The 42594-nt window shown below is 70.2% G+C and carries 51 protein-coding genes (1 of these 51 only partly in view); 33 read left to right on the plus strand and 18 right to left on the minus strand.

Annotated elements, in window-relative coordinates; all coding sequences use genetic code 11:
* From ASG17_RS13855 to ASG17_RS13875, 5 genes are all read right to left on the minus strand, one after another.
* A protein-coding gene (locus ASG17_RS13855) for a hypothetical protein (RefSeq protein ID WP_056104963.1) crosses the window boundary here: on the minus strand, positions 1-945 show its 5' portion. The gene continues 45 nt to the left of window position 1, outside the view; the window shows 945 of its 990 coding nt (coding positions 1-945); the start codon lies at positions 943-945; its stop codon lies off the left edge, out of view.
* Positions 945-1214, minus strand: a complete 270-nt coding sequence (locus tag ASG17_RS13860; protein ID WP_082496295.1) for a hypothetical protein — start codon at positions 1212-1214, stop codon at positions 945-947. The genes ASG17_RS13855 and ASG17_RS13860 overlap by 1 nt, the downstream gene beginning before the upstream one ends.
* A 16-nt stretch (positions 1215-1230) precedes the next feature.
* The gene (locus ASG17_RS13865; RefSeq protein ID WP_235560466.1) at positions 1231-2397 is read right to left on the minus strand and encodes a terminase large subunit domain-containing protein; all 1167 of its coding nucleotides are present in this window, start codon (positions 2395-2397) and stop codon (positions 1231-1233) included.
* A 7-nt stretch (positions 2398-2404) separates the two neighbouring features.
* A complete protein-coding gene (locus ASG17_RS13870; RefSeq protein ID WP_156367881.1) occupies positions 2405-2893 on the minus strand; it encodes a hypothetical protein in 489 nt (162 codons plus the stop codon).
* Between the two features lie 77 nt (positions 2894-2970).
* Positions 2971-3510: a YcgN family cysteine cluster protein gene (locus tag ASG17_RS13875; protein ID WP_056104968.1), complete on the minus strand. Its 540-nt coding sequence runs from the start codon at positions 3508-3510 to the stop codon at positions 2971-2973.
* Positions 3511-3632: 122 nt separating this feature from the next.
* On the opposite strand from ASG17_RS13875, the gene ASG17_RS13880 reads away from it, so the two are divergent.
* The 8 genes from ASG17_RS13880 (at position 3633) to ASG17_RS13915 (ending at position 11645) form a co-directional block, all read left to right on the plus strand.
* Positions 3633-5477: an ABC-F family ATP-binding cassette domain-containing protein gene (locus ASG17_RS13880; protein ID WP_056105092.1), complete on the plus strand. Its 1845-nt coding sequence runs from the start codon at positions 3633-3635 to the stop codon at positions 5475-5477.
* A 43-nt stretch (positions 5478-5520) separates the two neighbouring features.
* The gene (locus tag ASG17_RS13885; RefSeq protein WP_082496297.1) at positions 5521-5922 is read left to right on the plus strand and encodes a type II toxin-antitoxin system PemK/MazF family toxin; all 402 of its coding nucleotides are present in this window, start codon (positions 5521-5523) and stop codon (positions 5920-5922) included.
* Between the two features lie 839 nt (positions 5923-6761).
* A complete protein-coding gene (locus tag ASG17_RS13890; protein WP_056104972.1) occupies positions 6762-6944 on the plus strand; it encodes a hypothetical protein in 183 nt (60 codons plus the stop codon).
* Between the two features lie 53 nt (positions 6945-6997).
* On the plus strand, positions 6998-8056 hold the full coding sequence (locus ASG17_RS13895) for an ABC transporter substrate-binding protein (protein ID WP_056104974.1): 1059 nt from the start codon (positions 6998-7000) through the stop codon (positions 8054-8056).
* Positions 8049-8792 (plus strand): ABC transporter ATP-binding protein, encoded by a 744-nt coding sequence (locus tag ASG17_RS13900; RefSeq protein ID WP_082496298.1) that lies wholly within the window; start codon positions 8049-8051, stop codon positions 8790-8792. The genes ASG17_RS13895 and ASG17_RS13900 overlap by 8 nt, the downstream gene beginning before the upstream one ends.
* Positions 8789-9547, plus strand: coding sequence for an ABC transporter permease (locus ASG17_RS13905; protein WP_056104975.1), 759 nt, complete (start codon positions 8789-8791; stop codon positions 9545-9547). The genes ASG17_RS13900 and ASG17_RS13905 overlap by 4 nt, the downstream gene beginning before the upstream one ends.
* Positions 9548-9606: 59 nt before the next feature.
* A complete protein-coding gene (locus tag ASG17_RS13910) occupies positions 9607-10533 on the plus strand; it encodes a hypothetical protein (protein ID WP_056104977.1) in 927 nt (308 codons plus the stop codon).
* A complete protein-coding gene (locus ASG17_RS13915; RefSeq protein ID WP_056104979.1) occupies positions 10530-11645 on the plus strand; it encodes a DUF2336 domain-containing protein in 1116 nt (371 codons plus the stop codon). The genes ASG17_RS13910 and ASG17_RS13915 overlap by 4 nt, the downstream gene beginning before the upstream one ends.
* A 234-nt stretch (positions 11646-11879) precedes the next feature.
* Here ASG17_RS13915 and ASG17_RS13920 read toward each other — a convergent pair whose 3' ends face one another.
* The 3 genes from ASG17_RS13920 to cysK all read right to left on the minus strand — a co-directional run bounded on the left by ASG17_RS13920 (position 11880) and on the right by cysK (position 14705).
* Positions 11880-12308 (minus strand): MucR family transcriptional regulator, encoded by a 429-nt coding sequence (locus ASG17_RS13920; RefSeq protein ID WP_056104981.1) that lies wholly within the window; start codon positions 12306-12308, stop codon positions 11880-11882.
* A gap of 122 nt (positions 12309-12430) precedes the next feature.
* A complete protein-coding gene (locus ASG17_RS13925) occupies positions 12431-13645 on the minus strand; it encodes a DUF2336 domain-containing protein (RefSeq protein WP_056104983.1) in 1215 nt (404 codons plus the stop codon).
* 64 nt (positions 13646-13709) lie between these two features.
* The gene (gene cysK, locus ASG17_RS13930; RefSeq protein ID WP_056104985.1) at positions 13710-14705 is read right to left on the minus strand and encodes a cysteine synthase A; all 996 of its coding nucleotides are present in this window, start codon (positions 14703-14705) and stop codon (positions 13710-13712) included.
* 170 nt (positions 14706-14875) lie between these two features.
* Here cysK and ASG17_RS13935 point away from each other — a divergent pair, with 170 nt between their 5' ends.
* Positions 14876-15619 carry a M48 family metallopeptidase gene (locus ASG17_RS13935; RefSeq protein ID WP_056104987.1) on the plus strand — a complete coding sequence of 248 codons (744 nt, stop codon included), beginning with the start codon at positions 14876-14878 and terminating at the stop codon, positions 15617-15619.
* Between the two features lies 1 nt (position 15620).
* Here the strand turns inward: ASG17_RS13935 and ASG17_RS13940 are convergent, their stop codons facing one another.
* Together ASG17_RS13940 and ASG17_RS13945 are read right to left on the minus strand one after the other, a co-directional pair.
* Positions 15621-16271 (minus strand): sulfotransferase family 2 domain-containing protein, encoded by a 651-nt coding sequence (locus ASG17_RS13940; protein ID WP_056104990.1) that lies wholly within the window; start codon positions 16269-16271, stop codon positions 15621-15623.
* 1 nt (position 16272) lies between these two features.
* Positions 16273-16755, minus strand: coding sequence for an Lrp/AsnC family transcriptional regulator (locus ASG17_RS13945; protein WP_056104992.1), 483 nt, complete (start codon positions 16753-16755; stop codon positions 16273-16275).
* A gap of 84 nt (positions 16756-16839) precedes the next feature.
* Here ASG17_RS13945 and ASG17_RS13950 point away from each other — a divergent pair, with 84 nt between their 5' ends.
* Together ASG17_RS13950 and fliI are read left to right on the plus strand one after the other, a co-directional pair.
* Positions 16840-17754, plus strand: a complete 915-nt coding sequence (locus ASG17_RS13950; protein ID WP_056104994.1) for a DMT family transporter — start codon at positions 16840-16842, stop codon at positions 17752-17754.
* 164 nt (positions 17755-17918) lie between these two features.
* Positions 17919-19265 (plus strand): flagellar protein export ATPase FliI, encoded by a 1347-nt coding sequence (gene fliI / locus ASG17_RS13955; RefSeq protein ID WP_056104995.1) that lies wholly within the window; start codon positions 17919-17921, stop codon positions 19263-19265.
* Here the strand turns inward: fliI and ASG17_RS13960 are convergent.
* Positions 19255-20022, minus strand: a complete 768-nt coding sequence (locus tag ASG17_RS13960; RefSeq protein ID WP_056104997.1) for a LytTR family DNA-binding domain-containing protein — start codon at positions 20020-20022, stop codon at positions 19255-19257. The two genes, fliI and ASG17_RS13960, sit on opposite strands and share 11 nt — an antisense overlap.
* A gap of 124 nt (positions 20023-20146) precedes the next feature.
* Here ASG17_RS13960 and ASG17_RS13965 point away from each other — a divergent pair, with 124 nt between their 5' ends.
* The 5 genes from ASG17_RS13965 to ASG17_RS13985 all read left to right on the plus strand — a co-directional run bounded on the left by ASG17_RS13965 (position 20147) and on the right by ASG17_RS13985 (position 24228).
* Positions 20147-21109 carry a prolyl oligopeptidase family serine peptidase gene (locus ASG17_RS13965; RefSeq protein WP_056104999.1) on the plus strand — a complete coding sequence of 321 codons (963 nt, stop codon included), beginning with the start codon at positions 20147-20149 and terminating at the stop codon, positions 21107-21109.
* Positions 21110-21188: 79 nt separating this feature from the next.
* The gene (locus ASG17_RS13970; protein WP_056105000.1) at positions 21189-21599 is read left to right on the plus strand and encodes a flagellar export protein FliJ; all 411 of its coding nucleotides are present in this window, start codon (positions 21189-21191) and stop codon (positions 21597-21599) included.
* A 142-nt stretch (positions 21600-21741) separates the two neighbouring features.
* Positions 21742-22842, plus strand: coding sequence for an endo-1,4-beta-xylanase (locus ASG17_RS13975; protein ID WP_056105002.1), 1101 nt, complete (start codon positions 21742-21744; stop codon positions 22840-22842).
* 195 nt (positions 22843-23037) lie between these two features.
* Complete coding sequence (locus ASG17_RS13980) at positions 23038-23730, plus strand: methyltransferase domain-containing protein (protein WP_056105004.1); 693 nt, start codon at positions 23038-23040, stop codon at positions 23728-23730.
* A 96-nt stretch (positions 23731-23826) separates the two neighbouring features.
* Positions 23827-24228: a hypothetical protein gene (locus tag ASG17_RS13985; protein WP_156367882.1), complete on the plus strand. Its 402-nt coding sequence runs from the start codon at positions 23827-23829 to the stop codon at positions 24226-24228.
* Positions 24229-24241: 13 nt separating this feature from the next.
* Here the strand turns inward: ASG17_RS13985 and ASG17_RS13990 are convergent, their stop codons facing one another.
* A complete protein-coding gene (locus ASG17_RS13990; protein ID WP_056105009.1) occupies positions 24242-24979 on the minus strand; it encodes an SDR family NAD(P)-dependent oxidoreductase in 738 nt (245 codons plus the stop codon).
* A gap of 119 nt (positions 24980-25098) precedes the next feature.
* Positions 25099-25800, minus strand: a complete 702-nt coding sequence (gene ctrA / locus ASG17_RS13995) for a response regulator transcription factor CtrA (protein WP_056105011.1) — start codon at positions 25798-25800, stop codon at positions 25099-25101.
* Positions 25801-26131: 331 nt separating this feature from the next.
* Here ctrA and ASG17_RS14000 point away from each other — a divergent pair, with 331 nt between their 5' ends.
* Genes ASG17_RS14000 through ASG17_RS14015 form a run of 4 tightly spaced genes read left to right on the plus strand, consistent with a single transcriptional unit; the run spans position 26132 to position 27697 of the window.
* Positions 26132-26497: a helix-turn-helix domain-containing protein gene (locus tag ASG17_RS14000; protein ID WP_056105013.1), complete on the plus strand. Its 366-nt coding sequence runs from the start codon at positions 26132-26134 to the stop codon at positions 26495-26497.
* A complete protein-coding gene (locus tag ASG17_RS14005; RefSeq protein WP_235560467.1) occupies positions 26494-27243 on the plus strand; it encodes a DUF6456 domain-containing protein in 750 nt (249 codons plus the stop codon). The genes ASG17_RS14000 and ASG17_RS14005 overlap by 4 nt, the downstream gene beginning before the upstream one ends.
* A 32-nt stretch (positions 27244-27275) precedes the next feature.
* A complete protein-coding gene (locus ASG17_RS14010) occupies positions 27276-27509 on the plus strand; it encodes a DUF1902 domain-containing protein (RefSeq protein WP_200935092.1) in 234 nt (77 codons plus the stop codon).
* Entirely contained in the window at positions 27506-27697 is a 192-nt protein-coding gene (locus tag ASG17_RS14015; protein WP_056105020.1) for a type II toxin-antitoxin system HicA family toxin, read from the plus strand. Before ASG17_RS14010 ends, ASG17_RS14015 begins: the two co-directional genes overlap by 4 nt.
* On the opposite strand, the gene ASG17_RS14020 is transcribed toward ASG17_RS14015, so the two are convergent.
* Entirely contained in the window at positions 27698-27919 is a 222-nt protein-coding gene (locus ASG17_RS14020) for a DUF3072 domain-containing protein (RefSeq protein WP_056105022.1), read from the minus strand.
* A 49-nt stretch (positions 27920-27968) separates the two neighbouring features.
* Positions 27969-28400, minus strand: a complete 432-nt coding sequence (locus tag ASG17_RS14025) for a SufE family protein (protein ID WP_056105024.1) — start codon at positions 28398-28400, stop codon at positions 27969-27971.
* Between the two features lie 135 nt (positions 28401-28535).
* On the opposite strand from ASG17_RS14025, the gene ASG17_RS14030 reads away from it, so the two are divergent.
* Positions 28536-30215: a HAMP domain-containing sensor histidine kinase gene (locus tag ASG17_RS14030; protein ID WP_235560468.1), complete on the plus strand. Its 1680-nt coding sequence runs from the start codon at positions 28536-28538 to the stop codon at positions 30213-30215.
* Positions 30216-30365: 150 nt separating this feature from the next.
* Here the strand turns inward: ASG17_RS14030 and ASG17_RS14035 are convergent, their stop codons facing one another.
* Positions 30366-31235, minus strand: a complete 870-nt coding sequence (locus tag ASG17_RS14035; protein ID WP_056105026.1) for a hypothetical protein — start codon at positions 31233-31235, stop codon at positions 30366-30368.
* 55 nt (positions 31236-31290) lie between these two features.
* Here ASG17_RS14035 and ASG17_RS14040 point away from each other — a divergent pair, with 55 nt between their 5' ends.
* Positions 31291-31653 (plus strand): DUF1491 family protein, encoded by a 363-nt coding sequence (locus ASG17_RS14040; protein ID WP_056105028.1) that lies wholly within the window; start codon positions 31291-31293, stop codon positions 31651-31653.
* Between the two features lie 23 nt (positions 31654-31676).
* On the plus strand, positions 31677-32060 hold the full coding sequence (locus tag ASG17_RS14045) for an endonuclease domain-containing protein (RefSeq protein ID WP_056105030.1): 384 nt from the start codon (positions 31677-31679) through the stop codon (positions 32058-32060).
* 67 nt (positions 32061-32127) lie between these two features.
* Here the strand turns inward: ASG17_RS14045 and ASG17_RS14050 are convergent, their stop codons facing one another.
* Positions 32128-32529: a helix-turn-helix domain-containing protein gene (locus tag ASG17_RS14050; RefSeq protein ID WP_235560470.1), complete on the minus strand. Its 402-nt coding sequence runs from the start codon at positions 32527-32529 to the stop codon at positions 32128-32130.
* A 104-nt stretch (positions 32530-32633) separates the two neighbouring features.
* On the opposite strand from ASG17_RS14050, the gene ASG17_RS14055 reads away from it, so the two are divergent.
* The 3 genes from ASG17_RS14055 (at position 32634) to map (ending at position 36257) form a co-directional block, all read left to right on the plus strand.
* Positions 32634-33386, plus strand: a complete 753-nt coding sequence (locus ASG17_RS14055) for an SDR family oxidoreductase (protein ID WP_056105033.1) — start codon at positions 32634-32636, stop codon at positions 33384-33386.
* Between the two features lie 311 nt (positions 33387-33697).
* The gene (locus tag ASG17_RS14060) at positions 33698-35179 is read left to right on the plus strand and encodes a DEAD/DEAH box helicase (protein WP_235560471.1); all 1482 of its coding nucleotides are present in this window, start codon (positions 33698-33700) and stop codon (positions 35177-35179) included.
* A gap of 253 nt (positions 35180-35432) precedes the next feature.
* A complete protein-coding gene (map, locus tag ASG17_RS14065) occupies positions 35433-36257 on the plus strand; it encodes a type I methionyl aminopeptidase (protein ID WP_056105035.1) in 825 nt (274 codons plus the stop codon).
* Positions 36258-36389: 132 nt separating this feature from the next.
* Here map and ASG17_RS14070 read toward each other — a convergent pair whose 3' ends face one another.
* Complete coding sequence (locus ASG17_RS14070; RefSeq protein WP_082496300.1) at positions 36390-38258, minus strand: S8 family serine peptidase; 1869 nt, start codon at positions 38256-38258, stop codon at positions 36390-36392.
* A gap of 129 nt (positions 38259-38387) precedes the next feature.
* Between ASG17_RS14070 and radC the strand changes: the two genes are divergently transcribed.
* The 7 genes from radC to ASG17_RS15855 all read left to right on the plus strand — a co-directional run bounded on the left by radC (position 38388) and on the right by ASG17_RS15855 (position 42439).
* On the plus strand, positions 38388-39140 hold the full coding sequence (gene radC, locus ASG17_RS14075) for a DNA repair protein RadC (protein WP_056105039.1): 753 nt from the start codon (positions 38388-38390) through the stop codon (positions 39138-39140).
* Positions 39137-39460: a hypothetical protein gene (locus tag ASG17_RS14080; RefSeq protein WP_056105041.1), complete on the plus strand. Its 324-nt coding sequence runs from the start codon at positions 39137-39139 to the stop codon at positions 39458-39460. The genes radC and ASG17_RS14080 overlap by 4 nt, the downstream gene beginning before the upstream one ends.
* A 65-nt stretch (positions 39461-39525) precedes the next feature.
* Positions 39526-39786, plus strand: coding sequence for a BolA family protein (locus ASG17_RS14085; protein ID WP_056105043.1), 261 nt, complete (start codon positions 39526-39528; stop codon positions 39784-39786).
* A gap of 4 nt (positions 39787-39790) precedes the next feature.
* Complete coding sequence (locus ASG17_RS14090) at positions 39791-40708, plus strand: aldo/keto reductase (RefSeq protein WP_056105045.1); 918 nt, start codon at positions 39791-39793, stop codon at positions 40706-40708.
* Positions 40709-40784: 76 nt separating this feature from the next.
* Positions 40785-41582, plus strand: coding sequence for a hypothetical protein (locus tag ASG17_RS14095; RefSeq protein WP_056105046.1), 798 nt, complete (start codon positions 40785-40787; stop codon positions 41580-41582).
* 204 nt (positions 41583-41786) lie between these two features.
* The gene (locus ASG17_RS14100; protein WP_056105048.1) at positions 41787-41993 is read left to right on the plus strand and encodes a ParD-like family protein; all 207 of its coding nucleotides are present in this window, start codon (positions 41787-41789) and stop codon (positions 41991-41993) included.
* Between the two features lie 197 nt (positions 41994-42190).
* A complete protein-coding gene (locus ASG17_RS15855) occupies positions 42191-42439 on the plus strand; it encodes a hypothetical protein (RefSeq protein WP_235560472.1) in 249 nt (82 codons plus the stop codon).
* The last annotated feature ends 155 nt before the right edge of the window (positions 42440-42594 follow it).

A 42594-nucleotide genomic window follows, 5' to 3' on the forward strand; every position in this document is an offset into this window, starting at 1 on the left:
CCGCATGATCAGCTGCCGCACCGTGTCGTTCAGCGGTGCGCCGCCCGTCACCGAGGCGCCGATGGCCAGCCCCGTCAGCACCGGCAGCACGCCCAGCGCCGCCGACCCCACGCTCACGCCGTCCAGCACCGACAACCAGCTCGTCCCGGTGCGCGCGACGGCGCCCTTCACGGTCCGGCTGGCTGTCCGCGTCGTGGCCGACAGGGTCGTCGTGACATTGGCCAGCGACACCACGTGCTGCAGCGCGCCCGACGACTGGATCACCGCCCGGACCTTGTTCGCCGCCGTCCCGTCCGTCAGGTCAAAGATCACCCGGCCGGCGCCGGCGTCCCGCTCCAGCGCGATCTCGTACAGGACCGCGAAATCCTGCCCGGCGGGCACGCTGACCGCCGCCGTCGCCAGGTCGACGCCGCGCGTCGCCGCCGCCGAGCCCGTGACGATCGGCCGGCTGGGGAACGTCCCCAGCTCCAGCTGCGCCCGCTCCGGCCCGCCCGCGACCGTCAGCACCACCGTCCCTGATGTGGTGATCGTCAGTGTTCGGACGCCGCCCGTCGGCGTGGCCGCTGCCGCGCCCCATCCAGACCCCACGGCCGTCCCCGCGGCCGCCGCGACCTGACCCGCCGCGCCCCAAGCGCTCAGCGCATAGGTCCCCGCCGCCAGCGTCACGGTCTGTCCGGCCGGCGCCGCGCTATTCAGAAGCAGATTGGTCCGCGCCTCTTCGACCAGCAGACCCCGGTCCGTGATCCGCGCCGCATCGGCCGCGAAGATCGCCAGCGTCCCGTCCGCCCGGAACGCCGTCCCGGCCCCGGCGCGCGAGACGCTGGCGCCCCGTGCATCGCCCGCCTTGCGCCCGGAGAACCACCGCCCGCGCTCGAACCCCAGCACCCAGCCGTCCGGCGCGGCCCTCAGCCCCGCCTCCGCCAGGCCTACCCCCAGCTCCAGCATCAGTCGCTCAGCGCCACGATGAACGTGGCCGTCGTCCCGGTCGCCAGCACCCGGCGCACCTGGATCGGCGCATAGCCCGGCGCATGGGCCTTCAGCGTCACCGCCGAACCGCCGCTGGCCGGGATGACGGTCAGATCACCGCCCGAGCCGAGGTACAGCGCCTTGGCGTAGGTCGTCAGATCGACCGTGTCGCTGGGCGTCACCGGCTCGGCTCGCCGCGCCGGCGCGCCCGCCGACGGGGCCTGGTTCACATAGGCGTCCGCGCTCATCCACATCTCCTCGTGTTCAGATCCATCGCAGCCGGGGCCCTTGCCGGCCCTCCAGCAGCAGTTCGGTCACGGCCCAGACCAGGGCGTCCGCGCGGTCCGGACTGCGCCGCCCGCCCCCGCGCTCGCCCGATCGGGCCTCACCCAGCGCCAGCATCTCTTCTTCCAGCAGGGCGAAATCGCCGCAGTGGGTGACCCGCCCCTGTTCGTACAGGGCGGCCACCGGCTGGGCCCGGGCCGTCTTGCTGTATCGGGCGTGCACGCGGTGAACCGGGACCGGACACTCGGCCTGGGCCAGCATCGCCCGCACCATTTCGCCGCCCTGGTTGCCCTCGGCCACGATCTGCTGGACGCCGTACGTCAGCGCCGTCTCCACCGCCCGCCGCGCCCAGGCCAGGGGCGACAGCCCCCGCGCCGAGGCATCGGCCAGCACATAGGCCCGCTCGTCCCGCCGCCCGACGACCACCAGGCCGCAGGCGTCGCCCGTCTCCGTGACCGGCGGATCGACCGCCAGCACGATGCGGTCCAGCACCGCCGGCCGGGGCCCGCGCGCCCGCTTCAGGTCCTCGGCCCGGAACAGGGCGCCGTCGGTCTCCACGACCTGCCCGACCAGCTCCTGCGCCGCCAGCCGCGTTCCGCCGTACAGCGTCTCCAGATGCTCCAGAAAGCCGGGCGACAGATGCTCGGCGTTGGCCGAACTGCCTGCCCGGTCCACCACCACGTCCCGCTCGGCCATCAACGATCGCAGCGCCTTGATCGGCCGGGGCGTCGTCGTCAGCACCAGCCGCGGCCAGTCGCCGCGCCGCAGCCCCATCCGCAGATTCCCCAGCACCACGTCCGGCGTCTTCCACGCGCAGAACTCGTCGCCCCACGCGGCGTGAAACTGCGGCCCGCGCAGACTGTCGGCGTCCTCGGCCGAAAAGGCGTAGGCCACGCTGCCGTTCTTCCACGCCAGCCGCCGCCGCGTGGCCTCCCAGCGCGGCGGCGTCGTGCCGCTCAGCGCCGCGATCCCGCTCGCCCCCTCGATCATCACCTCGCGCACGTCGTGCAGCGTGGGTCCGACCAGGGCCAGGGTGGCGCCGTCCATCGAGGCCATGCGGTTGATGAACCACGCCCCCGCCAGCGTCTTGCCAGCCCCGCACCCGCCGAGCAGCAGCCAGGTCCGCCAGTCGGCGCCCCCCGGCATCTGGTGGTCATGCGGCGCCGGCGTCCGCCTCGCCATGTTCAGCAGCCGCGCCCGGTGCGCGTGCGTCGTCTCGTTGCTTCGCCTCGCGCATTCGCTCGATGCGTTCCAGCCGGGATCGAAGCTCGGCTTCAAGCGCGGCGGTATCGAGATCGTCCCATTCGTCACGGCGATGATCGACCATCCTGTCCTCGTTTCCATGTCCGGCGGTCCGGGCCCCGGACGCCCGCTTGCACCGGCTTTCACGCAGCCGCTCCAGCAGGGTCGTCAGCGACAGCACATGCGCGACGTTGCGCGCGATGCCGGACCGGCACTGGGCGCGGCCCGTCTCGGACTTCACATCGCGCGGATCGTTCCGGGTCTTGACCAGCATCTCGACGCCCAGATCGACGTCGGCCTTCAGCGCCTCGATCGTGCGCTCGGCCCAGGCGTCGAGCGTGGCGTTCGTGGGGGCGTCGGCGCCTTCGCCTGTCGCCGCCAAGTCCTCTTTTCCGGCCATGGACGAACACTACAGGACCAGCGCACCTAGGCGCGCAGATCACATCGAGAATCGTCTAACACGCTGTAATCGCGCGTCTACTTGCGTCCAGCCTGCCTATCAGACCGGATCGGCCTGACACCCCGTTCGACCATGTACTCGGGCGCCTCGTAATCCAGCGCGTCCTCGGGCTCCCGCAGGGTCTCTTCGCTGATCGTCTGCCCCCGGACGGACACGCCGGCCCGGTGCACGCTCTCCGGATCGCCGCTGACCAGCGGGTGCCAGTCCGCCAGATCCCGCCCCTCGTGGATCCGCCGGTATCCGCACGACTTGGGCATCCACTCCAGCGCCTCGATGTTCCCGGGCGTCAGCTTGATGCAGTCGGGCACGTGGGCCTTGCGGTTCACATAGTCGGAGCAGGCGCAGGTCTGCGGGTCGAACAGCTTGCAGTGAACCCGCGTCGGGATCACCTCGCCCGAATCCTCGTCCTCGAACCGCACCAGGCAGCACAGACCGCACCCGTCACATAGGCTCTCCCACTCGGCCGCAGACATCTCGGCCAGGCGCGTGGTTCGCCAGAAGGGTTCCGCGGGCCGCTCGTCTACCAGCGGCGTGGAAAGGGGCAGGTCGTGCGGCATGAAAGCCCCTTACCCCGAGACGGCGCCCAAGTCGCGGCGCCGTGCGCGGCGACGCCCCCACGGCGACCATCGGCGACGAACGCCGTGGCGGTCGGTCCGGCGGCGCCCTATATCGCCGCCCCATGGCTGCCAAATCCTCAGCGAGGCCTCCCCTCGTCGCCCTCAAGGAAGTCCGTCTGCAAGACGGCCCCCGCCCCCTCTTCGACGGCGTCGACTTGGCCATCGAGCCGCGCTCGCGCGCCGCGCTGGTCGGCCGCAACGGCGCCGGCAAATCCACCCTGATGAAGGTCGTCCAAGGCCTGATCGAGCCGGATTCGGGCGACCGCTCGGTCCAGGCGGCGACCCGCTTCGCCTATGTCTCGCAGGAACCCCAGATCACCGGCGACACCCTGCTGGACTACGCGGCCTCCGGCGAAGCCGAGACCTGGACCGCCGAGGCCTGGCTGACCACCTTCGGCCTGGACCCGGCCAAATCCACGCAAGGCCTGTCGGGCGGCGAGACGCGCCGCGCGGCGCTGGCCAAGGCCTTCGCCGAGGAGCCCGACCTGCTCCTGCTGGACGAGCCGACCAACCACCTCGACATCCTGGCCATCGAACTGCTTGAGAGCGAGTTGCTTCAGGCCCGCTTCGCCCTGCTGGTCGTCAGCCACGACCGCGCCTTCCTGAACCGCGTCACCGATACGGTCCACTGGCTGGAAGGCCGCCGCGTCCGCACGCTGTCGAAAGGCTTCGTCGAGTTCGACGACTGGTCCGCCAAGGTCATGGAGGAGGAGGCCGAATCCCTGCGCCGCCTGACCAAGAAGATCGAGGCCGAGACCTACACCTTCTACCGCTCCATCACCGCCCAGCGCACCCGCAACGAAGGCCGCGCGCGCGCCCTCGACGCCATGCGCGCCGACCGCGCCGAACGGGTCAAGGACCTGCCCAAGGACCTCAACCTCGGCGTCGATTCCGGCAGCCTTTCCGGCAAGCTGGTGTCCGAGATCAAGGGGGTGACCAAGGGCTTCGGCGACCGCATCCTGTTCAAGGGCCTCACCACTCGCATCATGCGCGGCGACCGCCTCGGCATCGTCGGCCCCAACGGCGCGGGCAAGACCACCCTGGTCAAGGTGCTGCTGGGCCAGCTGGCGCCCGACGAGGGCACGGTGCGCATGGGCGCCAACCTTGAGCCCGTCTACCTCGACCAGTCCCGCGAGGGCCTGCGCTCCGACATGACCCTGTGGGACGCCCTCACCCCCGGCGGCGGCGACAGCATTCTGGTGCGCGGCCGCTCCATGCACGTGGCCGCCTACGCCAAGGACTTCCTGTTTTCGGAGGCCCAGCTGCGCCAGCCGATCTCGACCCTGTCGGGCGGCGAGCGCAATCGCCTGCTGCTGGCCCGCGCCCTGGCCATCCCGGCCAACCTGCTGATCCTCGACGAGCCGACCAACGACCTGGACATGGACACGCTCGACAAGCTGGAGGAGCTGCTGGAGGGCTACGACGGCACCCTGATCCTGGTCTCCCACGACCGCGATTTCATCGACCGCCTGGCCACGTCGACCCTGGCCCTGAACGGCCGCGGCGACATCGTCGAAACCCCCGGCGGCTGGACCGACTTCATCCGCCAGAACCCCGGCTTCCTGAAGCCCGGCGCCAACCCCCGCCCCCAGGACAAACAGGCCGCCCAAGACGCCGTCGTCGAGGCGCGTCGGGTCGAGAAGGCGCAGCCTTCTGACCGCGCCTCAAAGCAAAAGCTTTCCTTCAAGGACACCCACCGCCTCAAGGAGCTGGAAGGCCTGCTCCAGACCCTTCCCGCCGACATCGCCCGCCACGACGCGACCATGGCCGATCCCGGCCTCTACACCCGCGACCCCAGGGCCTTCGACCGCGCCATGACCAACGCCGCCCGCGCCCGCACCCTGCTGGAAGCCGCCGAGCTTGAATGGCTGGAGCTGGAGGAGAAGAAGGCGGCTCTGGCGGGCTGACCGACCTCTTGCATCGAAACAGCGCGCTCGTCACGGTTGTGGGATGTCGAACGGCGCTCCACTAAAGATCAAGGCGGCCCCAAAAATCCGTCAGATGTACTGGTGCGACTTTCGAGGCGATCACCTGCTTCCCGAGATGGGCAAGAAGCGGCCTGTAATGATTGTATCCTACCGCAACACGCTGCACGGCATCGCGCTGGTGATACCCACATCCACCGATCCGCAAGAAGGACAGAGCACGGCCTGGGCTCATAAGTTGTCCTTCAAGCCTGATGGCAAAAGCGAGTCCTGGCTGGTCTGCAATCACCTCTACACCGTCTCGACACGTCGGCTTGAACCTCTTCATGGCAAGACGATTCCGCGAATGGGCGAGGCCGAGTTCGAGCGCGTGATGGAGCGTCTGGGTCAGTGGCTGCCGGCCCTTCCTCCCGTCCCGACTGCTTGACAAGACATCAACCCCTACCGATATAGAAGTCACTCGCGGCTCCGAAAGGATGTCCGTTTCCCGCAAGGGAGTGACTGGCGAAGGGCGTTCCTAACGGGACGCCCTTTCGTTTTGCGGCTCGGTCGTCCTCACCGTTTCTGTGGACAGCGTCAAGCTGTGGATGAGGCGATGGATTTTTCCGCCCACCCACAGTTCGTCAGCTGCTTATGCACCGCCCGCCGAGCAGTTCCGCACAGCCCTCATCAGACAGCCGCTTGTCGGATCGCCGCTTTGGGCGGACCTTCCAGGTGCCGAGGGACACGGCGGCGCGGAAATCCAGCGAGAGCGGGGTTTCAAGCGGGTCGGTCCGGCTCTCTGAACGGCGGGTTTCGTGCAGTCTTCGGACCGGACGCAACCAGCCGGCAGGGCCCAGGCTCCCGAACGAATGGCTTCGGCCGATGCGTTCACGGAGAACCAGGCCGGGATCCAAGGACGGCGTCGGGGCGACCCGACGGAACGCCGAAGGCCAGGGGCCGCCAGGTACAGCCGACCGCCCACGGGGTTCGCCCCGCCGGCGCCCAGGCCAGGGCCGAACCCTCAAGGCCAGGTCCAACCCGGACTTGAAGGGCCTGAGCATTCTCGCAAGGCGACGGCTTCGGCCAGACCCTCGAGAGGCTCAGGCCCTTTTCACGTCTGCGCGCTCCGCTCTGCAGGGCGAGTGTACGGTAGCCGCCCTATCTCTACCCGCGCGCAGGGGTTATACAGGCTGCATCGCGACTGACGGCCCTTTGGCGTTCGCGACTGAGAGAGATCGGTATCGCACGCCGCACACTTTCGCCGTTTCCCGCGAAAGATCGGACATGCAGCAGTACCAGATCCAGCTGGAGCGCCCCACGGGAGCGCTCGACCTCGAGCCCATCGATCCCACCGACGCCCGAACGGCCTATGACCACTGCGTCGAGCGCCTCGAGAAGGATCCTGAGGTGACCGCCATCCACCTGCACCTGGGCCAGACGCGCATCCATACGATCCGCCGCCGCTGATCGGGCGGCGCGCGCCTTCCTTTCAGTCCTCCGCCCCTCTAACGTCCGCACCCATGTCCTGGGACGCGACTCGCCGCCTTCTGACCGACCGCCGCGCCCTGCTGGGCGGGGCCGCCGCACTGGGCGTGGGCGGCGTGCTGGCCGCCCTGTCGTCGTGCGGCCGCACCGAGGCGCCGGTGGACGAACAGGGCCGCGTGCGCCTGCGCTTCGCCACCGACTGGCGCGCCCAGGCCGAGCACGGCGGCTTCTACATGGCCCTGGCCACCGGGGCCTATGAGAAGCGCGGCCTGAACGTCCAGATCATCCAGGGCGGGCCGGGCGTGAACGTGCCCCAGCTGCTGGCCTCCAGCGCGGTCGAGCTGGGCATGGGCTCCAACAGCTTCATCCCCCTGAACCTGGCCGCCGAGGGCGCGCCGGTGAAGGCCGTCGCCGCCTTCTTCCAGAAGGACCCCCAGGTCCTGATCGCTCACCCCGACCCCAAGCTTCAGACCATCGCGGACCTGAAGGGTCGGCCGATCCTGCTGGCCGACGCCTCGGTCAACGCCTTCTGGGTCTGGCTGAAGGCCAAGTACGGCTTCACCGACGACCAGGTCCGCAAATACACCTTCAACCTGGCGCCCTTCCTGGCCGACGAGCGGGCGGTCCAGCAGGGCTACCTGACCTCCGAGCCCTATACGATCCGCAAGGAGGCGGGCTTCGAGCCCAAGGTCTTCCTGCTGGCCGACGAAGGCTACCCGTCCTACGCCACCATGGTCCTGGCCCCCAACGCCTTCGCCCGCGACAACGCGGAGGCCCTGCGCGGCTTCATCGCCGCGTCGGCCGAGGGCTGGCGCGACTACATCCGGGGCGAAAAGGCGGCGGTCGCGGCGGCCGACGCCCTGATCCGCAAGGACAACCCGGAGATGACCCAGGACGTCCTGGACCAGGCCCGCGCCGCCCTGCGCGACAACGGCGTGGTCGATGGCGGCGATGCGGCCCTCTATGGCCTGGGCGCCATGACGCCGGACCGCTGGCAGGCCTTCTTCGACGTCACCTCCCAGGCCGGCGTCTATCCCCCCAACCTGAACTGGCGCGACGCCTTCACCGACAGCTACCTGCCGGGCCGTGGCTGAGATCGGCGCCGCCGCGCTTCACGGCGTGGTCGTGCGCTACGCCGGCGCAGCCATCGGGCCGCTCGACCTGACGGTCGCACCCGGCGAGATTGTCGCCCTGGTCGGCGCCTCGGGGGCGGGCAAGTCGACCGCGCTGCGCCTGATCGCGGGGCTCGAGGCGCCCACCGAAGGCACGGTGCATCGCGCCCCCGGCGGCATCGGCTTCGTCTTCCAGAGCCCGACCCTGATGCCCTGGGCCGACATTCAGACCAACGTCGCCCTGCCGCTGGAGTTGAAGGGTCGGCCCGACGCTCGGACCCGCGCGGCCGAGGCCCTGACCGCCGTGGGCCTCGGCGACCGCCTCGGCGCCTATCCGGCCCAGCTGTCCGGCGGCATGGCCATGCGCGCGTCCCTGGCCCGCGCCCTGGTCGCCCAGCCGTCCCTGCTGCTGCTGGACGAACCCTTCGCGGCCCTGGACAGCGTCACCCGTCGCAGCCTGATCGAGGACCTGCACGCCCTGTGGGCCGCATCCCCCGTCCGCCCCGCCATCGTCTTCGTCACCCATGACGTGGACGAGGCGGTCTATCTGGCCCAGCGCGTCGTGGTGCTGGACGCCCGCACGGGCCGCGTCGTCCAGGCGCGCCCCACGCCCGGCGCCCTGCCCCGCCCCGACCGCTGGCGCGCCGACCCCGCCTACCGGGAGGCCGTCGAGGCCGTGACCCAGGCCCTGGCCGCCGCCATGGAGCCGGCGGCATGAGCCGCCTCCTGCCGCCCCTGCTGTTGATGGCCGCCTTGCTGCTGGCTTGGGAGATCGCCTGCCGCGCCCTGGCCGTGCCCAGCTATATCCTGCCCCCGCCGTCGGCTGTGGTTCAGGCCCTGCTCCAGTCTGCCCCCGTGCTGCTGGCCTCGGCCGCGCGCACCTTCTGGATGGCGCTTCAGGCCCTGATCGCCGCCGGCGTCGTGGGCGGCGGCCTGGCCCTGCTGGTCTCTCTCAGCCCGGCCGCCGAGCCCGCCGTCCGCCCCTTGGCGGTCATCGTCCAGGTCACGCCCGTCGTGGCCATCGCGCCGCTGGTGGTGATCTGGGCCGGGCTGGACCACGCCGACCGCGCCGTCATCGCCTTGGCCGCGGCCGTCGCCGTCTATCCGCTGTTCTCGGGCGTGCTGGCGGGGCTGAAGTCCGCTGACCCGGACCTGGAGCGCCTGTTCGACCTGTACGGGGCCGGCCGCCTCCAGCGTCTGGCCCGCCTGCGCCTGCCCGCCGCCGCCCCCTTCGCGCTGGAGGGCCTGCGCGTCGCCGTGGGCCTCAGCCTGATCGGCGCCGTGGTGGCCGAGTTCGTGGCCGGCTCAGGGACCACCCAGGGGTTGGCGTGGCGCCTGCTGGAGGCCGGCAATCGCCTTCGCACCGCCGAGATGCTGGCCGCCGTCGTCTGCCTGGCCGTTCTGGGCCTTCTGCTGAACGCGGCCGCCGGCGCGCTGGAGCGATCCGTGATGCGGCGACGCCTCGGCCGTTAGCGCGGGGTTAAGCGGTCAAGCCTTACCTTCAGGCCCTGTCTGTCGGCGAAGGCTACCCCATGCGCGCCCTGCTCCTCAGTACCGCGCTGATCCTCGCGGCGATCCCGGCCGCCCCGGTCCTGGCCCAGCAGGCCCCGGCCGGCGCCGCGTCCGGCCTGCGCTACCTCTCCTGGCCCGGCAAGCCCGCCGTCACGACCGCCGGTCCGGCCCAGGTCCCCTCTCAGGCCGCCGCCGGACTGCGGCCCGCCCTGCCGACGCAGGACCAACCCGCCGCTGCGCCGACGCCGTCCTACAGCTACACGCCGGCGCCGCCCCGCATGGCCTCGACCGGCCTGACCCCGGCCAGCAACTGGCTCAGCCCGCCGCCGGCCGCCGCCGCGTCGTCCCAGCCTTACGCCTATGCGCCGCCGCCTCCGGCCTACGTCCCGCCCGCTCCGCAGCCGAGCCCGCAGCCCAACCCCATCCTGAACCCGGCCTCCGCCCCCCCGGCGGCCACGCCGACCGCCCGTCTGGTCCAGCCCGCGCCGGTCGCCGCCCAGCCCACCGCGCGCCTCGTCGAGCCCGCCCCCGTCCTCCAGCAACAGGCGACCCAGCAGCCGGTCGAACCGCAACAGGCGGCCGACCCGATGGCCCCGCGCCGCGACGCCCCGATCTTCCGCATGGGCGCCCAAAGCCAACCCCAGCCGCAGCCGCAAGCGCCGATCGACGGCGCCCAGACCTACCAGACGGCCCAGATCGCTCCAGCCGGTCAGGTTGCCCCCGCCGCCGGCTCGGCGCGCTATTACTCGGTCCACCGGCCGCTGGGCCGCACCCCCGATCCGGCGCCCCAGCCCCAGCCGGTCTACTTGGACGCGCTGCCGATCGAGCTGATCTCGCCGCCCCAGTCGGCCGACCTGGCCGAGCCTCAGGCGGGACCGGCCCTGATCCGCAACCAGAACGGCTCCGTGCGCGCCGCCGTGGCCCAAAGCGAGGGCGACCACCAGTGAGCGGGACCATCCCTTCGACTGGAGCGGCCGCCGTCCCCGGCTCGCGCCTGCACGAACTGGTCGACCTGGCCCGCGAACCGTCCAGCGAGCGTCGCCGCGTCCTGCTGCGCGAGCTGACCGACCACTTCTTCGGCTCGACGCCCGAGGCTGCGACCCGCGACCTGTATGGCGATGTCCTCGGCGACCTGGCGCGCGACATGGAGACCGCCGTCCGGGCCGAGATCGCCGCCCGGTTCGCCGACAGCCCCACCGCCCCGCACAACCTGATCCGCCAGCTGGCCCATGACGAGGCTGCGGTCGCCGGGCCCGTCCTGGCCGCATCGCCCGTCCTCACTGACGCCGATCTGATCGGCGTCGCCAACGCCAAGGGCCAGGAGCATCTGGCCGCCATGTCGGGCCGCACCTCCGTCTCCGAGGCGCTGGCCGACGCCATCATCGCGCGCGCCGACGACCAGACCTTGGGCACGCTTCTGGCCAACGACGGGGCCCGGCTGTCACGCGGCGCCAGCGAGACCGTCGTCCGGCGCGCCCAGGCCAACCCCGCCCTTCATCAGCCGACCGTGGCCCGCAAGGCCATGCCCGCCGATCTGCTGAATGAGATGTATTTCGTCGTCGAGGCGCGGCTGCGGCAGCAGATCCTCGAACAGAACGCCAGCATGGACCCGGCCCTGGTCGAAAGCGCCCTGGCGGCGGGCCGGGACAAGGTCGCGCTGGAGGACGGCGCCCTGCCCTCCGACTATTCCGAAAGCCTGGCCTATGTGCAGGAGCTGCGCGCCGCCGGTCAGCTGACGCCCCAGATGCTGGCGCGGATGCTGCGTTCGAACGGCCGCACCGCCTTCGTCATCGCCCTCGGCCAGCTGGCCGACGTCGACTTCCACATCGCTCATCAGGTCATCGAGCGGCGCGAGATCGACGCCCTGGCCGTCATCTGCAAGGCGGCCGATCTGGATCGCGCCCTGTTCCTGACCTACGCTGTGGTGCTGCTGGGCTCCGGCCAGGACGCCATGACCCACGCCCACGGCTACGCCAGTCTCTACCAGTCCCTGACCAGGGACGCCGCCGGCCGCACCGTCCGGTTCTGGCGCATGCGGCGAACGGCGGCGGCGGCTTAATACCAAAGATCCTCCACCGCTCTTGGGCGGGGGAGGGGGACCACGAAGTGGTGGAGGGGGCGAGGACGTCCTCGCCTTTTGCTGCCTACGCAGTACCCAGCTTCCGCCCCCTCCACCACGCTTCACGCGGTCCCCCTCCCCCGTTCCGCTGCGCTTCACGGTGGAGGATCTCACAAAGCAAAACGCCCGCCCCGGTTCCCCGAGGCGGGCGTCTGTATTCGCGTCTGCCGAAGACTAGCGCTTGGCGCGCGTGACCTTGGCGGGCTTGCGGCCGCCCTGGCCCAGGCCCATCGACTTGGCCAGGTCCGAACGGGCCTTGGCGTAGTTCGGGGCGACCATCGGATAGTCTTTGGCCAGGCCCCACTTGGACCGGTATTCCTCGGGGCTCATGTCGTACTTGGTGCGCAGGTGGCGCTTCAGCGACTTGAACTTGCGGCCGTCCTCCAGGCAGATCAGGAAGTCGGGCGTGATCGACTTGCGAACCGACACGGCCGGTTCCTTGACTTCAGGTTCCGGCTCCGGCGCACCGCCCGACACTTGCGACAGGGCGGCGTGGATGTTGGCGATCAGGCCCGGCAAAGCGTCGGCCGTGACCGTATTGTTGCCGACGTAGGCCGAAACGATATCGGCGGTCATCTCAAGCAGTTCGGGCTTATCTTCCATAGCGGATCCGCAACCTTAGATTTTCTGTTGTGCGATCTTCATCGCGTGCGCCGCCGATTAGAGACGTTCGTCCGACAAAGCAACCGATCCACAGATTTAGCGCAAGTATCGGCGGCGCGACCTTATCGGCCGAAGTTTTCCGCCAGCGCCATCATGGCCGCACGTTCCGGGGCGGAGTATTCGTCCAGGCCTTCGCTTTCGCCCGACCGGATCGCCTGCATCAAGGCCGGAGTCAGGGCCGATGACAGAGACCAGTTCCAGTAACGCAGCACCGTCTGGGCCCGATCGACCGCCAGCATCTCATAGGTGGTCAGGACCCGCTCCCACGCGGGATGCAACGCGCCGGCCTCGGTCCGTTCGGGGCGTCGCATGGACCGCCACAGGTTCTCCAGATCCAGCCGCCCCATGCCGGTCGCCTTGCACAGGATGGCCAAGGGCTCGCCGCCCGGATCGCCCAGGATCTTGGCCCCCGTCAGCGGCTTGACCCCCGCCAGATAGGATATCTCCGCCGCCGTCTCGCGCGACAGGCCGTTGGCGGCGGCGCTGCTGACGGCGGCCTCCAGGCTGTCGAAGGGGCTCTTGGCGATGGCGGCGCGGTTGCGCTGGCGCCGCTCGATGAACTGCAGGGCCTTGCGCGACACCGGGTCGGCCCAGCCCTCCTTGGCGGCCATGGCGAAGACGTCCTCAGACACCTCCTGCATCACCTCGCGCGACACGGCGAAGCGCTGCAGGATGACCCGCCGCTCGGCCGCGTCGCACCACCAGAACATCACATAGGCGCCCGACGGCCGAAGCTCGGGACGGCGCAGCAGATGCTCCCTCAGCTGCGCCGAATGCCGCGACAGACTGACCACGCCCTCGACCCCCAGCTGCGACAGGCGCGCCGTGGTGTTGCGCAGGACGCACTCGATCACCGCGTCCTCGCCGAAGCTCATCAGGGTCTCGGTGACGATCTCGGACAGGCCCCGCCGCCCCGCCATGAGGAAGCGGTGCTCCGGCGTCGTGTCGCGGGCGCAGCCGACCAGGTCGCTGTCGGTCAGAGACGCGCACTGTTCGATCAGCAGTCCGGCGATCTCCGGCTCGTCCCGCAGCAGCATCCGCGCCAGGCTGTTGGGCAGTTCGCTCAGGGGCGCCAGGCGCTGCGCCACCCGCCGCCGGTCCTCCGGCGCCGCCAGCCGCAGCATCTCGACCAGCAGGTCGCCGGTCACCGCCCGCTCGAACGCATTGATCCGGCTGGCCGGCAGCGACACCACGTCGGCCAGCCGTTTCAGCAGCGCATGACGCGCCCGCAACGGCTGGGCGGGCTCCTCCTGCTGAACGACGGCGACCTCGGTCATCCGACCCTTCTAGGACGCGTCGGTTAACCGGCCGTGAGAACGGGGCGGGTTTCGCCGCGCCTGGCTAGAGGCCTTCGAACAGGGCCGTCGACAGATAGCGTTCGGCGAAGGAAGGGATGATGACCACGATGGTCTTGCCCGCATAATCGTCGCGCGCCGCCAGGCGGAAGGCGGCGGTCAGGGCCGCGCCGGACGAGATGCCGACCGGGATGCCTTCGACGCGCGCGACCTTGCGGGCCATGTCGAAGGCGTCGTCGTTGGACACCGCCTCCACCCCGTCGATAACCGAGCGGTCGACGATGGCGGGCACGAAGCCGGCGCCGATGCCCTGGATCTTGTGCGGACCCGGCGCGCCGCCCGCCAGCACGGGCGAGGCCTCGGGCTCGACCGCGATCATCTGGACCGAAGCCTTCTTCGCCTTCAGCGCTTGGCCGACGCCGGTGATGGTGCCGCCCGTGCCGACGCCGGCGACCACGACGTCCACGGCGCCCGCCGTGTCGTTCCAGATCTCCTCGGCGGTGGTCGAGCGGTGGATGGCGGGGTTGGCCAGGTTCTCGAACTGGGCCGGGCTGACGGCGCCGGGGGTGCTGTCCAGCAGTTCCTGGGCGCGGGCGATGGCGCCCTTCATCCCCTTCTCGGCCGGCGTCAGCTCAAGCTGGGCGCCCAGCAGGGCCAACATCTTGCGCCGCTCAATCGACATGCTCTCGGGCATGACCAGGATCAGCTTCAGCCCCTTGGCGGCGGCGACGAAGGCCAGGGCGATGCCGGTGTTGCCGCTGGTCGGCTCGATCAGGACGGTGTCCGGCGTCAGCTTGCCGTTCAGCTCCAGCGCCTCGATCATGGCCACCCCGATCCGGTCCTTGACCGACGCGATCGGGTTGAAGAACTCCAGTTTGGCCAGCACCGTCGCCTTGGGCGCATATTCCTTCGACAGGTTGGGCAGGCCGACGATGGGGGTGTCGCCGATGGTGTCGATGATCGAGGCGTAGACCTTGCCGCGGCCCTCGGTGGCGCGGGCGGTCAGCGCGGGGGCCGACTGGGAAGCGTGGGCGGCGGTCATGGCGATCTCTCCAAGAGCTCTGGCGGCCCGGTAGATAGGGCTTAGCGCCGGCCGCGAAACCTCGCTCGCGAGGATTTCTGAAGCCGCTGGCAGTGCGGCTAGGGGAACCGCCCGACCGGGACGTCCGTTCCCGCCGCTCAATCCCGATCCGACACGACGGAGACTTCGCCATGCGCCCCCTCGCCCTCATCCTCGCCGCCGCCGTCTCCGCCACGGCCCTGAGCGGCTGCGCCTACAACGAGGCCCTGGGCCGCAATCAGCTGATCCTGACGGACAACGCCGGGCTGGAGCAGCAGTCCAACGCCGCCTGGCAGGAACTGCTGCGCACGCAGAACCCGACCCGCACGGGCGCGCAGGTGGACCGCATCCGGCGCGTCGGCGACCGCCTGGCCCAGGCGGCGGGGCTGGGCGGGCGGACCTGGGAATACGCCGTCTTCAACAGCCAGAGCCCCAACGCCTTCGTCCTGCCGTCCGGCCAGATCGGCGTGACCTCCAGCCTGCTGAACCTGGTGCAGAACGACGACCAGCTGGCCACCGTCATCGGCCACGAGATGGCGCACGTCACCGCCCAGCACGCGGCCGAGCGGGCGTCGAACACCGCCCTGACCAATCTGGGCCTGCAGGTCGCGCAAGGCGTGGCCGGTTCGCGCGGCGAACAGGTCGGCTCGTTCGGCGCCGTGGCCGCCCAATACGGCCTGCTGCTGCCCTACTCGCGCCGGGACGAGCTGGAGGCCGACCGGCTGGGCGTCGACTACATGAACGCCGCCGGTTACCGCCCGTCGCAGTCGGTCGCCCTGTGGCGGCTGATGGCCCAGCAGGGGGCGACACGGCCGGAGTTCGCCAGCACCCACCCGTCCGACGCAAACCGCATCGCGGCGCTGGAGGCCTACATCCAGCAAAAGGGCTGGAACTGACCTAAAGCCGGTAGTCGAAGGCGGTCAGCGTGCGCTGGTGATGCCGGCGCACGAAGGCGGCCAGGCGCCGGTCGATCGGCCCGGCCGTCGCCGACGACCGGTTGGCATGAGGCAGGCAGCCCTTCAGGCCGACCCGCGCCGCCAGCGCCGGGCCCCAGACGGCCGCGTCCTCCAGCCGATAGACCGCATCGACCAGTCGCCGCCCCTCCGCGTCCTCGAACCAGGCGGTCTGGTCCTGGCGCTTGGGCTCGAAGCCGAACTTGTCGACGCTGTGCGGGGTGTTGACGATCCAGTCGACCGGATCGCGGCCCTTCATCTCGGCGATGACGGCGGCGTCCCGCTCGGCCGTCGTCCCCGCCTTGACCGGCAGGCTGGCGGCCCGGCGGCGCTGGCGATCCTCGGCCCGGTCCAGCCGGAAGGCCGCCCAGGACAACAGGCGCGGCGCCGGATGCCGCACCACCGCGAACCGCCAGCAGCGATCGAACGTCTCGGCCCCCAGCACCCGCCGCGCGTCGGCCGCCGAACTGTGGGTCCACAGCCCCTCCGGCAGCGCCTGGAAACCCGGCAGGGCGCGCAGCATCGCCTTCACCGACGACCCGCCCGACTTGGGCACATGGATGAAGATCAGGCCGAGGTCCGGTTGGATCAGCATCTCACTCGACCAGCCGGCGCCGCGCCGGATCGAACCCGACGACCTCGCGGATCACGATCATGCTCTTGAAGGACCGCACCCCCTTCTCGGGCACCAGCTCACGGATGCCGAAGGCCTCGTATTCCGGCATCGATCGCACCGCGACGGTCAGCAGGTAGTCGGTCTCGCCCGTCACGTCCCAGGCGCCCTCGACCTCCGGGCTGGCCTTCATGGCGGCCTGGAAGGCGGTCATGACGGCGCGGTCCTGGGTCATCATCTCGATCAGCACATGAAGGACGATGCGCGGCTCGGTGCGGCCCGGATCGATCAGGGCGACGTCGGCGGCGATCACCCCTTCGGCCCGAAGCCTCCGCATCCGGCGCAGCACAGCCGATTCCGACAGACCCACCGCCTCCGCCGTCACGCGGGCGGGTTCCAGATTGTTACGCCGGGCCCGCTCGATCAGCCGATGGTCGAACGCGTCGAGCGCGACGAATTTCGTCATTTTAGGGCTGTCCGTGACGTTTTCAGGCGCACAGGGGCCTGAAATCGCCGGGAAGCGCAAGGGCGTTTCGACTAGGTTCAGGCCATGACCGCCGCCGTCCTCCCCCTCCGCGTCTCGCCGGGCCTGCGCCCCTTCCTGCCCTATCTGGCCCTGCTGGGCGCCATGCTGTCGGTGGCGTTCGGCACCTCCTTCGCCAAGCAGCTGTTCCCCGTCATCGGCGCGGCCGGGACGTCTAGCCTGCGCGTCGGTCTGGGCGCCCTGATCCTGCTCGCGCTGTTCCGGCCCTGGCGGCTGCGGCTGACGCGGGGCGACCTCGGACGTGTGCTGCTGTTCGGCCTGGCGCTGGGGCTGATGAACCTCAGCTTCTACATGTCGCTGCGGACCCTGCCGCTGGGCCTGGCCATCGCCATCGAGTTCATGGGGCCGCTGACCCTGGCGCTGCTGCATGCGCGGCGGCTGATCCACTATGTCTGGATCGGCCTGGCGGCGGCCGGCCTGCTGCTGCTTCTGCCGCTGCGGGCCGGCGTGTCGCTGGACGGGGTCGGCGTCGGCTTCGCGGCCATGGCGGGGGTATTTTGGGCGCTCTACATCGTCTTCGGCCGGCGTCTCGGCCATATCCCTTCAGGCCCGTCCGTGGCCTTGGGCATGAGCGTGGCGGCCCTGGTCATCCTGCCGTTCGGCGTGGCCGAGGCCGGCGCGGGCCTGCTGGCGCCGTCGGTGCTGATCCTGGCGGTCGTGGTGGCCGTCGGCTCCAGCGCCCTGCCCTATTCGCTGGACATGGTGGCCATGCGCGGGATGCCGCCGCGCACCTTCGGCGTTCTGCTCAGCGCCGAGCCGGCGGTGGGCGCCCTGGCCGGTCTGATCTTCCTGCACGAGCATCTGACGGGCGGTCAGTGGCTGGCCATCACCGCCATCGTCGCCGCCTCGGCCGGCGCCGTCGCCACCACCTCGCGCGAGGCCCAGAAGGACGCCGCGACCGCCCTGACGCCCGCGGAATAGCCGGCGTTGGCGCTTTAGGCTTGGTGAAGAGTGCTAGTGAGTAGTGAGTAGGAAGGGGGGGCATGCGGCCGTCGCGAGGCACCCTACTCACTACTCACTGGCACTCGTCACTGACGCACGCGATTTCACCCCGCGTTAACCACGTTGGGACCATGCGTTAACGGATGCGCAACCTGGTCGCCGCCGTCGAAGCCGTGGACCCGCTGGTGGTCACCGGAAAGGTCGCCGGCGTCTCGGGCCTGCTGATCGAGAGCAAGGGCGGCCTGTCTCGCCTGGCCGTCGGCGCGCGGGCCGAGATCGAGCGCGGGCGCGGCCAGACGCCTCTGCCGGCCGAGGTCGTCGGCTTCCGCGACGCCAAGGCCCTGCTGATGCCCTACGGCCCGGTCGAGGGCGTGGCGCCGGGCGCCGACATCCGCATCATCGACACGGCCGCCGTGGTCCGCCCGACCAAGGCCTGGCTGGGCCGCATCATCGACGCCTTCGGCCAGCCCATCGACGGCAAGGGGCCGTTGCCGCAAGGCCCCGCCGCCTATCCCCTGCGCGCCGCCCCGCCGCCGGCCCATTCGCGCGGCCGGGTGGGCGAGCGGCTGGACCTGGGCGTGCGCGCCATGGACGTCTTCACCACCACCTGCCGGGGCCAGCGTCTGGGCATCTTCGCGGGCTCAGGCGTGGGCAAGTCCGTCCTGCTGTCCATGCTGGCCAAGGAGGCGACCTGCGACGCCGTCGTCGTCGGCCTGATCGGCGAACGGGGCCGGGAGGTCCGCGAGTTCATCGAGGAGACCCTGGGCGAAGAGGGCCTGAAGCGCGCCATCGTCGTGGTCGCCACGTCGGACGAACCCGCCCTGAAACGCCGCCAGTCGGCCTATATGACCCTGGCCATCGCCGAGTATCTGCGCGACCAGGATCTCGAAGTCCTGTGCCTGATGGACTCGGTCACCCGCTTTGCGATGGCCCAGCGCGAGATCGGCCTGGCCGCCGGCGAGCCGCCGACCACCAAGGGCTACACCCCCACCGTCTTCACCGAACTGCCCAAGCTGCTGGAGCGCGCCGGCCCGGGACCGACGCGGCCGGACGGCACCGTCGCTGGACCCATCACCGCCCTGTTCACCGTGCTGGTGGACGGCGGCGACCATGACGAGCCCATCGCCGACGCCGTGCGCGGCATCCTGGACGGCCACATCGTCATGGACCGCAAGATCGCCGAGCGCGGCCGCTTCCCCGCCATCGACGTTCTGAAGTCCGTCAGCCGAACCATGCCCGCCTGCCAGACCCCGCCCGAGCGCGAACTGAACAAGCGCGCCCGCCAGTGCCTGTCGGCCTATGCCAACATGGAAGAGCTGATCAAGATCGGCGCCTACCGCACCGGGGCCGACCCCATCGTCGACCGCGCCATCGCCCTGAACCCCGCGCTGGAGGCCTTCCTGGGCCAGGACAAGGACGACGCCACCCGCCTGGCCGACGCCTTCGCCCGGCTGGAAGGCATCCTGAACCAGGGCATGGTCACGAACTGAGCCGGTCCTCGGCGTCCAGCCAGCCGGCCGCCCGCAAACGCGCCACGGCGGCGCGGGCCACCGGCGCCTCGATGCCGTTCGACAGCCGCAGACGCAGGTTGCGACCGTCACGCACCGTCCCTGTCACAGCCCGGCGCGCCACCCACCATGAGCGGTGGATCTGCAGCCCCTCCTGACCCGTGCGGGCCACCGCCTGTCCCAGCGTCATCAGCACCAGCCGCGAGCCCTGCTCCAGATGGGCGCGGACATAGTGGTCCTCCATCTGCAGGCAGATCAGGTCCGGCCCCCAGCGATCCGGCGGCGTCTCGGCCTGGGCATCGGCGATCGGCGCCGTGCCGGACCGGCTGCGCCAGGCGACATAGAGGCCGGTGTAAATCGTCCCGACCAGCAGCGACTGGGCATAGTATTCGCCCCACCCCAACGCCTGCTCCAGCGGCGGCCACAGGGCGACGGCGATGCTGCGGCCCACAAGGCTGAGCGGCAGGTCCGCCACGGCGACCAGCAACGGGACCCAGACGATGGGCGAAACGCGCCGCGCCTGCGCCCTTGGCCAGATCCAGCGCACGCCGGCCCCGAAGACGATGCCGCTGACGACGAACAGGCCGGTCCAGTAGGCGACGCGCATCGGCAGGGCGTCGTTGAAGTAGCTGCCGAACGGACCGACCACGCCCAGCACCGCGCCGGTAACGGCGAAGCCGGCCACGTCCATCGCCCAGGCGCGCGGCCTGTTCAGCCTGTCGAAGTCACAGCGATTCATCGGCCGACTATAGCGGCCCCGTTCGCCGGTCAGCGAACCCGTTCGCCCATTGGCGAAACGCCGGTGGCGAGCAGCCGTCGGGGCGGCCAGCAGGGACAGACCAAACCGCACCCGAGGCCCACCGATGTCCGCCCCCAACGCCCGCCTTCGTGTCTGTCACCTGCTGTGCTTCCTGGGCCTGCTGGTGCTCGCCGCCCTTCTGACCGCGCCGGCCAGCGCCCGTGCCGACGCCCCCGATCAGACCTTCACCGTGCAGGGCCCGGACGGTGTCGCCATCCAGGCCGGCGTCTGGCTGCCCGACGACGCGGCGAGCGGCGGCGAGCGGCCGCTGGTGGTCATCTCCCACGGCAACGGCGGCTGGTATCGCGGTCACCACGACACGGCCGAGGCCTTGGCCCACGCCGGTTTCATCGTCGCGGCTCTGACCCATTCCGGCGACAACTTCGAGGACCAGAGCCGGTCCACCCTGCTGACCGCCCGCGCACCCCAGCTCAGCGCTCTGATCGACCATATGCTGGCCTGGCAGGGTCCGGTACGGGTCGATCCCGCCCGCATCGGCGCCTTCGGCTTCTCGGCCGGCGGCTTTACCGTGACGCAGGCCGTGGGCGGTCAACCCGAGGCGCGCGCCATCCCGGCCTATTGCGCCCAGCACCCCGACCACTTCGCCTGCCGGCTCTACGCGATGCAGCCGGTCGATCCCGCATCGTGGCGCCCCGAGGCGCGCGACGACCGCATCCGCGCCGCCGTGATCGCCGCGCCCGCCCTCGGCTTCGCCTTCACCCCCGACAGCCTGAAGAGCGTCACCATCCCGGTCCAGCTGTGGCAGGCGGCCGAGGACGAGATCCTGCCCTCCCCCTTCAACGTCGAACCGATCCGCGACGGCCTGGGCCGTACGCCGGACTACCACCGCGTCGAGGGGGCCATGCATTTCGACTTCCTGACGCCCTGCGACGCCCGGAACCGCCTGCCCCAGCCCCTGTGCGCCTCCTCGCCCGGTTTCGACCGCGCGGCGTTCAAGGCTACGTTCAACCGCGACGTGACCCGCTTCTTCGTCGAAACACTGGGAGCCGGCGCCGCCACCCGATGAGGGGGAATATTTGCCTTTCCTTTACCCGCGCGGGCGCACGTCGTCGGGGAGGGTTTCGGCCCGCTGGGAGTACTGCCGCATGACCGCCTGGGCCCAATCGCTGATCCGCATCTCGAACTACGAGGTCGAGACGCTGCAGAAGCGTCTGGCCGAGATCACCTCGCGCAAGGCCTCCGCCGAGATGCGCCTGGCGGTGCTGGACGCCGAGGTCGAGATCGAACGCGAACGCGCCCGCCAGGACGCCGACGCCTCGATGCTGTTGCAGGCCTATCTGGGCGGCTGGAAAGCCCGCAAGGGCGCCGCCGAGAGCGACCTGACATCGCTGGACGCCGAAGAGCACGGCGCCCGCGACGCCCTGACCGGCGCCTTCGAGGAGCTGAAGAAATTCGAGCACGTCGCCGAGATGACCCGCCTCAACGCCCTGATCGCCGCCGGCAAGCGCGAAACGGCCGCGTTCGACGAGATGGGGCTGCGTCGGCGTGCCGGCTGACTCAAAAGATCCTCAACCGCATAGCGGGGGAGGGGGACCGCTTGCGGTGGAGGGGGCGACCCCACGCGCAACGCCGGCCGATCCAGGGTCGCACCGAGTTTCCGCCCCCTCCACCGCTTCGCGGTCCCTGTCGTCGGATCGCATGCGATCCTCCTCAACCCCCGTTCCGCTGCGCTCCACGGTGGAGGATCTTTCGAGGCGAGCGCTCCTCGCCGCCCCCTTCGCGCTGGCGGCGTGCGACCGCTTCGCCTCCGCCCAGACCGCTCCCCGTCACGTCCCGCCGCTGAAGTCTTTCGCCCCCTGCCCGGTCGGGACCTGCGTCATGACCGGCCAGATCCGCGATCCGCAGTGGGTCGATCTGGTCTCCACCCACTTCTCCCAGCTCACGCCCGAGTGGGAGATGAAGATGGAGTACATCCTTCAGGAGGACGGCTCGCGCCGCTGGGATGCGCCCGACCGCATCGGCGCCTTCGCCCGCGACTTCGGCCTGCGGCTCTATGGCACCACCCTGATCTGGTACGCCCAGGATCACCCGTGGTTCAACGCCCTGCCCCGCGCCCGTTTCGGGGCCGAGTACGACCGCTACATCACCGACGTCGTGGCCCGCTATCGCGGCAAGGTCGTCGGCTGGGACACCGTCAACGAGCCGGTGGCCGAGGACGGAAACGGCCTGCGCGACAGCGTCTGGAGCCGCAACCTGGGCGCCGACGGATACATGGTCCGCGCCTTCCAGACGGCCCACGCGGCGGACCCGGACGCGGTCCTGTTCCTCAACGACTACAACCTCGAGAACAATCCCCGGAAGGGCGCGACCTATCTGCGCCTGGTGGAACGGCTGCTGAAAGCGGGCGCACCCATCGGCGGGCTGGGCACCCAGTCGCATCTGGATATCGAGATCCCCGCCGGCCAGACCGCCGCATTCTTCCGCGAACTGGCCCAGTTCGGCCTGCCGATCCATGTCTCCGAGCTGGACGCGGGCCTGCGCAGCGACCGCCGCATCGACCTGCGCAGCGACGCCGAGCGGGTGCGTCAGCAGACCGCCCGCGTCGCCGAACTGACCGAGGCCTTCGTCGCTTTGCCCCCCGCCCAGCGCTTCGCCTTCACCATCTGGGGCGTGCGCGCCACCGACAGCTGGCTGCGGCGCGGCGACAAGGACGACGGCAAGGACAGCCCTGTGCTGTTCGACGACGCCGGAAACGCGACGCCGATGTTCGACGCCGTGGCGGGGGCGTTCAGAGGCTAAGATCCTCCCCCGTTGGGAGAGGGGGACCCCGAAGGGGTGGAGGGGGCTCGAGGCAAGCTGGGCGGACTCAGGATCGAGTACGGCGCGTGGGGTAGGCCCCCTCCACCGCAAGCGGTCCCCCTCCCCCGATGGGGGAGGATCTCAGTAACCCTCCCGCTTAACCGCCCTCAAACGCGCCGTGCGTATCGTCAGGTCATGAACCTGATCCACGCCCTGCAAGACAACGACAACCCCGACAGCCTGGTGTCGCGCTTCCGCCGCGCCCGCGCGCGCCGCGTCGTCGAGCTGATCGCCGCCTGCCACGCCGAGACCGGCGCGTGCCGCATCATCGACCTGGGCGGCGAGGCCAACTACTGGCGGCTGTTCGACCGCCAGATGCTGGCGGACAAGGGCGTCCACATCACCCTGGTCAATCCGGGCGGCGTGACCGACGTCTGGGACGACGGTCTGTTCGCCGTGGTGGACGGCGACGCCTGCGACCTGCCGCAGTACGCCGACCACAGCTTCGACCTGGTCCATTCCAACTCGGTGATCGAGCACGTCGGCGACTGGGTGCGGATGGAGGCCTTCGCCCACGAATGCCGCCGCCTGGCCAAACGCTATTACGTCCAGACGCCCTATTTCTGGTTCCCGATAGAGCCCCACTTCTCGGCGCCCTTCTTCCACTGGCGCAGCGAGCAGTCGCGCGCCCGCTCGCTGCTGAAGCGCCGCCACGGCTTCGCCGAGCGCTCGCCCGACGTCGGTTCGGCCATGCGCGACGTCCAGCACGCGCGCCTGCTGGACAAGACCCAGTTCCACTTCCTCTATCCCGACGCGGTCCATCACGACGAGGTCGTCGCCGGCCTGACCAAGTCGCTGATCGCGGTGCGCGACCCGTCCAGCCACTGAGGCTTCGCCGGGCGGATTGACGCCTCGGCAGGCCCGTGTTCGATGAGCGCCGGGACATCGTTCGCGCGCGTTTCAACGCGCGCCGGGAAACGCATCATGAAGATCATCCTCGCGCTCGCCGCCGCGCTCACGCTCGGCGCCTGCGCCACCTCGCAGTCAGGCTCGGCCGCGCCCGGCGCCCTGACCTGGGCGGCGCCCGACGGCGCCTGGGTGCTGGCCGAGTGGAAGGACGGCGCCTACTATCCCGGCGTGCTGAAGCGCGCGGGCGTCGGCCGCTATGCGGTCAGGTTCGATGACGGGACCGAGGCCATGGTGCGCCCCGACCAGATTCGCCCGTACGACTGGCAACCCGGCGCGCGGATCGCCTGCCAGGTGGTCGAGGGGCGGATGGACCCGGTCACCGTGGCCACCCTGGGCCCCGGCACGACCGACCTGGGCGTGATCGACGACGCCGGCGTCGCCTACACCACCACCACGGGCCGCTGCCGGGCGCTCTAGTCCCGACTGCGCGTCACCAGCCGATCGGCTGGCCGTCCCACGCGAAGAAGCCGCCGGTGTCGGCGGGCGTCAGGCCGTCCATGACATCCAGCAGCGCCTTCGCCGAATGATCCGGCGTCAGGCGGCGCGCGGTGGCGACGGCGCCCTGGCCGAACGGCGCGCTGAGGCGGGTCTGGACCGTGCCGGGGTGCAGGGCGACGCAGATCGCCTGTGGATGGGTGCGCCGCTGCTCGATCGCCAGGGTGCGGATCAGCTGGTTCAGCGCCGCCTTGGACGCGCGATAGCCGTACCAGCCGCCCAGACGGTTGTCGGAAATGCTGCCGACCCGCGCCGACAAGGCCGCGAACAGGCTCGGCGCGTCGCGCGGCGCCAGCGGCAGAAGATGCTTGGCGATCAGGGCCGGGGCGATGGCGTTGACGGCGAACAGCCGCTGCATCGCCTCGGGGTCGATGGCCCGCATCGACTTTTCGGGCGTGACGCCCTCGGCGTGCAACAGGCCGGTGGCCACGATGACGCGCGTCGGCCGCCCGACGTCGCCTACCGCCTCGGCCAGCCCCGCCACCTCCGCCTCCTGCGTCACGTCGGCCTGGACGAAGACGGCGTCGGGCCGATCCGGCCAGTCGTCCGGCCGCCGCCGCGCCACGCCGACCACGGCTGTATACCGCCCGGCGTCCAGCAGCCGCCCCATCAGCGCCCCGCCCACGCCCCCGCCCGCTCCGACGACGACGGCGATGGGCGAAGGTGAGGTCATGACGCCTTCATAACGCCCCCGCGCCGTTCCGTCTCAGGAACGCGCACCGCCGGACGGCAGAACGCCCGCCGGGTCTCCCCGACGGGCGTTCTGTGATCTGAAACGGTGTGCCGCGCCGATCAGGCGGCGGCGACGGCGACGCCTTCCTGCGGGTCGCGCAGGACGTAGCCGCGGCCCCAGACGGTCTCGATGTAGTGTTTGCCGTCGGCGGCGGTGGCCAGCTTCTTGCGCAGCTTGCAGATGAAGACGTCGATGATCTTCAGCTCCGGCTCGTCCATGCCGCCGTACAGGTGGTTCAGGAACATCTCCTTGGTCAGGGTCGTGCCCTTACGCAGGGAGAGCAGCTCCAGCATCTGGTATTCCTTGCCGGTCAGGTGGACGCGGTGACCGTTCACCTCGACCGTCTTGCCGTCCAGGTTCACGGCGATCTCGCCGGTGTGGATGATGGCCTGGGCGTGACCCTTGGAGCGACGGACCACGGCGTGGGTGCGCGCGATCAGCTCGTCCTTGTGGAAGGGCTTGGTCATGTAGTCGTCGGCGCCGCCGCCGAACGTCTTCACCTTGGTCTCGATCTCGCTGGAGCCCGACAGGATCATGACCGGCGTATTGACCTTGCCGACGCGCAACTGACGCAGAACTTCGAGCCCGTTCATGTCGGGGAGGTTCAGGTCGAGCAGGATCAGGTCGTAGTCATAGATCTTGCCCAGATCGATGCCTTCTTCACCCAGATCCGTGGTGTAGACGTTGAAGCCTTCCGACTTCAGCATCAGCTCGATGCTTTGCGCGGTCGCGTGATCGTCTTCGATAAGCAGAACGCGCATTCAGCAACCCCTCCAGGCGAGCTTGGCCATATGCCCGGCCATAAGCAGCCGGGTAACCTTGTTCGCACGTTAATCGTCCAAAACCTTAAGAACGGTTAACGGCGCTTCGATGACCGAATCGTAGGCTGATTTGCGAATCGCCGTCGAGGTGTTGTCGTCGTCAACGATTCGATCCTCGCGCGCGGCTCGCCCATCTCCGCCTCACGCGTGGAGAGCCTCCGCACCACCTCAGGATGCGCCCACGTCCGAATCTGGCGCTGACTAGGAGTTTATTCCTATCGGCCCCGACGCAGAACGCGCGGGGCCGGAGGCTGACGGGGAGCGAGCGCCTATGACATCAGACGGCTATGAGGACTACCGCGTGCCGGTCGCCGAGCAGGACCGGACCAAGGCGGGCGTTGCCCTGCACGTCGTCTCGGCCCTGAGCGGCGTGCCGGTCGCCCAGATGACCCGCCTGCGCACCACGCCGCGCGCCACCCGCGCCCGCTGGATCGCCATGTATCTGGCCCATGTCGCGTTCGGCTGGACGCTGGAGCGCGTGGGTCACGTCTTCGGTCTGAACCGCGCCACCGCGGGGACCGCCTGCCGCTGGGTCGAGGACGAACGGGACCAGCTGGATTTCGACCGCGTGGTCGATGGGATGGAGCGGACCATCGGCGCCCTGTTCGCCCTGCCGCGCATCGAGGTGCAGCCGTGAGCGGCGCCGCGAGCGGAACGGGCGGGCGATCGCTCGATCGGGCGCGGGCGCTGATGGGGCGGCCGGGGGCGTGGCTGGACGCCGAGGGCGGCGGGTACGGCCTGCGGCTGGGCGGCGACCGGCGCGCGCGGGTTGTGGTGACCCTGGACGAGGCGGCCTTTCGCGCTTTGGTCGAGCGCCCCGGACTACGCGTGCGGAACGGCGGCGGCTGGACCGGGCGGAACGCGCCAGAGCCTGCGGCGGCTCCCGCGCCGGGTCGTCCTGGCCACATCGAGGGCCAGCGGGCCGTGATGCAGGCCGACGGCCGCCTGGCCCTGCGCCCCGCCAATATGGGCGAGACGCCGATCGCCTGGTTGTTGCGCCGCAAGGATCGCTATGGCCGTCCCTGGCTGACGCCGGCGCAGGGGGTGGCGGGCGAACGGCTCAGCCGCGACGCCGAGATCGCCCTTTCCGGTCCGTCGCTGACCATGCGCTGGGACGCCCTGCCGCGCGCGGGGGGCGGATCGTCCGCCGTCGCCGAACCCGGCGACCGCACCCTGGCCGCGGCCCGGCGGGTGGCGGCGGCCCTGGGCGCCTGCCCGCCCCAGACCCGCCTGATGCTGGACAGCATCTGCGTGCGCGGCCGCTCGATGCAGCTGGCCGAGGGCCGGCTGGGGCTGAGGCGGCGCCAAGGCCGGGCCGTGCTGATCCAGGGTCTGGATGCGCTGGCCAAGCACTACGGACTTGGGGGAGCGGCCTCGCGTTGACACCTGGTCGTCCGCGTCACCATATGCAGACCATGACCCGCATGATCCTCGTCAAGGCGATCTATGACCCGGAGGCCGGCGTCTGGTTGAGCGAGTCCAGCGATGTGCACGGCCTGCGGATCGAGGCGCCGACCTTTGAGGCGCTGGTCGAGCGACTGCCCGGTGTGATCGAGGATCTTCTGGCCGATGACGGCGAGACGGGCGACATCCCGATCGAGGTCGTCGCACACCGCAGCACGCGGGTCAGGCTGGGCATTGCTGCGTGAGCTTCACGCGCGACGTGAAGCGCATCCTGAAGGAAAACGGCTGTGCATTGCATCGCCAGGGTCGGGGTGACCACGAAATCTGGTTCAGCCCCATCAACGGCAGGCGGTTCACAGTCGACGGCGACATCCGCTCGCGGCACACCGCGAACGGCACGCTTCACGACGCCGGCCTGCCAAAGGCGTTCTGACTATAGCTTCAGCTCGCCTTTCAGGGCGTCGATGCGCTTGGACGCTTCGGCCTTGGACAGGTCGTCGGAGAAGGCGTCGGCCTCGCCGGCCTCTTCGCTCAGGGTCTTGAGGTAGGAGGCCTGGGCGCCGGTCATGGGATCGTCGCCGGACACCCAGTCGGACGGGTCCTTCTCGGTGTTCGAGCCGGGATGGGGATCGAGTTTCGGGTTGGCGTCGGTCATGGGAACACTCCTTGATGTTCTCATAATGTTCCGCGCGCGCCGCGGTTCCTCAGCCGGTCGCCAGCGCCGTTTCCCGAATCCGGCCGACCATGCTGTTCAGCCCGTTGGCGCGCTGGCGGGTCAGGGCGCCGGGCAGACCGAGGCGATCCAGCGCGGCGCGGGCGTCGAAGGCCAGGATCTCGGCCGGAGTGCGGCCGGAATAGAGTTTCAGCAGCAGCGCGATATTGCCCTTCGACAGGGCGCTGTCGCTGTCGGCGTCGAACCACAGCCGACCGTCCGCCGCCCGCCCGTCCAGCCAGACCTGGGCCGCGCAGCCCGGCACCTTGTTCGCCTCGGTGCGGGCCGCCTCGGGCAGAGGAGCCAGCCCCTTGCCCAGATCGATGACGTATTCGATCCGCCCCTCCCAGTCGCCCAGCAGGTCGAACTCCTCGACCAGTTCGGCCAGGGTCTCGTCGATGCTGAGCGTGGGGGCGGTGACCATGCCCGCCAGATAGGCCGGGACCGTCCGGTGGACAACGGCGCGAACGCAGGGGACGACCAGTCGCCTCGAAAGGGAGCGAGCTTTAGCCGACTCGCGCAGACCGGTAGGTTCGGCGGTCAATCTCCCGGACACGTCTTGTCGCCTCCCGCCGCCCAGATCCCGCCGTCCGACCCGGACCAGACCGCCGTCCTGGCCGTCGACGCCGCGCACCCGCGCGCGCCGGCCATTGCGGCCTGGCATCTGGCGTGGGCGGCGGCGTCGGGCGTTCTGGCCCTGGGGGCCGGCTGGTTCGGCGGCGCCTGGGCCCATTCGATCCTGTGGGGACTGCTGGTCCTGGGCCTGCCCGGGCTGGGCGGGCTGGTGCTGCTGAAGCGGGCGGACACGCCGGCGCGCATGGGGCTGATGTACGGCTGGTGCCTCGCCACGGTGATCGCCTCGGCATTGACGGGCGGGCTGAGCGGGCCGCTGGCGGGGATGATCGCCATGCCGGTGGCCGCCGCCCTGGCGCTGGGCGATGCGCGCAAGATCCAGATCGGGGCGCTGGGCGCCGCCGCCGCCGCCCTGCTGGGCGCTGCGACGACCAAGGTGGCCGGCCTGCCGCCCGCCGCGCCCATCCTGTCGGCGGCCGGGGCCGTGGTGGTGGCCGCCGCCGTCATCCTGGCCGTGCGCCTGACCGGGGCGGACCGGGCCCGCCGGCTGGACCGCGCCGAGGATCAGGCCGCCCGAGCCGACCGCCTGCTGGCCGGACAGCCGGGGCTGGCCCTGTTGATGGAGCCGTCGGGACGCGTCCTGGCCGCCTATGGCTCGCCGCCCGTCGCCCTGCCCGTCGACCCTCTGTTCGAGCAGGGACTGATCGGCCTGGTGCACGCCCCCGACCGGCCCGCCATCCTGTCGGCCATCGACAAGGCGCTGAACGGCGCCGAGAGCCAGGTCCTGTTCTCACCGCGCGGCGCGCTGGACCGGCGCATCATCATGATCTTCAAGCGGTTCGACGATGACGCCAAGGAGGGCGGCGGCGCGCGCCTGATCGTCCAGGCTTTCGACGGCACGCTGCAATACGCCCGCGAACTGGCGCTGGAGACCGCCCGCGCCGAGGCCGAGGCGTCCAGCGCGGGCAAGACGCGCTTCCTGGCGAACATGAGCCACGAACTGCGCACGCCGCTGAACGCCGTGCTGGGCTTCTCGGACATGATGCGCGAGCGCATCTTCGGCCCCCTGCCAGAGCGCTACGCCGAATACGCCGAGAGCATCCACACGGCCGGCGGCCACCTGCTGGAGTTGATCAACGACGTGCTGGACGTGTCGAAGATCGAGGCCGAGCGCTATCGCCTGTCCCGGGAGCTGTTCGACGCGCGCGACGTGGTCTCGGCCGCCGTCGCCTTGGTGCGGGTCGCCGCCGACGACAAGCGGGTTGAGCTGAACGCCGTCCTGCCCGCCGGGCCCCTGAAGATCACCGCTGATCGCCGCGCGCTGAAGCAGATGGCGCTGAACCTGCTGTCCAATGCGGTGAAGTTCACCCCCGCGGGCGGGTCCGTCACCGTCACGCTGGAGAGCATCGGGCCGTATCTGGAGCTGGTGGTCTCCGACACCGGCGTCGGCATCGCGCCCGAGGACCTGCAGCGCCTGGGCCGCCCCTTCGAACAGGCGGGCGATGCGGAACAGCGCTCGCAGGGCACCGGTCTGGGCCTGTCTCTGGTGCGCTCGCTGGCTGAACTGCACGGCGGGCGGATGAGCCTGGAAAGCACGCTCGGCGCCGGCACCGCGGTGACGGTGCGCCTGCCGGTGATCACGGTGGGGCGGCCGGTCGCGGCTTAATCTCCTTCTCCCCTCGGGGGAGAAGGTGGGCCGCGGTAGCGGCTCGGATGAGGGGTCGGTTTCCGCGACCACATCGGCTGACTGGGGCCAGCGTCCCCCTCAACCGTCAGGCTTCGCCTGCCACCTTCTCCCCCGCGGGGAGAAGGAGCGTTAGACCGGGCCCATCGCCACGAAGGCGCGGGCCGCCGGGAAGTCGCCGGCTTCGAACTGGGACCGGGCCACGCTGCCGTCGCGGAAGACGAACTCCACGGCGAAGACCTCGCGCGGATCCAGACCGGCCAGGGCCTGGGCGGCGGCGGCGGGGAAGGTCCAGGCCTGGCCGTCGGCGCGGCCCACGGCCAGCAGGCCGGACGGCGCGGCCTGGTTGGCGGCGGCCCAGATGACGCGGGTCTGGGGCGCGGGCGGCGTCGTCCCCGACAGCCAGGGGCGCGCCGCGATGGTCGGGTCGCGCAGCACGATGCGGGCGCCGGTCGGGCGCGGACGGCCGTACCAGGATACGACGGCGGTCAGCACGTCCGGCTGCTCGATGCCGCCGGCGACGCCGAACCGCACGGGCGAGGCGCCGGTCGAGGTCGCCTGCATCAGCCGCCAGGTGGTGCGCGAATAGGCGGCGCGGTCCGCGCTCCAGTCGCCGCGCTGGCCGGGGAAGGTCATGGACCGCGTGCGACGCCAGCCGGCGAAGCCCGCCTCGACCCGACCGCGCACGACGTTCAGATCGGCCGATCCACAGGGCGTGGCGTGAGCGCGGGCATGGGCGCGTGCGCGCGTGGCCGCCAGGTCGATGTCGCTGGCTCCGGCCCGCAGCGCTGCGCCGCGCGCCTGCAGGGTCGCCGCGTTCAGGGCCGCCGTCAGCCGGGCGTCGAACAGGTTGCAGCGCGCGCCGGCCGCCATCACGAAGCTGCGCTCATAGAAGGTCTGGGCCGGGCTGGCGGACACGGCGCCGGGTAGCGCCGCCAGCATCATGGCGACGGCGAGACCGCGTCGCAGGCTGACGCCGTGCTTTGTTCGACCTAGGATCATCCGGCCACCATAGGCGCCGGGCGTTCCGGTCCGGTTTCCGATCAGGGTGAACGAAATGCTCCTTTCCAGCGATCTGTGGACGTCGGCCCTGATCCGCCGCGCCGAACTGGCGGGCGCGTTCGCCACCGTGGTGCGCAAGGGCGACGCCCGCGCCGGGACGGTGATCGTCAAGGCCTACGACACCTCCACCCGCCAGGCGCGCCTGTTCACCGAAGCCTTCGGATCAGACGGCGAACGCCTCTGGATCCAGCCGGTCGCCAGCGAGATGGAAAGCGAGCTGGACGCCTACATCCAGCGCCAGGCGGGCTACGACCCCGACATCTGGGTGATCGAGATCGAGGACCGCCAGGGTCGGCACTTCATCACGGAGAAGGTCCAAGAATCTCCCTCCCAGGGCGGGGGAGGGCGGGCCGCGTAAGGGGCCGGGTGGGGGCGGCTGATATGGCGGTGATCGCGACGTCCCGCAGAATGCGGACGACCATGTCCCCGCCCGAGGCCCGCCTGTGGCTCGCGCTCCGCCCCCTCCGCGCTCAGGGCTTCCACGTCCGTCGCCAGCATCCCTTCCACGGCTACTTCCTCGATTTCGTCTGCATGTCGCGCGGACTGGTGATCGAGGTGGACGGCGCGTCGCATGAGCATCGTGCTGAGTGGGACCAGCAGAGGGACGCCGCGCTGGCGCGACATGGTCTGCGCACGATCCGCATTCCGGCCATCGACGTCCGCGACCACCTGACCGAGGTGATGGAGATGATCGTGCGAGAGCTCGAGGCCGCCCCCACCCGGTCCCTTCGGGACCACCCTCCCCGTTCCGGGGAGGGAGAATGATGCACCACGCCTCTCCCTCCCCCGGCGGGGGAGGGCGGGCCGCGTAAGCGGCCGGGTGGGGGCGGCCCTAAGCCTTCTTCGCGTCGAAATCCGCCCGCGCCGCCTCGATGCGCTCCACGTTCGCCTCGGCCCAGGTCCAGACGCCGCAGAAGGCCTCGGCCAGGGTCAGGCCCAGGTCCGTAAGGCGGTATTCCACCTTCGGCGGGATGACCGGATGGACGGTGCGGATCACCAGGCCGTCGCGCTCCATGGCGCGCAGGGTCTGGGTCAGCATCTTCTGGCTGATGCCGCCCACCAGATCGCCGATGCGGGTGAAGCGCTGCTCGCTGTGTTCGGTCAGGACCTCGAGGATCAGCATGGTCCACTTGTCCGCCACCCGGCCGATGACGTCGTTGACCAGGGCCTCGACGCGCGGATCGGCCGGTTCGCCGGTTTTCGGGTGGGCGATGCGGGCGGCGGGATGCGTCATGGCCATTTCTTCCTGTTTGGTAAGTATAGCCCCATTCAGTGCCTACTTTCCATTGGAGAGTGACCGTCCTACCTGGTCGCCACGGCAAGCGAAAGGACCGCACCATGAACATCCCCGGCAGCACCATCCTGATCACCGGCGGCGGCTCCGGCATCGGCCGCGCCCTGGCCGAGGCCATGCACGCCAGGGGCGCCAAGGTCGTCGTCACCGGACGCCGCGAGGGCCCGCTGAAGGACGTCGCCAGCGCCAACCCCGGCATGGTCTGGGCGACCCTGGACATGACGGACGCGGCCGCCATCGCCGCCTTCGCCGCCCAGATCGTGAAGGACCACCCCACGCTCAACGCCGTCATCAACAACGCCGGGGTCATGGTCGCCGAGGACCTGTCGGGCGACGCCTGGGACTATGAGACGGCCGAGGCGACCATCGCCACCAACCTGCTGGGCCCCATCCGTCTGACCGGCGCCCTGATCGGCCATCTGAAGCAGCAGGCGGCCGCGACCGTGATGACCGTGTCGTCCGGCCTGGCCTTCATCCCCCTGACCGCCACCCCGACCTATTCGGCGACCAAGGCGGCGATCCACAGCTGGAGCCAGTCGCTGCGCACGCAGCTGAAGGACACGTCGATCGAGGTGCTGGAACTGGCCCCGCCCGCCGTCGCCACCGACCTGATGCCCGGCCACGCGGAGAACCCCAACTCCATGCCGCTGGACGCATACATCGCCGAGGTGATCGGCCTGATCGAGCGCGGCGACACCCCCCGGGGCGAGATCCTGGTCGAGCGGGTCAAGCCGCTGCGTTGGGCCGAACGCGACGGATACGAGGCCGTCTACGAACGCCTGAACGGCGCGCACTGAGCCCGGTCCCTCCCCCGTCCTCGGGCGGGGGAGGATCCCTGCGCCGGCTCGCCATCCACCACTGGCCTTGACTTATCACCGTTCATCGGGCATTTACGCCGCATCGCACCATGCGATGTCCGGCGCTCCAGCGCGTGTGGGTTCTCCCCGAACCTGACTGTAGCAGCCGCCGGCCTCTCAAGATCATACGTCGCCCGGACACGCGGGGCGCCGCCCGTTACAGCCCGGTTTGCCCGGGCCGACGGTGCGCGGCCCCTTTGGCTTTCGAGCCCGGTCGATACGCGCCGTCGTTTCGCGAAAGACGACACCCCATGACGCAAGTCACATTCGACCAGATGGGCCTGAACCCGGCCCTGCTCCAGGCCCTGAAGGCCTCCGGCTACACCACCCCCACCCCGATCCAGGCGCAGGCCATCCCCGACGTGATGGCCGGCAAGGACCTGCTGGGCATCGCCCAGACGGGCACCGGCAAGACCGCCGCCTTCGCCCTGCCGATCCTGCACCGCCTGGCCGCCAACCGCGTCGCGCCCAAGCCGCGCACCACGCGCTGCCTGGTGCTGAGCCCCACGCGCGAACTGGCCACCCAGATCGGCGACAGCTTCAAGACCTATGGCCAGCACCTGGGCTTCCGCGTCGCCGTCATCTTCGGCGGCGTGAAGTACGGCGGCCAGGAGCGCGCCCTGCAGCAGGGCCTGGACATCCTGGTGGCCGCTCCGGGGCGCCTGCTTGACCATATCCAGCAGAAGACGCTGGACCTCTCGACCTGCGAGATCTTCGTGCTGGACGAGGCCGACCAGATGCTGGACCTGGGCTTCATCAAGCCGATCCGCCAGATCGTCAGCCGCATCCCGGCCAAGCGCCAGAACCTCTTCTTCTCGGCCACCATGCCGTCGGAGATCGGCAAGCTGGCGGGCGAGCTGCTGAAGGACCCGGTCAAGGTCCAGGTGACGCCGCAGGCCACCACCGTCGAGCGCATCAGCCAGTCGGTCGTCTGGGTCGAACAGGGCAAGAAGCGCGCCCTGCTGACCGAGATGTTCTCGGACCCCGAGTACACGCGCTGCTTGGTCTTCACCAAGACCAAGCACGGCGCCGACAAGGTCGCGGCCTATCTGGAGGCCGGCGGCGTCGAGGCCGGGGCCATCCACGGCAACAAGAGCCAGCCCCAGCGTGAACGCACCCTGGCCGCCTTCAAGGCCGGCAAGCTGCGCGTCCTGGTCGCCACCGACATCGCCGCGCGCGGCATCGACGTGGACGGCGTCTCGCACGTCGTGAACTTCGAACTGCCGCACGTGCCGGAAAGCTATGTCCACCGCATCGGCCGGACGGCCCGCGCGGGCAAGGACGGCACCGCCGTCAGCTTCGTCGCCGGCGACGAGATGAAGCTGCTGCGCGACATCGAAAAGGTCACGCGCCAGAAGATCCCGGCCACCGACCGCCGCAACGACAAGTCTCTGGCCCTGCTGGACCAGTCGATCATGGCGGCGGGCGTCAATGCCAAGGCGACGATGCCGGATCGCGAAGGCGGCGACCGCGACCAGATGCGCAACCGCCCGCGCAATCCGCGCCGCGACGGCGTCCGCCCCGAAGGCGGCGGCCAGCCGCATCGCCAGCGTAAGCCCCAGCCCGGCCGCACCCACGCCGCGCCGCCGGCCCGCGCCTATGACCCCATGTCGGGTGAACGTCCCAAGGTCGCGGCCTCGGCCTCGGCCGAACCCAAGGCGGTCGACAACCTGAACCGCCGCCCCCGCAACCGTCGCCCGTCGAATGGCGGCCGCGGCAAAGCGCAGGGGTAGCCTCTGGACTTTCCTCCCCATGCTTCATGGGGAGCGGGACCACGAAGTGGTGGAGGGGTGGAGCCGGTCGTATACGACCGGCGACGTCAAGCGCCGCGCCTGAGCAGCCCCTCCGTCTCGGCCTGACGGCCGAGCCACCTCCCCACCGCATCTGCGATGGGGAGGGGATCGCTATTCCGCCGCGCTCCCGCCCGTTGCGGTCCTGTGCTAGGATCGCCACCTAATCCGCCTTCAGCCCACAGCCCTGCAGCCCATGTACGAAACCCCCGACACCGACACCGACGTCTTCGTTCGCTCCAGCAGCATCCGCATCCACGAGGATCCGGCGGCGTTCGAGTGCATGCGCAAGGCCGGGCGTCTGGTGGCCGAGGCGCTGGACATGATCGCCGCGCATGTGAAGCCGGGCGTCACCACCGAACACATCGACAATCTGATCCGCGAGTTCACCCTGGACCGCGGCGGCCTGCCCGCCTGCCTGGGCTACAAGGGCTACGAGAAGACGGTCTGCACCTCGATCAACCATGTCGTCTGCCACGGCATTCCGGGCGACCGGGTGCTGAAGGACGGCGACATCGTCAACATCGACCACACCGTCATCGTCGACGGCTGGCATGGCGATAGCAGCCGGATGTACGGCGTCGGCGACGTCAATCCGCGCGCCCGCAAACTGGTCGACGTGACCTATGAGGCGCTGCGCCTGGGCCTGGAGCAGGTGAAGCCGGGCAACACCTTCGGCGACATCGGCTACGCCATCCAGCGCTATGTCGAGGCCCAGCGCATGAGCGTGGTGCGCGACTTCTGCGGCCACGGCATCGGCCGCATCTTCCACGACACGCCCAACGTCCTGCACTATGGCCGCAAGGGCGACGGCGCGGTGCTGAAGCCCGGCATGTTCTTCACCGTCGAGCCGATGGTGAACCTGGGCAAGCCGCACGTGAAGGTGCTCAGCGACGGCTGGACCGCCGTGACCCGCGACAAGTCCCTGTCGGCCCAGTGCGAGCATTCGGTGGGCGTGACCGAGGACGGCGTGGAGATCTTCACCGCCTCGCCCGCGAACCTGTTCAAGCCGCCGTTCTAGATATCGTTCTCCGCCTCCTGGGCGGAGACAGCGAGCGCAGCGAGCAGAGGCGGGCAAGTCCCGGACTCGACCTTTCGGGCCCGCCTCTGGCCGCAAGAGCGGCCTGTCTCCGCCCAGGGGGCGGAGAGCGGGTTAGCGCCGCGCTCTCGCCCACGCCACCGCATGCGCCGGATGGATCACCGGCAGGTCTCCGCCTTCGCCGGGCTGCGCGGTCTCCAGCAGACCCTGGATCACTTGCTCCGGCGTCAGGCCCGGCGCCACCGCCAGCATCTGGGCCGCCACGCGCGCCGTCATGGGCGAGGCGAAGGAGGTGCCGGAGCGGCGCATCACCTGTCCGCCGGGGCTGCGGACGATGTTGCCCTCGGCCAGCGCATAGAGGCGCACCCGCGCGCCATAGGTGGTGAAGGCTGTCGGGCGTCCCGACGTGCCCGTGCCGCCGACGACCAGGATGTTGGGCCGATCCAGCGTCTGGGGCGCCGCGTCCTGGACTTCCTCCGGCTGATCGCTGTTGCCCGCGCCGACGACGAACAGGATGTCCGGGCAGTCGCGGATGACGCCGTCGATGGCCGCCCGCATCACCGCCGCCATGGCCGCGCCGCGCGTCGCCGCGCGTTCGGGGTCGGTCTCCTGCCCCGCGCGCAGCAGGCCCTCGGCCCAGCCGTCGGCGTTCGAGACCCAGCTCATGTTGACGATCCGCACGCCCGCGCCGCGCAGCCGGGCGCCGCCGGCCGGCAGGGCGTCGGCCCACCGCTGGATATCAGCCTCCACGAAAACCTGCGGATCCGGATAGTCGCCGTACGGATATAGGTTGAAGGCGTACAGCCGCACGAACGGCGCCGGGTCGGCGATCAGGCTGGCCACCCAGGTGGCGTGGGACGCGCCGTTCCATTCGCTGGAGACGCGGATGTCGGCCAGCTGTTCCTCCAGCCCGGCGCTGCGCGACCGCTCGGCGACGAAGCGGGCCTCGGGCGTGTCGTCGCCGTAGGCCAGGTCGGACAGCCCCTTCTCGATGGCGATCTGCAGACCCAGCCGGGCGGCCAGCTCGGGCGACGGCGGCGGCAGACGCTGCTGGGTCGGACGGACCATGGCGTCGAAGGTCGGGCCGAAGGCGTCGTCGATCACCCCGTTGCCGTCGTTGTCCACGCCGTCCAGTGGCTCGGCGGGATCGACGGCCAGCTGGCCCGGAAACAGGTTGGGATCGAAGCCGGATTCCCAGACGGCCACCGTCACAGGCAGGGCGCCTGCCATCGCCTCTGCCGTCACCTCGCGTGCGGGCCAGATGTCGACCGGCCGGTGCGCCGGGTCGTCGATCCAGGCCTTCAGCGCAGCCGCCATCTCCGTGCGGCAGGGCGGCACGCCATTCCCCTCGGCGCGCATGTTCGCCAGCGACATGGCGGCCAGCACATTGATCGATCCCTGGGCCTGAGCCTGCGGATCGACCACCAGGGCGGCGGAGGCGGCGTGGAACGCCGGGCTGACGCTCTGCACCACGCCATAGCGGCCGACCACCTCGTCCCGCACGGTCAGGGGATCGGCCGCCGCCAACGTCCGGGTGATCTGTGCGGCGGCGGCGGCGCAGCGGCCGTCAGGCCCCGCGGCCTCGCCGGCGGCCAGACCAGCCGCCAGGGCCTCACGCACCATCGACCCGATCTGGCGCAGCTGTGGCTTCGCTTCCGCCGCCCTCTGGGCCTGGATCAGGCTCATCGCGTCGGCGGGCCGGTGCTGAAGGATGGCGATGGCCGTCAGCCCATAGCGCAGCCGCTGGGCGATGGCCGGGTCGCGGATGTCATAGTCGGTCAGCAGCCGCTCGGCTTCGGCGCGGTAGGCGGGCAAGGCCTCCAGAAAGGCCGGCGTGTTCAGGGTCTGGCTGGGCAGCACGGCGGCGGGAAAGCGCACAGGCGGCAGATCGGCCTCGGACGAAATCACCGGCCGACCGCTCTGCGCAGTCGCCGCACTCGCCAAGACGCCCCACAACGCCGCCGCCATCGCCGCTGTTCGCATCACCGATCCCCCATTCTACGGCAGGTGATCGCGCCTCGCCCAAGTTGTCAAACGCCGTTCGCGCACCGCAATGCCCGGTTGAGCTGCACCCGGGACCGTTGCAAGGTGGCGCTTCGGAGGGACGCCCACATGACCGAGCAAACCGCCCTGTCGGCTGAACCGGTCGAGCCCGCGAAGAAGGCCTCGCCGCGCCACGCCGGGCACCGCGACCGGTTGCGCGAGCGGGCGGCGGCGGGCGGGCTGCTGGCCCTGCCGGACTATGAACTGCTGGAGCTGCTGCTGTTCCGGTCGATCCCGTACAAGGACACCAAGCCGCTGGCCAAGGACCTGCTGGCGCGCTTCGGCGGGCTGGAGGGGCTGGGGGCCGCCAGCCACGAGGCGCTGGAGGACACGGTCGCGGCCGGGCTGAGCTATGCGCGCGGCAAGGCGACCCGCGCCATCGCCCTGGACCTGCAGCTGATCTTCGACGTCGCGCGCCGGGTGGCGAAACAGCCGACCGAGAAGCGCCAGGTCATCTCGTCCTGGACGGCGCTGGTCGCCTATGTCCGCGTCGCCCTGCAGCATGAGCCGCGCGAGCAGTTCCGCGTTCTCTATCTGGACCGGAAGAATCAGCTGATCCTCGACGAAATCCAGAACCGCGGCACCATCGACCACGCCCCCGTCTATCCGCGCGAGATCGTGCGCCGGGCGCTGGAGCTGTCGGCCAGTTCGGTCATCCTGGTGCACAACCACCCCTCGGGCGACCCGACGCCGTCGCGCGCCGATGTCGAGATGACCCGCCAGGTCGTGGAGGCGGGACGGCCGCTGAGCGTCACCGTCCACGACCATCTGGTGGTCGGGCGGGACGGGGTGGCCAGCTTCAAGCAGCTGGGCTTGATGTGACGGGTCGCCCCAGGCTGCTGGCCCTGGCGGGCTTTGGGCTGGTCGCGATCTGGACCGGTTGGCGGCTGATCCGCATCATCGACCAGATCAGCACCAGCCTGTTCTATATGAGCGCCGCCGGCAGGACGGACGCCATCGTCTCGGCGATGGTGGTTTCGGCGTTTCTGGCCGGCGTGGCCACGCTCCTGGCGCTGTGGGTGGCCTGGCGGGGCCTGAAGACTGGCCGGGGCGGCCGGCTGGTCGCGGGATTGGCCGGAGCGGTGCTGCTGCCGCTGCTGCACGAGCAGGTCGTCGTCTTCTTGAGCCGCCTGGCGATCTAGGCCGTAGCCGCCCATTAAGGTTTACGCGTCATGCTCTGCGCCCGAACCATGAGGGCCGCCTCGCCATGCCCATGACCATCGACGCGCTGCACAGCGAGCTGGCCGAAGCCTTTCCGGACGCCGAGATCGTCATCGACGACCTGGCGGGGGACGGCGACCATTACCGCGCACGCATCGTCTCCAGCGCCTTCGCCGGTTTGAGCCGCGTCAGGCAGCACCAGCTGGTCTATGCGGCGCTGAAGGGAAAGATGGGCGGCGAACTGCACGCCCTGGCCCTGGAGACCGTCACGCCCTCACCGGCGCCCGGCGCGGTTCAGGGAGGCTGAGGCCATGCGTTATCGTCCGTTCGGGCGCACCGGCGCCTCGGTCTCCAACCTGACCCTGTCCGTGGGGACCGAAGCCTTGTCGCGCGGCCCCGGCGCGGCGCGAGAGCTGATCTTCACGGCGCTGGAGGCCGGGGTGAACTGCTACCGGTTGGAAAGCGCCGATCCGGTGCTGGCCGAGGTGGTCGGCGACGCCCTGTCGAACCTGGACCGCAAGCTGGTCAGCGTCGGCATCACCCTGGGCGCCGGCGACGGCCGCCGCGGTCCGGCGCGCGACTTCTCGGCCGAGGGCATGACCGGTTCGATCGACCGGGTGCTGCACGTCTCGGGGCTGGGCTGGATCGACTTCGCCCTGCTGGACGAGCCGGGCGAGCATGAGCTGCCGCAGTCGTCGTTGAATGCGCTGAAGGCCCTGCGCGCCACCGAGCGGGTGCGCCTGCTGGGCGTGTCGGGCGACGGCGAGGTGATGGACGCCTATGTCTCGACCGGCGCCTTCGACATCCTGGCCACGCCCTACAATCTGAACTCCAGCTGGCAGGTGCGGCACCGCATCCGCGCGGCGCGCGAGCAGGACATGGCCGTCTTCGCCTACGACTATTTCCCGCAGAGCCTGTCGACCGCCAAGAAGGCCGACACCGCCGGCCAGCCCAAGAAGGGCCTGTTCGGTTTCGGCGGACCCAGGAAGTCGAACAATCTGCTGGCCGGCGCCGGGACCTACGCCTTCCTGCACCGGACCCAGGGGTGGTCCGGCGAGGCCATCTGCCTGGCCTACACCCTGACGGATCCGGCCATCTCCAGCGTGCTGGTCAACGCCGACCAGGCCGACCAGCTGCTGGCCCTCGCCGCCGTGCCCGAACGCGACATGCCGCCGGGCCTGGCCGCCCAGATCGAGATGGCGCGCGTGGGCACGGGGCAGGCGGCTTAGCGCCTGAGCGCCGTCAGCGGCGCCTGTCCCGCTGTCAAACAGCCGAAAATTGAATAATCTGGGCTGGGGGTGATCCATGTCCGAGCCTGAGGTCGACGAGCGCCGAGAGCGGCGGGTCTTTTGGCGCCTGAGCCGCCAGCGCCTGGTCGAGATGGCGGTGGTCGTGTTCGGCGTGCTGATCGCCCTCGCCTTTGACAACCTGGTCGAGGAAATCCGGCTGCGAGGCGACGCTCACGACCTCGAAGTGGCGTTCCGGGACGACATCCTGAACGCCGTCCGCAACAGCTGGGAGCGACAGGTGATCGCGCCTTGCCTGACCCAGAAGCTGTCGGTTCTGACAGCACAGGTGATGACGCCTGAAGGGGCGTGGGACGCGGCTCCGGCCGTCTCGACCGGAGGCCTGGCGGTCGCCCTGCCCCAGCCCTATCGGGCCCCGAGCCGGCGCTGGAGTACGGCGTCGTTCGATCGCGCCCTCGGCAGCGAGGCGTTCAAGCGGATTCCTCGCGACCGCGCCGAGACCTACGCAGAGCTGTTCGCCCAGATCGATGCGCGCCGCGAGAATAATGCGGACGAGTACGCCGCCGTCTCCAGCTTGGCGCCTCTGGCGTTCCCGCAGACCGGGGTCGATGCGGCGGTGCGGGTCGGCCTGCTGCAGAACCTGTCGATGGTGGATCGACACCGGGTGCTGGCCTTCGTTCAGTCCGAGCAGATCATCGAGAGGGCTCTGTCCATGCGGGGCATCGCCGACATTCGCGCGACGATCCTCGAAGGCCGGCCCAACTACGACAGGCTCATTTCCCAGACCCGGGCCAGCTATGGCGACTGCATCGACGCCAGGGCGACGGACCGGCTGATGAGCGCCGCCGGGGCCTGATGAGGCGTGGATCAGGCGGGCCGGTTCGCCGTGGCTGAACGCATGCCGACTGACGCGGCCGCCGCACGAACAACGTCCGTTACCGACCAGATAGGGGGACCGCGCGCGTTGTGCCCGGACCGCATTGGGCGCCCAGACCTGACGATCGGATTTGACATGGCAATATACGGATCATAAACGGTTCGTATATTCGAAGGAGACGTGATGGGCCTCGTGAAGATCGACGATCAGCTGCATGAAGACGTTCGGCGCGCCAGCTCCGTCATGTGCCGGTCCATCAATGCGCAGGCGGAATTCTGGATAAAGATCGGAAGGTTGGCTGAAGCAAACCCCACCCTGACCTTTAACGACATTGTCAGGACGCAAATCGAAGCAGCGGACGATCGGCATGTCCCAGCAGCCGCAGCTTGAGGGATCACAGGGTCGACATTCCGTCAGCGCCGAGCACGGCGTTCCGCGACCAGATTGACGAGTTTTTCGCTCGCTACATCGATGCGTTCGCTCGTAACGACGCCGAAGCGTTGAGCGAGATGTGGGCCCCCGTCGGGTTGTTCCCCTCGCCGTCCGGAAACTTCGCCATGCCTCGGGATGCGTTTCGCGAACACTGCGTGACGCTGATCGACTTCTATCGGCAACAGGGCGTCGTCCGGCCCGTCGGTGAAGTTCTGACGGCGGACGAACTGTTTCCCGACGTCGCCCAGGCGCGGATCGCCTATCGGATGCTGGGCCGGGAAGACCAGCTGATTGCCGAGTGGGAGCATGTCTATATCCTCCGCAGAGGAGAAGCCTGGCAGGTGTCGCTGACGATCGCGGACGGCGAGATGGCGGCCTGGACTGCCTTGGGCGTTGGTCTCTGACTCGGACTCGAGGAGGCTAGCGGACAGCGCTTTCCGCCCCTGGGCGACTGTCGGCTCCCGACCCAAAGCGGACATCAGGTGATGGCGATCACGCTTGGCGGCAGATCAGGTCCAGCTTTGCTGCCAGTACCAGTGATAAGGTGGTCCAGTGACGG

The sequence above is a fragment of the Brevundimonas sp. Leaf363 genome (assembly GCF_001424025.1).
In the GTDB taxonomy this organism is placed as follows: domain Bacteria; phylum Pseudomonadota; class Alphaproteobacteria; order Caulobacterales; family Caulobacteraceae; genus Brevundimonas.

Excerpts from the sequence above, each read along its gene's own strand:
- ASG17_RS13925 (WP_056104983.1), bottom strand. The coding sequence starts at position 13,645 with ATGACCGAGGTCGCCGTCGTTCAGCAGGAGGAGCCCGCCCAGCCGTTG.
- ASG17_RS13865 (WP_235560466.1), bottom strand. The coding sequence starts at position 2,397 with ATGCCGGGGGGCGCCGACTGGCGGACCTGGCTGCTGCTCGGCGGGTGC.
- ASG17_RS14085 (WP_056105043.1), top strand. The coding sequence starts at position 39,526 with ATGCCCATGACCATCGACGCGCTGCACAGCGAGCTGGCCGAAGCCTTT.
- ASG17_RS14010 (WP_200935092.1), top strand. The coding sequence starts at position 27,276 with ATGACCCGCATGATCCTCGTCAAGGCGATCTATGACCCGGAGGCCGGC.
- ASG17_RS13950 (WP_056104994.1), top strand. The coding sequence starts at position 16,840 with ATGACCGCCGCCGTCCTCCCCCTCCGCGTCTCGCCGGGCCTGCGCCCC.
- ASG17_RS13975 (WP_056105002.1), top strand. The coding sequence starts at position 21,742 with ATGCGATCCTCCTCAACCCCCGTTCCGCTGCGCTCCACGGTGGAGGAT.
- ASG17_RS13965 (WP_056104999.1), top strand. The coding sequence starts at position 20,147 with ATGTCCGCCCCCAACGCCCGCCTTCGTGTCTGTCACCTGCTGTGCTTC.
- ASG17_RS14050 (WP_235560470.1), bottom strand. The coding sequence starts at position 32,529 with ATGACGCATCCCGCCGCCCGCATCGCCCACCCGAAAACCGGCGAACCG.
- ASG17_RS13910 (WP_056104977.1), top strand. The coding sequence starts at position 9,607 with ATGCGCGCCCTGCTCCTCAGTACCGCGCTGATCCTCGCGGCGATCCCG.
- ASG17_RS14025 (WP_056105024.1), bottom strand. The coding sequence starts at position 28,400 with ATGGTCACCGCCCCCACGCTCAGCATCGACGAGACCCTGGCCGAACTG.
- ASG17_RS14095 (WP_056105046.1), top strand. The coding sequence starts at position 40,785 with ATGTCCGAGCCTGAGGTCGACGAGCGCCGAGAGCGGCGGGTCTTTTGG.
- ASG17_RS14020 (WP_056105022.1), bottom strand. The coding sequence starts at position 27,919 with ATGACCGACGCCAACCCGAAACTCGATCCCCATCCCGGCTCGAACACC.
- cysK (WP_056104985.1), bottom strand. The coding sequence starts at position 14,705 with ATGACCGCCGCCCACGCTTCCCAGTCGGCCCCCGCGCTGACCGCCCGC.
- ASG17_RS14045 (WP_056105030.1), top strand. The coding sequence starts at position 31,677 with ATGGCGGTGATCGCGACGTCCCGCAGAATGCGGACGACCATGTCCCCG.
- ASG17_RS13960 (WP_056104997.1), bottom strand. The coding sequence starts at position 20,022 with ATGAATCGCTGTGACTTCGACAGGCTGAACAGGCCGCGCGCCTGGGCG.
- ASG17_RS14060 (WP_235560471.1), top strand. The coding sequence starts at position 33,698 with ATGACGCAAGTCACATTCGACCAGATGGGCCTGAACCCGGCCCTGCTC.
- ASG17_RS13895 (WP_056104974.1), top strand. The coding sequence starts at position 6,998 with ATGTCCTGGGACGCGACTCGCCGCCTTCTGACCGACCGCCGCGCCCTG.
- ASG17_RS13875 (WP_056104968.1), bottom strand. The coding sequence starts at position 3,510 with ATGCCGCACGACCTGCCCCTTTCCACGCCGCTGGTAGACGAGCGGCCC.
- ASG17_RS13935 (WP_056104987.1), top strand. The coding sequence starts at position 14,876 with ATGCGCCCCCTCGCCCTCATCCTCGCCGCCGCCGTCTCCGCCACGGCC.
- ASG17_RS13990 (WP_056105009.1), bottom strand. The coding sequence starts at position 24,979 with ATGACCTCACCTTCGCCCATCGCCGTCGTCGTCGGAGCGGGCGGGGGC.
- ASG17_RS13970 (WP_056105000.1), top strand. The coding sequence starts at position 21,189 with ATGACCGCCTGGGCCCAATCGCTGATCCGCATCTCGAACTACGAGGTC.
- ASG17_RS13870 (WP_156367881.1), bottom strand. The coding sequence starts at position 2,893 with ATGGCCGGAAAAGAGGACTTGGCGGCGACAGGCGAAGGCGCCGACGCC.
- ASG17_RS14100 (WP_056105048.1), top strand. The coding sequence starts at position 41,787 with ATGGGCCTCGTGAAGATCGACGATCAGCTGCATGAAGACGTTCGGCGC.
- map (WP_056105035.1), top strand. The coding sequence starts at position 35,433 with ATGTACGAAACCCCCGACACCGACACCGACGTCTTCGTTCGCTCCAGC.
- ASG17_RS14035 (WP_056105026.1), bottom strand. The coding sequence starts at position 31,235 with ATGATCCTAGGTCGAACAAAGCACGGCGTCAGCCTGCGACGCGGTCTC.
- ASG17_RS13880 (WP_056105092.1), top strand. The coding sequence starts at position 3,633 with ATGGCTGCCAAATCCTCAGCGAGGCCTCCCCTCGTCGCCCTCAAGGAA.
- ASG17_RS13885 (WP_082496297.1), top strand. The coding sequence starts at position 5,521 with ATGTCGAACGGCGCTCCACTAAAGATCAAGGCGGCCCCAAAAATCCGT.
- ASG17_RS13905 (WP_056104975.1), top strand. The coding sequence starts at position 8,789 with ATGAGCCGCCTCCTGCCGCCCCTGCTGTTGATGGCCGCCTTGCTGCTG.
- ASG17_RS13985 (WP_156367882.1), top strand. The coding sequence starts at position 23,827 with ATGAAGATCATCCTCGCGCTCGCCGCCGCGCTCACGCTCGGCGCCTGC.
- ctrA (WP_056105011.1), bottom strand. The coding sequence starts at position 25,800 with ATGCGCGTTCTGCTTATCGAAGACGATCACGCGACCGCGCAAAGCATC.
- ASG17_RS14070 (WP_082496300.1), bottom strand. The coding sequence starts at position 38,258 with ATGCGAACAGCGGCGATGGCGGCGGCGTTGTGGGGCGTCTTGGCGAGT.
- ASG17_RS13920 (WP_056104981.1), bottom strand. The coding sequence starts at position 12,308 with ATGGAAGATAAGCCCGAACTGCTTGAGATGACCGCCGATATCGTTTCG.
- fliI (WP_056104995.1), top strand. The coding sequence starts at position 17,919 with ATGCGCAACCTGGTCGCCGCCGTCGAAGCCGTGGACCCGCTGGTGGTC.
- ASG17_RS14090 (WP_056105045.1), top strand. The coding sequence starts at position 39,791 with ATGCGTTATCGTCCGTTCGGGCGCACCGGCGCCTCGGTCTCCAACCTG.
- ASG17_RS13940 (WP_056104990.1), bottom strand. The coding sequence starts at position 16,271 with ATGCTGATCCAACCGGACCTCGGCCTGATCTTCATCCATGTGCCCAAG.
- ASG17_RS14000 (WP_056105013.1), top strand. The coding sequence starts at position 26,132 with ATGACATCAGACGGCTATGAGGACTACCGCGTGCCGGTCGCCGAGCAG.
- radC (WP_056105039.1), top strand. The coding sequence starts at position 38,388 with ATGACCGAGCAAACCGCCCTGTCGGCTGAACCGGTCGAGCCCGCGAAG.
- ASG17_RS14040 (WP_056105028.1), top strand. The coding sequence starts at position 31,291 with ATGCTCCTTTCCAGCGATCTGTGGACGTCGGCCCTGATCCGCCGCGCC.
- ASG17_RS13890 (WP_056104972.1), top strand. The coding sequence starts at position 6,762 with ATGCAGCAGTACCAGATCCAGCTGGAGCGCCCCACGGGAGCGCTCGAC.
- ASG17_RS13980 (WP_056105004.1), top strand. The coding sequence starts at position 23,038 with ATGAACCTGATCCACGCCCTGCAAGACAACGACAACCCCGACAGCCTG.
- ASG17_RS14055 (WP_056105033.1), top strand. The coding sequence starts at position 32,634 with ATGAACATCCCCGGCAGCACCATCCTGATCACCGGCGGCGGCTCCGGC.
- ASG17_RS13860 (WP_082496295.1), bottom strand. The coding sequence starts at position 1,214 with ATGAGCGCGGACGCCTATGTGAACCAGGCCCCGTCGGCGGGCGCGCCG.
- ASG17_RS13945 (WP_056104992.1), bottom strand. The coding sequence starts at position 16,755 with ATGACGAAATTCGTCGCGCTCGACGCGTTCGACCATCGGCTGATCGAG.